42 protein-coding genes (1 of these 42 running past the window's edge) are annotated in these 57,671 nt (G+C 47.7%); 27 read left to right on the top strand and 15 right to left on the bottom strand.

All coding sequences use genetic code 11. The features are described 5' to 3' along the window. Positions 1–181: 181 nt before the first annotated feature. The 5 genes from JHU38_RS04215 to JHU38_RS04235 form a co-directional block, all read right to left on the bottom strand. The gene (locus tag JHU38_RS04215; protein WP_107583102.1) at positions 182–1,144 is read right to left on the bottom strand and encodes a type I phosphomannose isomerase catalytic subunit; all 963 of its coding nucleotides are present in this window, start codon (positions 1,142–1,144) and stop codon (positions 182–184) included. A gap of 49 nt (positions 1,145–1,193) precedes the next feature. Further along, the gene (locus JHU38_RS04220; RefSeq protein ID WP_107583100.1) at positions 1,194–2,651 is read right to left on the bottom strand and encodes a TrkH family potassium uptake protein; all 1,458 of its coding nucleotides are present in this window, start codon (positions 2,649–2,651) and stop codon (positions 1,194–1,196) included. Next, the gene (trkA, locus tag JHU38_RS04225; protein ID WP_107583098.1) at positions 2,651–3,994 is read right to left on the bottom strand and encodes a Trk system potassium transporter TrkA; all 1,344 of its coding nucleotides are present in this window, start codon (positions 3,992–3,994) and stop codon (positions 2,651–2,653) included. The genes JHU38_RS04220 and trkA overlap by 1 nt, the downstream gene beginning before the upstream one ends. Next, a complete protein-coding gene (dxs, locus tag JHU38_RS04230; RefSeq protein WP_107583096.1) occupies positions 3,991–5,919 on the bottom strand; it encodes a 1-deoxy-D-xylulose-5-phosphate synthase in 1,929 nt (642 codons plus the stop codon). Before dxs ends, trkA begins: the two co-directional genes overlap by 4 nt. 744 nt (positions 5,920–6,663) lie before the next feature. Next, positions 6,664–7,095 (bottom strand): Hsp20/alpha crystallin family protein, encoded by a 432-nt coding sequence (locus tag JHU38_RS04235; protein ID WP_232369832.1) that lies wholly within the window; start codon positions 7,093–7,095, stop codon positions 6,664–6,666. A 253-nt stretch (positions 7,096–7,348) separates the two neighbouring features. On the opposite strand from JHU38_RS04235, the gene JHU38_RS04240 reads away from it, so the two are divergent. The 8 genes from JHU38_RS04240 to JHU38_RS04275 are packed head-to-tail and all read left to right on the top strand — an operon-like array spanning position 7,349 to position 17,301. Further along, complete coding sequence (locus tag JHU38_RS04240; RefSeq protein WP_199222682.1) at positions 7,349–7,978, top strand: sugar transferase; 630 nt, start codon at positions 7,349–7,351, stop codon at positions 7,976–7,978. Between the two features lie 21 nt (positions 7,979–7,999). Then, on the top strand, positions 8,000–10,492 hold the full coding sequence (locus tag JHU38_RS04245; RefSeq protein ID WP_107583092.1) for a polysaccharide biosynthesis/export family protein: 2,493 nt from the start codon (positions 8,000–8,002) through the stop codon (positions 10,490–10,492). Between the two features lie 41 nt (positions 10,493–10,533). Next, positions 10,534–11,574: a Wzz/FepE/Etk N-terminal domain-containing protein gene (locus JHU38_RS04250; protein WP_107583091.1), complete on the top strand. Its 1,041-nt coding sequence runs from the start codon at positions 10,534–10,536 to the stop codon at positions 11,572–11,574. Positions 11,575–11,592: 18 nt separating this feature from the next. Next, positions 11,593–12,717, top strand: a complete 1,125-nt coding sequence (locus tag JHU38_RS04255; RefSeq protein WP_107583089.1) for an EpsG family protein — start codon at positions 11,593–11,595, stop codon at positions 12,715–12,717. Next, on the top strand, positions 12,698–13,690 hold the full coding sequence (locus JHU38_RS04260) for a glycosyltransferase family 4 protein (RefSeq protein WP_158267327.1): 993 nt from the start codon (positions 12,698–12,700) through the stop codon (positions 13,688–13,690). The genes JHU38_RS04255 and JHU38_RS04260 overlap by 20 nt, the downstream gene beginning before the upstream one ends. After that, the gene (locus JHU38_RS04265) at positions 13,687–14,754 is read left to right on the top strand and encodes a glycosyltransferase family 4 protein (protein WP_107583085.1); all 1,068 of its coding nucleotides are present in this window, start codon (positions 13,687–13,689) and stop codon (positions 14,752–14,754) included. Before JHU38_RS04260 ends, JHU38_RS04265 begins: the two co-directional genes overlap by 4 nt. Beyond that, positions 14,751–15,755: a CgeB family protein gene (locus JHU38_RS04270; RefSeq protein WP_107583084.1), complete on the top strand. Its 1,005-nt coding sequence runs from the start codon at positions 14,751–14,753 to the stop codon at positions 15,753–15,755. The genes JHU38_RS04265 and JHU38_RS04270 overlap by 4 nt, the downstream gene beginning before the upstream one ends. A 25-nt stretch (positions 15,756–15,780) precedes the next feature. After that, positions 15,781–17,301, top strand: coding sequence for an MATE family efflux transporter (locus JHU38_RS04275; protein WP_146157033.1), 1,521 nt, complete (start codon positions 15,781–15,783; stop codon positions 17,299–17,301). 4 nt (positions 17,302–17,305) lie between these two features. Here the strand turns inward: JHU38_RS04275 and JHU38_RS04280 are convergent, their stop codons facing one another. The 5 genes from JHU38_RS04280 to JHU38_RS04300 all read right to left on the bottom strand — a co-directional run bounded on the left by JHU38_RS04280 (position 17,306) and on the right by JHU38_RS04300 (position 22,349). Next, positions 17,306–18,064, bottom strand: coding sequence for a glycosyltransferase family 2 protein (locus JHU38_RS04280; RefSeq protein WP_107583080.1), 759 nt, complete (start codon positions 18,062–18,064; stop codon positions 17,306–17,308). Position 18,065: 1 nt separating this feature from the next. Continuing rightward, positions 18,066–18,500 (bottom strand): lipocalin-like domain-containing protein, encoded by a 435-nt coding sequence (locus JHU38_RS04285; protein ID WP_107583078.1) that lies wholly within the window; start codon positions 18,498–18,500, stop codon positions 18,066–18,068. Positions 18,501–18,505: 5 nt separating this feature from the next. Next, on the bottom strand, positions 18,506–20,074 hold the full coding sequence (locus JHU38_RS04290) for a capsule assembly Wzi family protein (RefSeq protein ID WP_199222681.1): 1,569 nt from the start codon (positions 20,072–20,074) through the stop codon (positions 18,506–18,508). Between the two features lie 74 nt (positions 20,075–20,148). Next, entirely contained in the window at positions 20,149–20,820 is a 672-nt protein-coding gene (locus tag JHU38_RS04295) for an outer membrane beta-barrel protein (RefSeq protein WP_158267326.1), read from the bottom strand. A gap of 29 nt (positions 20,821–20,849) precedes the next feature. Continuing rightward, on the bottom strand, positions 20,850–22,349 hold the full coding sequence (locus JHU38_RS04300) for a hypothetical protein (protein ID WP_107583074.1): 1,500 nt from the start codon (positions 22,347–22,349) through the stop codon (positions 20,850–20,852). Between the two features lie 177 nt (positions 22,350–22,526). Between JHU38_RS04300 and JHU38_RS04305 the strand changes: the two genes are divergently transcribed. Further along, positions 22,527–23,645: an MraY family glycosyltransferase gene (locus JHU38_RS04305; protein ID WP_107583072.1), complete on the top strand. Its 1,119-nt coding sequence runs from the start codon at positions 22,527–22,529 to the stop codon at positions 23,643–23,645. A gap of 112 nt (positions 23,646–23,757) precedes the next feature. Here JHU38_RS04305 and JHU38_RS04310 read toward each other — a convergent pair whose 3' ends face one another. Continuing rightward, positions 23,758–24,657, bottom strand: coding sequence for a diaminopimelate dehydrogenase (locus JHU38_RS04310; protein WP_107583215.1), 900 nt, complete (start codon positions 24,655–24,657; stop codon positions 23,758–23,760). A 673-nt stretch (positions 24,658–25,330) separates the two neighbouring features. Between JHU38_RS04310 and ruvA the strand changes: the two genes are divergently transcribed. Together ruvA and sov are read left to right on the top strand one after the other, a co-directional pair. Further along, positions 25,331–25,951, top strand: a complete 621-nt coding sequence (ruvA, locus tag JHU38_RS04315) for a Holliday junction branch migration protein RuvA (protein WP_107583070.1) — start codon at positions 25,331–25,333, stop codon at positions 25,949–25,951. A 6-nt stretch (positions 25,952–25,957) separates the two neighbouring features. Next, positions 25,958–33,454: a T9SS outer membrane translocon Sov/SprA gene (gene sov / locus JHU38_RS04320; protein ID WP_107583069.1), complete on the top strand. Its 7,497-nt coding sequence runs from the start codon at positions 25,958–25,960 to the stop codon at positions 33,452–33,454. A gap of 21 nt (positions 33,455–33,475) precedes the next feature. Here sov and dacB read toward each other — a convergent pair whose 3' ends face one another. Both dacB and JHU38_RS04330 read right to left on the bottom strand, forming a co-directional pair. Further along, positions 33,476–34,759: a D-alanyl-D-alanine carboxypeptidase/D-alanyl-D-alanine endopeptidase gene (gene dacB, locus JHU38_RS04325; RefSeq protein ID WP_107583213.1), complete on the bottom strand. Its 1,284-nt coding sequence runs from the start codon at positions 34,757–34,759 to the stop codon at positions 33,476–33,478. Further along, on the bottom strand, positions 34,740–35,018 hold the full coding sequence (locus tag JHU38_RS04330; protein ID WP_107583067.1) for a hypothetical protein: 279 nt from the start codon (positions 35,016–35,018) through the stop codon (positions 34,740–34,742). Before JHU38_RS04330 ends, dacB begins: the two co-directional genes overlap by 20 nt. 225 nt (positions 35,019–35,243) lie before the next feature. Between JHU38_RS04330 and nadB the strand changes: the two genes are divergently transcribed. Further along, a complete protein-coding gene (nadB, locus tag JHU38_RS04335; protein ID WP_107583065.1) occupies positions 35,244–36,833 on the top strand; it encodes an L-aspartate oxidase in 1,590 nt (529 codons plus the stop codon). Between the two features lie 125 nt (positions 36,834–36,958). On the opposite strand, the gene JHU38_RS04340 is transcribed toward nadB, so the two are convergent. After that, positions 36,959–37,354: an FMN-binding protein gene (locus JHU38_RS04340; RefSeq protein ID WP_107583063.1), complete on the bottom strand. Its 396-nt coding sequence runs from the start codon at positions 37,352–37,354 to the stop codon at positions 36,959–36,961. Positions 37,355–37,554: 200 nt separating this feature from the next. Between JHU38_RS04340 and JHU38_RS04345 the strand changes: the two genes are divergently transcribed. After that, entirely contained in the window at positions 37,555–39,099 is a 1,545-nt protein-coding gene (locus tag JHU38_RS04345) for a ComEC/Rec2 family competence protein (protein ID WP_146157031.1), read from the top strand. Here JHU38_RS04345 and JHU38_RS04350 read toward each other — a convergent pair. Next, positions 39,062–40,462, bottom strand: a complete 1,401-nt coding sequence (locus JHU38_RS04350; RefSeq protein ID WP_107583059.1) for a C1 family peptidase — start codon at positions 40,460–40,462, stop codon at positions 39,062–39,064. The two genes, JHU38_RS04345 and JHU38_RS04350, sit on opposite strands and share 38 nt — an antisense overlap. A 771-nt stretch (positions 40,463–41,233) precedes the next feature. Here JHU38_RS04350 and JHU38_RS04355 point away from each other — a divergent pair. The 14 genes from JHU38_RS04355 to JHU38_RS04420 form a co-directional block, all read left to right on the top strand. After that, positions 41,234–42,601 (top strand): MATE family efflux transporter, encoded by a 1,368-nt coding sequence (locus tag JHU38_RS04355; protein WP_107583211.1) that lies wholly within the window; start codon positions 41,234–41,236, stop codon positions 42,599–42,601. Continuing rightward, positions 42,598–43,233 carry a cytidylate kinase-like family protein gene (locus JHU38_RS04360; protein ID WP_107583057.1) on the top strand — a complete coding sequence of 212 codons (636 nt, stop codon included), beginning with the start codon at positions 42,598–42,600 and terminating at the stop codon, positions 43,231–43,233. The genes JHU38_RS04355 and JHU38_RS04360 overlap by 4 nt, the downstream gene beginning before the upstream one ends. Further along, positions 43,230–43,730: a metallophosphoesterase family protein gene (locus JHU38_RS04365; RefSeq protein ID WP_107583055.1), complete on the top strand. Its 501-nt coding sequence runs from the start codon at positions 43,230–43,232 to the stop codon at positions 43,728–43,730. Before JHU38_RS04360 ends, JHU38_RS04365 begins: the two co-directional genes overlap by 4 nt. A gap of 136 nt (positions 43,731–43,866) precedes the next feature. Continuing rightward, the gene (rfbB, locus tag JHU38_RS04370; RefSeq protein ID WP_107583053.1) at positions 43,867–45,015 is read left to right on the top strand and encodes a dTDP-glucose 4,6-dehydratase; all 1,149 of its coding nucleotides are present in this window, start codon (positions 43,867–43,869) and stop codon (positions 45,013–45,015) included. Between the two features lie 51 nt (positions 45,016–45,066). Then, complete coding sequence (gene purT / locus JHU38_RS04375; protein ID WP_107583051.1) at positions 45,067–46,230, top strand: formate-dependent phosphoribosylglycinamide formyltransferase; 1,164 nt, start codon at positions 45,067–45,069, stop codon at positions 46,228–46,230. A 21-nt stretch (positions 46,231–46,251) separates the two neighbouring features. Continuing rightward, entirely contained in the window at positions 46,252–46,665 is a 414-nt protein-coding gene (locus JHU38_RS04380) for a sugar 3,4-ketoisomerase (RefSeq protein WP_107583049.1), read from the top strand. Beyond that, entirely contained in the window at positions 46,653–47,591 is a 939-nt protein-coding gene (locus JHU38_RS04385) for a GNAT family N-acetyltransferase (RefSeq protein ID WP_107583047.1), read from the top strand. Before JHU38_RS04380 ends, JHU38_RS04385 begins: the two co-directional genes overlap by 13 nt. After that, entirely contained in the window at positions 47,588–48,685 is a 1,098-nt protein-coding gene (locus tag JHU38_RS04390; RefSeq protein ID WP_394370895.1) for a DegT/DnrJ/EryC1/StrS family aminotransferase, read from the top strand. Before JHU38_RS04385 ends, JHU38_RS04390 begins: the two co-directional genes overlap by 4 nt. Positions 48,686–49,338: 653 nt before the next feature. Beyond that, positions 49,339–49,854, top strand: a complete 516-nt coding sequence (locus JHU38_RS04395; protein ID WP_107583044.1) for an RNA polymerase sigma factor — start codon at positions 49,339–49,341, stop codon at positions 49,852–49,854. Positions 49,855–49,900: 46 nt separating this feature from the next. Further along, positions 49,901–50,935 (top strand): FecR family protein, encoded by a 1,035-nt coding sequence (locus tag JHU38_RS04400; protein WP_107583042.1) that lies wholly within the window; start codon positions 49,901–49,903, stop codon positions 50,933–50,935. A gap of 129 nt (positions 50,936–51,064) precedes the next feature. After that, positions 51,065–54,517 carry a SusC/RagA family TonB-linked outer membrane protein gene (locus tag JHU38_RS04405; RefSeq protein ID WP_107583040.1) on the top strand — a complete coding sequence of 1,151 codons (3,453 nt, stop codon included), beginning with the start codon at positions 51,065–51,067 and terminating at the stop codon, positions 54,515–54,517. A 12-nt stretch (positions 54,518–54,529) separates the two neighbouring features. Then, entirely contained in the window at positions 54,530–56,098 is a 1,569-nt protein-coding gene (locus JHU38_RS04410; RefSeq protein ID WP_107583038.1) for a RagB/SusD family nutrient uptake outer membrane protein, read from the top strand. Between the two features lie 57 nt (positions 56,099–56,155). Continuing rightward, on the top strand, positions 56,156–57,301 hold the full coding sequence (locus JHU38_RS04415; RefSeq protein ID WP_158267324.1) for a TlpA family protein disulfide reductase: 1,146 nt from the start codon (positions 56,156–56,158) through the stop codon (positions 57,299–57,301). A gap of 364 nt (positions 57,302–57,665) precedes the next feature. Continuing rightward, positions 57,666–57,671 carry the beginning of a helix-turn-helix transcriptional regulator gene (locus tag JHU38_RS04420; protein ID WP_107583034.1) on the top strand. The gene runs 1,098 nt beyond the window's last position, so 6 of the gene's 1,104 nt are visible here — the first part of the coding sequence; its start codon is at positions 57,666–57,668; its stop codon lies off the right edge, out of view.

Raw genomic sequence — 57,671 nt, forward strand, 5'->3', positions numbered from 1 at the left:
TGAGGATTTTAGCCCTTAACTTTTATATAACAAAAATGTTTACCGGACAGCAATACTTTTCAATGCTTCTCTAATGACCGATTTGGGTTTAAATGATTAGCCCCGAAGACCATAGAATCTTCGGGGCTAATGTATGATAGTGTTTGGTTTCCTTTTCGGTTTTCTTCTTTCGGGGAATATTCTACACGTAAGTTTCTAAGAATTTTACGGTTCCTTCCACCTTCAACGACTGTGTTGTGGCGGGAATCAGAATCGTTTCGCCCACCTTGAGCGACGTTTCGTTCCCCTCGTTGTCTTTGATTGTGCCTTCGCCCTTAATGCCAATGAGAATCACGAAACTATCTAATTCGCTGTAATCGAGTGTCATCGGCTCGTCTAAATCATAGACGGCCGTATTGAAATAGGGGCAGTTGACGAGATTCACGCCTTCGTTTTTCTTGGGCGTATATTCCGTGCGATAATCCTTTTCCACGTTATAATTGATACATTCCGAGGCTTCTTGGGTATGTAGCTGGCGATAGTTGCCGTCCTTATCCTTGCGTTTGAAGTCGTAGATGCGGTAAGTAACATCGCTCGTTTGCTGTATTTCGGCTAAGAAACAGCCTGTTCCGATGGCGTGGATACGGCCCGCCGGCAGGAAGAAACAGTCGTCTGCTTTTACCTTATACTGTGCCAAAGCGTCGCAAATGGTGTCGTTTTCTACCATTTCCTTGTATTGTTCGGGCGTAATCTGCATTTTCAGACCGCTGTAGAGTTTGGCATCGGCGTCAGAGTCCATGATATACCACATCTCGGTCTTGCCGCGTTCCTTGCCTTGCTGTTTGGCAATCTCGTCGGTAGGATGCACCTGAATGGAAAGATCTTGACGGGCATCGATGAACTTAATGAGCAATGGAAACTCGTTGCCGAAGCGCTTGTAGTTGGCTGTGCCTACGAGTTTATCCTTCAACGTGGCTACAACATCGTTGAGTTTCTGCCCTTTGAATTGGCCGTCGCTGACTATTGTTTCGTTATTAGATACACCGGAGATTTCCCAGCTCTCGCCAACGTTTTCTTGGTTGCTGTCCAAATGCTTGAATGGGATAATTTTGTTACCGCCCCATAAGGTAGATTTTAGCAAAGGATTAAATTTGATGGGTTGCATTTTATATAAGTTTTATATGGATGATATGATGATACATGAATGGATACGACTATCTTTCTTGCCAGAATGTGGGCGTAAAGATGACGAGGACGGAGAATATTTCCAGACGTCCGATGAGCATGATGATGGAGCAAAACCACTTGATGTAGTCGGGAAGTTCGGACCAACTCATCGTCGGACCGATTTCAAGGCCCAATGTCGGCCCCACGTTGCCGATGCAACTGAGAATGATTGTGACGGCATTGGTGTTGTCTATGCCCGAGGCGATGAGCAGAAACGACGAGATAAGACATATTGTCAGATAGACCGTGAGAAACGCCAGCAGGGTGACACGCTGCTGTTGCGGCACGTTGTTGCCGTCGATTTTCATCGATAAGACGGCGTTGGGGTGTAGCAGCTGCGTAAACTCGTTCTTGATGTTCTTAAGCAACATGACGCCGCGAATGCTCTTGAAGCCTCCGCTGGTGCTGCCCGAACAGCCACCGAAGAACATACAGGCGGCCAGTACCACCCAGGTGACGTGTGGCCAAGTGCCGGCGTCGTCGTTGAAAAGGCCCGTTGTGGTCATGAACGACACCACTTCAAAGCTGGCGCAACGGAAAGCCTTCTCCAAGTCGTAGCTGTTGTGCCACATCAGTTCGAACATGATGAAGAGCGTAAAGCCGACAGCCATAGTCAGATAGAACTTGAACTCCGTGTTTTTCCATATCGTGAAGGGCTTCAGCTTGATAAACGAGGTGTAAAGAAGCGTGAAGTTGATGCCTGACAGAAAGCAGAAAAACGTTCCCAAGTATTCGATGAGGGGCGAGTGAAAGAATTCGGTACTGTCGTTGTGGGTCGAAAACCCGCCGGTAGCGGTCGTTCCCATGGCATAGTTCACACTGTCGAAAAGGCTCATGCCGGCTCCCCAGAACGAAAGCATGCAGGCTATGGTCAGCACCAGATAGACTGTCCATATCCATTTGGCGCTTGTGCTGAGCCTTGGATGCAGTCTTGTCTTCATGGGACCGGTAGCTTCGGCGGCGAACACCCGCACCGAACCTCCTACAAAGGAGGGCAGAATGGCGATGGTGAAGAATACGATACCCAGTCCGCCAATCCATTGCGTCATCGAACGCCAGAACAGGAGCCCGTGAGGGAGGACTTCCACGTCGTCGATGATGGTGGCGCCGGTGGTCGTAAAGCCCGACATCGTTTCAAAAAAGGCCGAAGCTACATTCGTGATATAACCGCTGATGAGGAATGGCAGCATACCGAATACGCTGAACGTGATCCATGAAAACGTCACGACGAGATAGGCGTCGCGTCGCGACATGCTGTTATCGGCATTGCGGCCGAGCAGCTGAAGGGTGAAGCCGGCTATCATGGTGAATATGACCGTAATAGTAAAGGCCAGCGTATCGTCTTCGCCGTAGTAGAATGCCATGACACAGCAGAACGCCAACAGCAACGCTTCGATCATCAGCAACGATCCCAGTACCCGATATATCGTTTTCAGATTAATCATTAGTTGAACAGATTTTCAATCTTTTTCATGTTGACGTTGTGGCAGAATACCATCACGGAGTCGCCCGCTTCGATTCGCGTGTTACCCGAGATAAGGACTCCTTCGCCGTTGCGCACCAGACCGCCAAGGGTGACACCGTAGGGCAATCCCAGGTCTTTCACGGGTTTGGTTGTCACCTTGGCGCCTTCCGAGGGGATAAATTCGGCCACGTCGGCATTGGCATTCATGAGAAACCGCACGTTCTGCACATTGGCGTCGAGCATCATCTGGTAGATATGGCTGGCCGCAATGGCTTTCTTGTTGATGATCGTGCCGATGTCAAGGCTCTCGGCCATGCTTACGTAGTCCATGTTCTCAACCATGGCCACGGTCTTCCTTACTCCTAACCGCTTAGCCGTGAGACAAGCCAGAATATTGGTTTCAGCATTGCCTGTCAGGGCGACGAAAGCCTGTGTGTTCTTGATACCCTCTTCGGTGAGCAACGCGATGTCGCGGCCGTCACCGTTGATGACCATGGCCTGCTTCTCGTTGAGCAATTCGTTGAGATGTTCGCAGCGTTTGTCGTCGATTTCAATAATCTTCACGTCCATATATTCGGGCATGGTCTTCACGGCGCGCACAGCCGTGCGGCCGCCCCCCATCACCATGACGTTTTTCACGTCGACATAGTGCTCCTTGCCCACAATCTTTCGGATATAGGGAATGTATTGGCGCGTGGTCATGAAATAAGCTAAATCGTAAAGTTTCAGCTCGTCGTTACCGTTTGGGATAATGGTTTCGTCGCCCCGTTTGATAGCCACTACGTGGTAGGGATCGTTGGGACCACTGATGTTCTTGAGCGGTTCGTTGAGAATCTCACTGGTTTCGCGCAGTTTGATACCCAACATGACCAAGGCGCCGCCGTGCACATCCCATCGCTGGCGTACCCAACTCATCTTGAGACCGTTGTTGATGTCTTTGGCTGCCAGCATTTCGGGGTAGATCAATGACGTGACACCGAGTGTGCGGAAAAACTGTTCCAGTTCCGGTTGTGTATATTCAAAGTTGTCGATCTTGGCCACCGTTTTCTTGGCTCCCAAAGCCTTGGCCAACGTGCAGCTGGTCATGTTGCGACTCTCATCGGGCGTAACGGCAATAAACAGGTCGCTTTTCTCAACCCCCGCGTCACGCAAAGACGTGATACTGGTGCAGGAGGCACACAGTGTCATGAGGTCGAGATCAGCTCCGAGCTGTTCCAAGCGGTCGCTGCTGTCGTCCATCAGAATGATGTCGTTGTTGTTGCGCGAAAGCAGTTGGGCCAAATAAGTTCCGATGGCGTAGGCACCGGCTATGATAATCTTCATTTTAAAAGTTGTTTAATACTGTCCTTGTCGTAACCACAGATCTGTTTCAGCTGCTCAATGGTTCCGTGTTCAATAAAGCGGTCGGGCATGCCCACACGAGTTATCTTCGGCGTGAAGCCGTGATCGTTCATCCATTCCAAGACGGCCGTACCCATGCCACCGTTTCGTGCGCCGTCTTCAATGGTAATGATACGGCTGAATTTCCGGCCGATTTCATACAGCATGTCCTCGTCGAGCGGCTTCAGAAAGCGCATGTCGTAGTGGGCTATCTTGAGTGTCGGCTGTTGGGTGACAGGCGATGAGGGCCGGCTTTGTAGCTCATCGATGAAGTTTCCCACTTCGACACCGATCGGACCGATGGTCAGCACGGCCACATCGCTACCGTCACGTAGCTTCCGCCCCTTGCCGATTTCCACTTCTTCCAACGGACATCGCCAGTCGACGAGTGATCCCCGGCCCCGTGGATAGCGAATCACGAACGTGCCTTTGCCGGGCAACTGAGCCGTGTACATCAGTTTACGCATTTCGTGCTCGTCCATCGGACTGGCAATCGTGAGGTTGGGAATGGGCCGCAGGGCTGCCATATCAAACATACCATGGTGGGTAGGGCCGTCGGGACCTACCAGTCCGGCACGGTCGAGACAGATGACGACAGGCAGGCTGAGGATGGCCAGGTCGTGGATGATATTGTCATAGGCCCGCTGCGAAAAGGCACTGTAGATGTTGCAGAAAGGCATCATGCCGTCTTTGGCCATGCCCCCCGAAAAGGTGACGGCGTGGCCCTCGGCGATACCGACGTCGAAGACACGTCCCGGCATTTCTTTCATCATGATACTCATGGAACATCCCGTAGGCATGGCCGGCGTCACACCCACGATACGGGGATTCTGCCGGGCCAGTTCCAATAGCGTATGGCCGAAGACATCCTGAAATTTAGGTGGCATGTTGTCGGTATTCTGTACCTTGCGCAGCCCTGTCACGGGATCGAACATACCCGGAGCGTGCCATACCGTGGCCTGTCGTTCGGCCGGTTTATAGCCCTTCCCTTTGGTTGTATGCAGATGAAGCAGCTTGGGACCTTTCATATCTTTCAGCTGATTGAGTACCCGCACGATATTTTTTACGTCGTGGCCGTCGAAAGGTCCGAAGTAACGGATATTCAAGCCCTCGAAGATATTCTGCTGATGGCTGAGCGCGCTCTTCAAAGCGTTGCTCAGACGGATGAGCCCCTTGCGTCGGTCATCGTTGAGATAGCCTTTGCTATGTAGCCATCGGCTGGCCTTGAAGCGCAGTTTATTATAGGTGGCGTTGGTGTCGAGATTCAGCAGATACTGCTCCATGCCACCCACGGCACGGTCGATCGACATGTCGTTGTCGTTGAGAATAATGAGCAGGTTGTTAGGCGTACTCGAAACGTTGTTGAGTCCTTCAAATGCCAAACCTCCACTCATAGCACCATCGCCAATCACGGCTACCACATGGCGGTTGGCCGCGGACGGGTCGTCAGTGGCTTGTTGCTCGGCGGCAACGGCCATTCCGAGCGCCGCCGATATGGAGTTGCTGGCATGTCCGCAGGTAAACGTGTCGTATTCGCTTTCGGTAGGCGTGGGGAAAGGGGCGATTCCACGGAATTTACGGTTCGTACCGAACTGCTCACGGCGCCCTGTCAATATCTTGTGTCCATAGGCCTGGTGCCCCACGTCCCACACGATACGGTCGGAAGGGGTGTTAAACACGTAGTGCAAAGCTACGGTAATCTCTATTACTCCCAATGAAGACGCGAAATGACCGGGATTGACGCTGACCTCCTGAATGATATTCTCACGAAGTTCCCTGCAAACTTCGGGCAGTTGTTCAGTCGTAAATTTCCGTAAATCGGATGGATATTTTATCTTGTTCAGTAGCTTAAATTCCTTGGGATCCATCTGTGTTTATTTGTCTAAAGTATAATAAGCCGCAGGTAAACGGTTGCCGTGAGGCGATGGCTCAGACCCTGTCTCGCGGGCAAATGGCAGCAACCGGAGTTACGTCTTATATTCATGCAAAGATAATAAAAAAGCACTAAAGAAAGAATATATGGCTGAAAAAAAGAGAAGGCATGGGCGTGACGACCGTGAAAGGCTGTTTGGATGATTCGGAAGAACTTTTACAAAAGGCATCAAAAAACTTGACTTGTAGCCGAACGATTTACTTTTGGTTGGAAATAACGCAAGGAAATGCGATTTTGCAAACGTCTGTGAGTCAGTGTGTTATGTTTTTGACAGTCCGATTCACGCGTTTTTGGTCGCTTATTGTATATGCTTTGAGCCTCCAATCGCGGCCCTTTTAGCGTGTAAAAGCAGCCCTTTGACGCGCTAAAAGCAGTGCTTTGACCGACTAAAAGGGCTGCTTTTGCATTGTCAAAGCACTGCTTTCGCGATTTTATCGTCCGCCAATCGTCATTTCAAAGCCCATCAACCCTCATTTCAATTCCAGATGACCAAATTGAAAAGGTCGTTTTCGCGTGATAAAAAAATTACATTTCCACCTCCATGACATGCGGCCGGCTAAAGTCAGAAAGTTGGAAAATAAAAAAAAGCCGGCAGACAAACCTATGGTTTGCTTGCCGGTTTCGTGACTATCGACTCGTTATCTCGTCAACTTATTCACCCGTCAACCGGGCTGTCGGCCTACTCGATCGCGATCGCGCGTTGCACTTTCACCTTTTGCTCATCCACCTTTGGCAGGTTGATGATCAACACGCCATTCTCCACTTTGGCCGCAATCTTCTCTTTGTCTACGTCGTCGGGCAGGATAAGCGTCTGCTCGTATTTCGTATAGCTGAACTCACGACGCAGATAGTGGTATTGCTTGTTGCTTTCCTGCTCATCCTCCTTGCGCTCCAACTTGAGCGTAAGATTGCCTTCATCATTGATATTCACCATGAAGTCCTCCTTGCCGGCGCCCGGAGCAGCCAATTCTACCACATAAGCCCGCGGTGTCTCTTTTACGTTGATAGCCGGTGCCGTGGCATTGGCCCGCGGCATATAATCGCTTTTAAAGAAATCATTGAACGCTTTTGAAATCCAATCATTCGTGTACATTACCGGTGTCATAATCATTACCTCCTGTTTATTTAAAAATTTGTTTTATTTTATCTTGTCGTAGCGCTTCTATCACGCTACGATCTTTAAAAGGCAACATACATACCAGCATTATTTTGCGTGTCATTTTGGCAAAAACAACAGACAAAATGGCATAAACAAGCGATTTATAACGCTTACAAAACCCGATTATAAAGAAAATTTAGTACTTTTACAACAATCTACCACAGATTGAGTTATATATATAGCTTCAAGGCTAAAAAGTAGAAAAATGGACACCCAAAGCATAACTTCAACAAGCGACGGCATGGGCCCCACAGAACTGGCCATCAAACGTCTGATCGACGTATTATTGGCCGCAACGGGCTTGGTATTGCTGCTTCCGGCGTTCATCATCATCACGGTGCTCCTGCAATGTCAGCACAACGGTCCTATCTTTTTCCGACAGAAGCGCGTCGGCTATCACGGTAAGTCTTTCACGATTTACAAGTTTCGCACGATGAGCAGTGAGATAGAAGAGCAAGGGCCGCAACTGATAGCAAAGTGCGACGGTAACAGTTCAACCCGTCTGGAGCGATTTCTGCGGAGCCATCACCTCGACGAACTGCCCCAGCTGTGGAACGTGCTGCGGGGAGACATGTCGTTTGTGGGTCCGCGTCCCGAACGACAGTATTTCATCCGCCAAATTCTGGCTGTGGACAAGCGTTACGAGCAAATCTACCGAATGCGCCCCGGCATTACGTCGGAGGCCTCGCTCTATAACGGCTATACCGACAGTTTGGAGAAGATGATACGCCGCATGAAGATGGACTTAGCCTATCTGCAGCGCCGCAGCCTGTGGCTCGATTTGGAAATACTGGTAAAGACAGTAGCAACACTCATTCAAGGAAAGAAAATCTGACAGAAAATAACTCTACACAATATGAAAAAAGCTGTTCTCATACTCGCTATATCCATCCTGTCTTCTCTATCACTATCCGCTCAGTCGACCATGACCGACGAACAGGTCATGGCAACCATTACGCGCGAACACGCTGCCGGCAAATCGCAGGCACAAATCGTGACCAAGCTAATGCAAAGTGGCGTGGACATCAATCAAATCAGAAGAGTGAAGAAACGCTATGAACGGTTGAAGGATAACAAAGGACTGGGGATGCTGGCTGACAAAAACGGCAACCAGGCTGATAACCGCCTGCGCCAAAATAATGGTGAATCCAAGCAGCAGGCTGCCAAGCAAAAGACTACCACCGATATGCAAATCACGGCCATGCAGGAAAGCGACTTGGACAAGCGGCAGGGGGATATGAAAAATGAACTCAATGGCATATTACCCACAGATTCCGCCCAACTGTCGGCCGAGCGCAATCGGGAAAACCAGGTATTCGGACGCGACATCTTCAATAATAAACAGCTGAGCTTTGAACCCAACATGAACATCGCCACCCCGCAGAACTACCGTTTGGGGCCGGGCGACGCCGTTATCATCGACATCTATGGCGCTTCGCAGAAAACGATAGACGCCACGGTGTCGCCCGATGGCGACATCACTGTCGAAGGATTCGGTCCTGTGCAGGTGAGCGGACTGACCGTGGCGCAAGCCAATGCCCGGCTGCGATCTACGCTTGGCGCCCGCTACAGCAGCAGCAAAGTGAGACTCACCGTCGGACAAACGAAGACCATCACCATCAACGTGATGGGTGAGGTGAAGACTCCCGGCACTTACACGCTGTCGGCTTTCGCCACCGTTTTTCAGGCGCTCTACATGGCCGGAGGCACGAATGATTTGGGAACGTTGCGCAATATAAAAGTATATCGCAACAACCGACTCGTGACCGTGGTCGACATCTACGACTACATACTGAACGGCAAGATGAGCGGCAACATCCGACTGGCCGATGGCGATGTTATCATCATAGGCCCCTATGACAGCTTGGTAAAGATAGAAGGCAAGGTGAAACGCCCTATGTTTTACGAAATGAAGAAGAGCGAAAGCCTCGCCTCGCTGCTGAAGTATGCCGGCGACTTCATGGGGAACGCCTATCGAAAGAGCATTCGGGTAAAACGGAAAAACGGACGCGAGTATTCGGTGTTCAATGTAGACGAGTTCGACTTCGGCAATTTCCGTATAGCCGACGGCGATTCCGTAACCGTAGACTCTATTCTGCCACGCTATAAGAATACGGTAGAAATCAAAGGGGCCGTATTCCGTCCCGGACTTTACAACATCGGCAGCCGCATCAACACCGTACGCTCGCTCATCGAACACGCGGAAGGCGTCACCGAGAATGCCTTTACAGCCCATGCCGTGATGCACCGCATGAAAGAAGACCGCACACTGAGAGTCATACCCATCGACGTGGCCGGCATTCTGAACGGTACGGCGGCCGACATGCCGTTACGCGAGAACGATGTTCTCTTCATTCCGACACGTAGCGACATGATGCAGGAAAGGACCATTACGATTCACGGTGAGGTGCATTATCCGGGCATATACCGCTATGCCGACGACGAGACGATAGAAGACATCGTGCTGCAGGCCGGCGGATTGAAGGACGCCGCGTCTACCATCAAAGTGGACGTGGCCCGCAGGATCAGCAATCCCAAAGCCGTCAAGAACGACAGTATAATAGCCCGGACTTATTCATTCAGCCTGAAAGACGGTTTTGTCATCGACGGCGAGCAGGGCTTCAAGCTCATGCCGTATGACGAAGTGTACGTGCGCCGCAGTCCCGGCTACTCCACGCAGCGTAACATTACGATAGAAGGACAAGCCATGTTTGCCGGCGTTTATACGCTTTCATCAAAAAACGAACGGCTGAGTGACGTCATCCGCAAGGCCGGTGGGCTGACCGACCTGGCTTACGTGAAAGGAGCCCGTCTCATCCGACGGACCTCCGCCGATGAGCAGGGGCGCATTCAGACCGTCACACGCTTGCTTGAGGCACAGGTGGGACAGAAAGACAGTCTGAATGCGGCTATGCTGCAACTGTCGACTTCCTACCCTGTAGGCATTGAACTCGACAAAGCCATGGCTCATCCGGGCAGCGACTACGATGTCGTGTTGCGCGAAGGCGACCGCGTCATCATTCCCGAATACACGGGTACGGTTAAAATCAGCGGCGACGTGATGTACCCCAATACCATCACCTACACCAAGGGTAAGCGTCCGGACTGGTATATCGACCAGGCAGGAGGTTGGGGCAACCGTGCCAAGAAGAGCCGCACCTTTATTATATATATGAATGGAACTGTAGCCCGCGTAAGTCACAACGCCAAGGTACAACCCGGTTGCGAAATCGTCGTGCCCAGTAAGCCTAAATCCAACGGTAACACGCTGGGCCAATGGCTCGGAATCGGCTCCAGCGTCGCCAGTATTGCCGCCATGATCGCGACGATAGCGAACCTGACAAAATAGGGAAACGTTAACAAAACTTTATTTTTAAAAAGTTAAAAAGGATGGATACTAAAGAAGACAAGATAGACCTGTTGCAAATATTCAGAACGTTATGGTCTCAGAAGAAAATGTTTTTTATAGCATGGGGGATATCCATTATTGCAGGTATTATCGTTGCGTTCAGCATTCCTAAAACATATACTACCGACGTTATACTTGCTCCCGAAATCAGCAATGGTAGCGGATTATCGCAGAATCTTACAGACCTTGCATCCATGGTCGGCGTCAATATCGGCAAGGAAACAGGTTCATCCGTTGACGCAATCTATCCCGAGATATATCCGAAAATCATCAGTTCCAGTCCATTCACTATTGGTTTGTTTGATGTAAAGGTAACCTCTTTGGACTCTTCCATAAAAGATCTTACATTATACAATTATCTAAAAACCAGACAAAAGACCACATGGTGGGATAAACTAACTGGTGGTTTCATATCGATTTTCAAACACACACGCACAAAAGTATATACAGGAAAAGCCATTAATCTCTTCCAGCTTACAGAAGAACAAGATGATATTGTGAAGAAAATTAATCATATGCTGAAATGCAGTGTTGATAAAAAAAATAGTTTGATAACCATTTCCGTAACAGCCCAGGATCCAAAAATATCGGCAATGATGGCGGATTCCGTTCAACAACGATTGCAAGAATATGTCATTGCGTATCGAACGAAGAAGGCCCGAAACGATTTGGAATATGCCGAAAAACTTGTCAGAGAAGCAAAAGCAGAATACACGAGGTCACAACAGAGATATGCAGCTTATGCCGATACCAACGAAGACGTCGTGATGGTTTCTTTTCGTACCAAGCAAGATGAGATGGAAAACAACATGCAACTGAGATACAACATCTATAACCAGTTGGTACAGCAGGTGCAAGTTGCCAGGGCAAAAGTTCAGGAGCGTACTCCCGCATTCACACAGATACAGCCTGCATCTGTTCCCTTGAAGAAATCAGGTCCAAAGAGAATATCAATACTTCTGGGCTTTACCTTCATTGCGACAGTTCTCACAAGTTTCCGGATAATCTTCAAAGCTTCGTAAAAAAACCGATAACCGATAATGTATCTTATTACAATTCTCCTTCTATCGGTCTTCGCATATATAGAAGTTTTTAATCGCGAAACCATTGAGAAATATAAAGTACCGTTCGCATTCTTCTGCTTTATATTTCTAGTCATTCATGATGGTTTCAGATGGGAAACGGGCTCTGACTGGACTGCATACCTACAGGCATTTGAAAACTTCTGGAACGACAATAACGGCAGCTACACAGGGGCTTTTGAATCCGGATATATGTTGTTGATGGGAGGAATTAGGCTACTGACAGAAGATTATAGCGTTTATTTAGTCATCCATGCCCTTCTTTTCTACTCTATTTTCTTCTATGTAATTTTCAAGATTTCGGACTATCCATTTATTTCCCTGTTACTATTCTACATGCTAACGGTTCCTTTCATGGGAATGAACCGCCAATTCTTAGCAATGGCTATATTCGCGATTTCATTACTATACCAGCAAAAAGGAGAATGGAAAATGGCTTTGTTACTAATATTGTTGGCGACTTTATTTCACAGAACAGCCTTTCTTGCCCTCCCAACATTGCTTTTAGGACACAAAATACAGAGGAGATATATTTTGATAGGTTATATTCTGTGTCTTATCATAACCATGTCAAGCATTATCAATACATTTGGTAACGAATTGGCGCTACTGACAGGAACAGACAGTGTATCTGGAGAGAAAATAGAAATCTATACAAATCAAGATACAGAGACGAACTTCATGATAACCATCCTATCGTTTCTACGGAAGATGATATGGCTTGTCTTATTATTTCTTTTTGACAAGAAAGTTGACAAGGGATGCAATGAGCGTAAATATACACTGCTATTAAATCTCTATATCATCAGTACGATGTCTTATCTGGTGTTTAATGGTACCGTACTTCAGATTATTGTAGCTCGCGGCCTGCTCTATTACAATTTGGCGGAAATGTTTATAATACCCTATGCGATCAGTATTTTCAAAAATAACTACGGCAAATTATTTTTAATGCTACTACTTTCCCTATACTGTACCATAAACATCTATAAGGGTTTTTCGAACTACGGAGAAGGCAATGATTATTTTGAGCCTTATAAGGGTTTATTTATCAATACGAATTATGAGCGGAAATACATATAATATTACATTCTTAATGCGAAACAGATTGTCGGGATTCAGCATTCACAAGGTATTCCGTCCTGTTATTGCGCAGTTTGACAATGCAGCCGTAATAGAAGCTCCACGCCATAGGGCCACCCCGATAAGTATCCTATACAACCTGATATGGATTAGAAATCATGTGAAGGGAAACGGAGTTATTCACATGACAGGAGGGCCACACTATTTTCTTTTGGCATTAAAGGGAAAGAGGAATATTTTAACCATCCATGATTTGGTGCTGCTCCATAATTCAACGGGGCTGAAACATGCCATCTATAAACAACTGTGGTTTCAACTTCCAATCAGATATGCCAAAGCCGTCACGTGCATATCGGAAACCGTAGCAAAGGATTTAAGTACGAATTTTACTATGCCCAAAGAGAAAATACATATTATATATAACGCTGTAGACACCAATTTCAGATATACGGAAAAGGCATTTAATAGCAATAATCCAAGAATATTACATGTCGGTACCACATGGAACAAAAACTTGGAAAGGGTCATAAAGGCTTTGATAGGAGTTCCCTGTACATTGGTAATTATCGGAGCGATTGATAAGCATATTCAAACTATATTAGAAACAAATAATATCATTTATATACAAAAGCAAAATATCAGTGATGCAATGCTTCGAAAAGAATACGAACTTGCTGACATCGTATCATTTCCTTCTATTTACGAGGGCTTCGGTATGCCGATTGTCGAGGGGCAAGCCGTGGGCCGTCCAGTATTAACATCCAACATAGCCCCCATGACAGAAATTGCGAACGGTGGCGCCTGTTTGGTTGACCCTACAGACGAGACTTCAATTAAGAACGGTTTTTTAAAAATTATACAAGACGAAACATTCCGCCAACAACTGATTCGGGCAGGAAAGGAAAATATAAAAAGGTTTTCTGTAGAAAAGATTACAAAGCAATATAAGGACTTATACACAAGCTTACTATGAGAATCGTATATGACAATATTATATTTACTTGGCAACAATCAGGTGGAATATCGGTTGTATGGGGGCATTTATTGAAACGCATGCTCAAAACGAGTTTCAACGTAACGTGTATCGAATATTCCGGAACAGAGCGGAATATCACACGTAAGACGCTGAATATTCCCTCAAAGCTGATAGACAAGAGAAGTAATTTCGCCTTTAAAATTAGGCGATATTTGAATCCTATTATTAAAATTAAAGAGCCTTTTATCTTCCATAGTAGCTACTTCAGAACCTGTCATAATAAACAAGCAATCAACGTAACAACGGTTCATGATTTTACTTATGAACTGTTTGAGACGAATCTACTGAAGAAATTACTGCATTGTTGGCAAAAGCACAGAGCCATCCGCCATTCAGACTGTATTGTATGTGTATCCTATAACACTCGAAACGATTTGTTACGCTTTCTTCCTGATGTAGATCCTGCTAAGATACATGTCATTTACAATGGCGTCGACGAGGCCTTTCGCCCTTTGCCAGATATTCAAAAGAAGAATTATGTATTATTTGTTGGACAACGTAAGGGATACAAAAACTTTGAATCCATACTACATCCACTTGCCAAAGCAAATTTACCATTGGTTATTGTTGGTAAACCACTGACAGAAAAAGAAAAGAAAAAGCTTGTTGCTGTAGGAATAAAATACCATTATATCGGGACGATAAGTAACCAAGAGCTCAACAAACGCTATAATGAAGCCCTGTGCCTGCTTTATCCCTCTTCGTATGAAGGATTCGGATTACCTGTCATTGAGGCCCAGCGTGCAGGCTGTCCAGTCATTGCAAAAGAAGGCTCGTCTATCACGGAGATTATTGGCGATACGAGACTACTGCTCCATCATGTTTCAAAAGAAGAGATTTTAGCCAAGCTTCTTTTATTAAAGGAATCCAAGCTTTATCAGGACTTTGTCGACAAAGGACTACAAAACTCACAGAAATATACATGGGATTTAATGACAAAAGGCTATTTGAAGTTATATGAAAGTATATGTAAATTTAATTTAGAAAATAATTTAATATGAGAATTGCTATCATTGGTTCAAAGGGATATGATTCCATGGAATACAACCTTTGGGACGCCTGCCTACATATTGGTCATGAAGCAGCCATCTTCGATCTCCATGATTATCTATTCACGAAGAATAAATATGGAATCAAAGCAGATGAACTCATGAGGAAATATTCTGATTATTATGATCAAAAGATTTTTCGTAAAATAGCTCAAAAAGTAATAGATTGGCAACCGGAACTTGTCATCTGCGTATATAGATTCATACATCCGACGCTGATTTCTACGATCAAGACAGAAACAAAGAGCAGAATCATTCATATAAATCCTGACGCCATTACTACATTTGAATATCAACAGGTATTTATGTCAGATTATGATGCTTGGTTTACTAAAGATCCATATATCGTCAACTTCATGAGAAAAAATATGAAGTTAAATGCCATTCTGTATTATGAAGCTTTCAATCAAAGGATTCATAAAAAACCCAACAAGCCCAAACAAGACGCAGAATCTGAAGCTAATATAGATGTCATGACCTATGGCACGATATATCCATATCGCTCAAAAATGCTTAAACACATTCTTGACGCAAATATCAAATTAAGTATATATGGCATAAGACCCAATCGCTTTTATGACCATTCGTTAGATAGAGCTTTTAAAAACAAGTATATTATGGGGTGCGAGAAGGCCGCATTACTATATGGGGCGAAGATTGTATTTAACCAAATGCACTATGCTGAGATTGAATCTGTAAATTGTAGATTCTTTGAAGCCAATGGTTGTGGCGCTTTCCAATTGGTAGATTACCGTCCTATTCTTCATAAGCTTCTACCCATTAATCCAGAGCTCGTCAGCTTTAAGGGCATTGACGAAGGTATAGACAAGATAAAATACTATTTGAAACATCCTCAGGAACGATACGAACTCTCTGGAAAGATACATCGATATACTATAGAACGATTCAGTTATGATCACCTCATACAATACATATTAAAGAGTATAAGCTAAGAAGACAAGAATAAGAAAAACAAGTATGGACAACTATCATTCTACCATCGCCAAAAATACATTATTCCTTTATCTAAGAATGGGAATTGTAATGCTTGTGACGCTATACACTTCAAGGATTGTACTGCGTGCATTAGGGGTTGTAGATTACGGACTTTTTAATGTCGTCGGCGGTGTTGTCACTATATTTTTGTTTTTCAATATGGCTCTCAGCGCAGCCACAGCACGCTACCTCGCTTATGAATTAGGAAGAGGGAATCAACAGAAATTGAATCAGATATTCTCAACATCCCTAAATCTTCACATAGGGTTGGCTATTATATTGCTTTTTATTCTTCAAACCATTGGTCTATGGTTTGTTTCTACACAAATGGTTATTCCTTCCCATCGTTTTCATGCAGCCATGTGGGTATACCAGTTCAGTATTTTTACAATGATATTTACGGTTACACAAGTACCCTACAATGCCTCTCTAATTGCCCACGAGAACATGAAAATATACGCATACATAGGACTATTAGAAGCCTTGATGATTCTTGTGATTGGTTATTTGATCCAATTGTCCCCGATAGACAGACTTATATTCTATGCAGCAGGACTGATGGCAGAGAAAATCCTTGTCCAGCTTTTTTTAAGATATTACACGCTCAGAAAATATAAAGAATGCCGTTTCAGATTCATCAAATCGAAGAAAATATATACCGAACTGCTATCCTATTCTACTTGGGAACTGATTGGTAGTTTATCGTATGCTGGCCAGACACAAGGTATCAACATTATATTGAATCTCTTTTTCGGCCCTATCGTTAATGCCGCACGTGCCATTAGCGTACAAGCCCAAGTTGCCTGCAATACGCTGATTGGCAATTTTCTGACTGCTCCGGAACCACGGATCGTGAAATTCTATTCAGAAGGCAAGAAAGAAGAAACCTTTAATTTGACTTTCACTGTCGGGAAATACGCTTTTGTTCTCATCTTATTAATCGTCGCACCTGCAACCGCAGAGATCAACTATCTGCTCAACCTTTGGTTGGGTACTCATTCTTATCCTTCCGAAACTGCCACGTTTACCATCATCATCTTATATTCTGCCTTAGTCCAGACTCTCACACAATCTTTACTGATTGTTTTCAGGGCCATTGGAAAGATTAGAGAAGGTAACTGCTATAGCGGTATCATTATGCTACTGTCACTAATTATTGTATATATAACCCTCAAACTTGGTTTTCCTGCATACAGTGCTTTTTGGGAAATTCTTCTTGCCAATATCATCTCATTCTTCGTCTATCTATTTTTCACTTGGAGATATGAGCATTTTAATATCAAACGTTATTTGTTAAAGACCATCAGTCCACTGATGGCCATCACATTCGTCTCCTGTATGCTTTCATTTCTGCTCAAACATACGATGAACGCTTCGTTTGTTCGAGTTATTTATAACTTTATTGTCAGCGACTTGGCTATTATCGGGTTTACATGGTTATTTCTTTTACAAAAGAAAGAGAAGATGATACTGATTCGGAAACTACGTCAACTATGGAAATAAATGGCTATCCGAATCTATATTCCCATATTTTATACAAATATTTTAAAGCAATAAACAACCTATTCGTATAGATACCATTTTCCTTACATGCCCGTACATCTTCTTTGACGAGTGTCCATCGGCTTCGAATACCTCTGGTACTGACACCTCCCATTCGCATCGTAACAAAGTCTAGAGATAGGTAATGATATCTAATTCTTCGGCGTTTGAATAGTCGCACCATCATTTCAAAATCCGATCCTATCATATAATCCGTACTATATTCACCTACTTCTTTGTATAACTGATGTTTTAAATATAACGACGGATGAGCCGGCATAAATCCAAATCTTAACCAAAAGGGTCGGAAAGCCTTAGAAGAGTAATAACGAACTACTCTATCAGGTTGACCGTCATAGATAAAATGAATATCACCAAAAACAGCGTCAATGTCATATTGTGTAAATTCTGCTACAACCTTGAAAATTACATCACTGCTTGTAAAGTAATCATCAGAATTTAATATTCCCACGACATCCCCTGTAGCCATGGCTATTCCCTTATTCATTGCATCATAAATGCCTTTGTCAGGTTCGGAAATATATTTCAAACGACCATTAAACCGATCTTCAAGGCTCTGAATAATTTCTATCGTACCATCACTGGATAGACCATCTACAATAATATACTCTATATCTTTATAGGTTTGAGCCAGCACAGAACACATCGTATCCAATATTGTTTTGGCACTATTATAGGTCACCGTGATAACAGACACTTTCATACTATTGCTTTTTCAAACGGATACGGAACATATTTCCTTTCAATACCATCTGCTTTTTCGACAATTGTTCTATCGTAAACGCTTCTCCCTGCCCCGAAATTCCATAGTCCTCTACCCCCTTTTCATCCGTCAGAACAGGATCTCCTTTAAGGCGATCGTCAAGCACAGGGTTATAAACCGTCAATCTATTGTCTTCATACGTAAAATAAAAGAAAACACGCAAGTTGCCTCCTGTCAAGTTCAACAGTTTCCCCTGTATAGCCCAATACATCCGTTCATGACTTTTATCGCAGCTTTTACCTGTCGCAAGTGTGTCGATACGCATAACATGCCAGTAGCCATCCAGATCACCATTGTCGCTATGTTCCAAATCACATGACGCCAACACACATAATATAGAAAATGCTCCAAGCATGTAGGTCAATAGTTCTTTCATCTCGTCTACTTTAAAATTCCTGTTTTGACAATAGTCAACTGGCCACCATAGTTATGTCCCAACAATCCACCCATATCCATTCCGTAAGCTCCCCGCACCATCCATTGGCGTCCCAAATGGTACGACACTTCCAAAAGCGCGCTGACATTATGATGCGGTTTGACGAAAGGCTTACCATAAGTGCCATAACCATGTTGATAAGTGGCCAACAAACGATAATTCCATCTCTCCGCCGGTTCGCCGCTAATTCCCAGGTGCCAGGCTACAAAACGATTATTCTTAAACCGAAGTATACCATCCTTATTATATAAGGGAGCCGTATAGAGCGGATTGCCGATAGCCTGTCCCCAGTGCTGCCAGCCCGTATAGATACCATGATTATAATATTCATCCTGCCCACCGATGTGTTCGGACATGCCCGGAGTATGGTCATGGTAAACAGGCCCGCTTTGATATTTCGTATATAAATACTCCAGAAGCAGCTGACTGATCCAACGGTTATTCTTCAACCTTACCTCCACGCCCAGCATGATATCCTTCAGGTCATATACGAAATAGCGTTTTTTCTTCCGCACATTCCACTCTTCACCCTCGCCGTAGCCGTCATAATCCAAGAAGAACATGCCCGAATGATCTTCAAAAAATTTGTCGGCATAAAGGCTCAAGCCCCAGCTGTCGGCATCATAATTGACGCGCATGAGCCACGAACCCAACTGATTGCCTTCCGCGTTCTTATACGTTGTCTCCTCAACATCAGAGCCGCCCGGCACCACCGCGTGCCAAAAATCCTTTAATCCCGTACCCCCTCGCAGCACCGTTGTCGTGCCATCCTCTCCCGGTCGGTAGATCGTGCCGCCGAAAGTGGTAGCCATTTCCAGACCAAGTTCTATCGAAAAGGGATAAAAACGATCGGGATTGCCAATCATCAGATAACCGGCCTTGCTATGATAGAGCACGTCATCGGCGTACTTTTCCGTTTTTGATACGAAGTTATGCTGCCAGTTGTCGTCTGTCATCTTACCAAAGGCGATGTGTCCCTTCAGCCGCAACCAGTCGTGGGCAAAGGGCAGCACCCAATATTCGGGTAACGCCAAGCGCACCTGGGGCACCGGTCGCGCGTTGATGCCCAGCGTCTGTGAGCCACTGCTCAGCCGGTTATTCTTCAGTTCCATGGGAAATTCCTTGCTACCCACCGTCAGCACGCCATGCAACCATCGTGCTTCTACAAATGCCTGCTGCACAACAGCCTTACTGGTATAGTTTATCGGCGCCACGACATCCAGTCCATAGCCTACGGCCCAACGTCGTGCCGAGTCGCTCCGCAAGGCACGTTCCACTCCCATTCGCAGATAACCGTTGTTCTGTTCCAGCGAACTCAGCCCGTAGCGGTTGGCATTCAGCCACAACGGCGTTGTGCCCTTAGCCACGGAGGCTTGGGCTTCTATCTTGTATTGAATATCTTTCGAGAGATTCAGCTTTCCCGCTTCCACTCCCTCCTGCCACGCATATTGCGCATGACTCATCAAGGGCCATGCGCACAAAGCAGCAAAATAGATAAATTGCTTGAAATTCATGTCATCATCAACATTGTGATATGATGATAACGGTACAAGTTTCCTTTTATTATATAAGAACCTTGCGCAATCGTTTAGAATATGTAACCGACCGTCAGGTAGAACGCACGTGCCCGGACATTGCCCAACTCCTTATGCACATTCACTACGCCCGTTTCTATCCCAAGCGTTGCCGCAAAATGACGAGTTTCATATCCTGCTTCTACTGCCGGGCCTATATCGAAACGACGCATGTTGAAACCAGGTATTCCGTAGGTATTGTATTCTTGTGAGCCATGGACCACTTTACCCCCGATACCATACGAGGCAAAACAGCCCATACCGAGTTTGACGCCACCTTTTCGGCCCGCCGGCAGAAACATCGTAAAGAGAACGGGTATTTCCAGCACGTTCTGATGCATGCTTGCCATATCATTCATATTATCTTCCCATGGCCCTTTCGCGCCTTTCTGAATGTAACGCAAGCCTGTCTGCAAAGCGAAACAGCGTAGTTTGAACGGAATCTGAAGTCCTGCCTCAGCCATAAAGCCCAATAAATCCTTTACACCGCCGGTATTCTCGCCTACATAATCGGACGCAACGACACCCGCCTTTACGTAGGGTTTCACGCCCGGTGCCACCATTTCGCTGGCGTCTTCCATATAGGAACTACCCGATCTGTCCGCATTTCTGGCTTGTTGAAACACTTGTGCTTGCGCCGTTGACAATCCTGCCAGCAACGCGATTGCAAGAAAAAGTTTACGCATGATTATCTTCTTTTTTGTTAATAATCGGTTCATCTGTCAGCATTGTCGTCCAACTTCATCCATAGCAGCCTCGTGCCCGACAGCAGATAGAGCGTATCGCCCTGTAGATCGGCCGCCTGAACAGGTTCCGTGAAATTGAGTTTCGCGTTTCCATCATCATCGACAATCCAAAAGTCGAAACCATTTTTTGAATGGGTACCTACAAACGAGTATTTTCCATGGTGCTGATATATGTCGTAGTGATTAGCGACCGGGAAGGTTTCTTCCACTTGCAGCTTATTGTTGACAATCAGAATTTTATTTTTATCAGTGATAACGACACTACGGTCTGCGTCGAACTCCAGCGGTGTCAGCTTTTTGTCCACGTCGCGGAAGGTGTAGCTCTTGACATAAGGAATCGATACGGGCCGGCCATAAACCTTCTTATCCCACGGTTCCAGCTCGTCCTTTGACAGCAGCTGCCCGTCGGCCGCATTGAGTACGGCCGCAAAAGTCTTACCGTATTTCTTCATCATCATGCCGCCTTTCAGGCCCACACCATAGTTGAGCAGATAGAGTTTGCCGTCTTTCACCGTCAGTTGGCTATAAGAACCATCCTTGTTATCAAATGCCGTGGTCCACACCTGCTGCGCCTGCGCGTCGTAACAGCTCACGCCGGCCTTGTCGGCAAAGTAATAATAGGTGCCGTCGGTGGCTATATTCGAACATGTGTGCGACGTTACGTTGGCACCGACATAGGGCACATAGTATGTATAGAAGCCGCCGATCGCCCCCATGGCCGCGCCCATAGCCACTGCGCCCAAGCTTTGCAGGAGCACGCTACCCACATCTACCTTGCCCGTAGCGGCGTCATAACGACGCAGATTACCCGTCTTGATATTGATGAAGTTCATGTCGTCGGCCGCTACCATCAGCAGTGAGTCGCCTACCACCTGCATGTCGTTCCATCCCCAGTTCAGTTCGTGCTTCACGTTGCTGACCCACAGCTCTTGACCTGTAGACAGACTGACACCTCGCAGCTTCGCCGCCGTAGCCGATCGATAGCCCACAATCACGTCCTTAGCCTCATCTATATAAAGAGGGATAAGTTTCGTGTTCCACTTCTCGGTCGTAGCGTCGGTCATGAGTTTCAGTTTCCCTTCGTCCTGCACGAGCAATCCCCGTGACGTGAGCTTCATGTGGTCCGTCATCGACTTACCTGCCGGTGCGTTGGAGAGGCGCGCCAGCGCTTCGGTTCTGCTGAATTTCATCGGCAATATCCAACCGGTGGTTCCCGTGGTCTTGTCAATCAGGCTGATCTGGCCGCTGTTGGCCCAAGCGTCCTTCTCACGCTTGCGCAGTTTTACGGCCACGGTCCTGCCGTCGGGCGATACCGACAACGAGTAGCAAGTGTGCTTCAAGTCAATCGAAGCCATTTTAACTGGATTTCCGTCTACGTCCTTAGCAATGGCTATGGAGTCAATCTGAGCTTTTGAAGATAGTGGCAAGAAGGCCAAGGCAAAAGCTAACCATACGTGCTGTTGTTTCATTTCAGGTGATTTATTATTAACAAAATACCAAACAAAGATAAGCATTAAAAAAAAATAAACAAAATAAATCTATATGATTTATAATAAAATAGTCTACTTATCAGTTCTTTTATAAAAGTGCTTGATGAAACAGACATTTTTCATCAACGTTCCGTTACTTTCTGATAGATATTTTTCATGGTTGACAATACGATATATACGCTATCCGTAATAGCTTCTTTTCTCTTCAGCCTCTGCTGCGGATTCTTTTTCATTCCTGCTATCTTGAACTTTTGCAAGGCCCATAAACTCTATGATTTGCCTAACGCACGCAAGGTACACCGGCGAGCGACACCCCGTCTCGGTGGCATTGCGTTCCTGCCCAGCATGATTCTTGCCTTTTTATTTTCCATATTCGTATTCAAGTATATGGAAGGTACAAATCCGTTACGTGTGGGTCTTTGGACCTATTCATTCATAGTAGGAATCGGTCTTATCTACATAACCGGCGTCATTGACGACCTGATCGGCCTCAACGCCAAGCTGAAGTTTTTGGTTCAAATACTATCGGCGGCCCTGCTACCTTTGAGCGGTCTCTACATCAACGACCTGTACGGACTGGCCGGCATCCATCAGTTACCTCCCGTGGTGGGTGGTTTGCTGACAATATTTATCATCGTTCTAATTATCAATGCTTTCAATCTGATTGACGGAATCGACGGACTGGCCGCCAGTCTCACGCTCATTGCGTTGAGCGGCTACCTGTTTTGCTTCATCCGTGAGACACTTTGGGTGTATTGCATCATGATTTCCGGACTTATGGGGGTGCTCGTAGCCTATCTCTATTTCAATCTTTTCCTTAGCGAATGTCACAAGAAGAAGATTTTCATGGGCGATTCCGGTAGTCTGACGCTGGGCTACGCGCTGGCATTTCTGTTCGTCAAGTTCTCCATGAACAACACCGATGTCGCGCCATTTTACAGCGAAAACAGGATGTTGATATGTTCGTTGCTCATCGTTCCTTGCTTCGACGTGTTCCGTATCATTCTGGCACGCTTGCGAAATGGCCGTCCCTTGTTCCAATCGGACAAGAATCACATCCACCATAAGATTATGCGCACGGGCATGACACAGCATCAAACCCTCATACTGATTACCTTTCTGGCGATTGGCTTCGTTGCTCTCAACATGATAGTCTATATTCTGACCACCTGCAATATAACAGTAATGGCGATCATAGACATCTGTGTCTACATCGCCATCCATCTGCTTATCAACCGGCACATCAAGTTAAACGGCCAGAAACCTTTCGAATAGTTTTTATCTTTTTTGTTTTCGTACTCACAGAGCCATCAGGAAGAATACCCCTCAGCGTTGATAAGCCGAACAAGTCATTCATCCCAACGCTCTCACTACGCTACAACTCCGCTCACACCAGCGTGGCGACAACTTCCTCGCGGGTTCCAGGCAGCATGTCGATGACCGGAATTTCGGGCATGGTGTAACATCCCGGCGCCAGACGCAGCGAAGCGCGCGCCACATTGACAAGCACCTGAGCGGTCAGGGCGGGATTATTGATACTCATATTAAATTCGAAACGCTGGTTCTGGGTCTTTCCGCTCACGCCCTTGCGTATCAGATTAACGCCGTGGCCCATGTCTTTCACTTCGTCAACAGAGTTTACCGCAAACACGTGCGTCTCATCGTGCGCGAAATAGGGATCGGCCTTTATCTCGCTTGTCACCTGATCCAGCGTGGCGCCTTCTTCCAATTCCACGTAAACCATGCGGCGATGAATACCCTCACCCAATGGAATGGTAACAGAGAGAGCGTCTTTCACCCCCTGCTTACCACGCACGCAAACACTATGGCCCATGCTCATGCCCGGACCGAAGTTGGTATAGGTGAGTCCCTTGGGAGCCAAGCTCTGCATCAACACGCGTACAATGGAGTCCGAACCAGGGTCCCATCCGGCTGAAATAACGCTCACCTTACCGGCCTTCTTGCAGTTTTCCATCTGCTTAGTGCGGTAATCGAGAATATCGGTATGGATGTCGAAACTGTCAACTGTATTGATACCCATGGCTACAATCTTCTCGGCATACTCGGGACATGAACGTGTCGGTGTGGCCAGAATGGCTACGTCAACGTCGGAAAGTTTGACAATGTCATCTACAACGGCGTAGGCTGCCAGTTCGGCAGGCTTATCTTTATCGCCCCGGCGACGTACAATGCCGGCAATCTCGAAATCGGGAGCCGCTTCGAGCGCTTCCACCGCGTAATGACCAATGTTGCCGTAACCTACGACGGCTGCTCTAATCTTCCTCATAATATATACTTTACTATTACTGATTTTGATTTTTGTAACGGCAAAAGTAGTGTAATTTGACGAATTGACCAGCAACATGTTTTTCTTTTTTGGTTATTTATACTACATAATCACAATTTATTAGTACCGAGCTGCCTGTTTATGATGATTTCATAGCATTTTCCAGGATTCGTCTTTCATATTGCCGGCTTATGCGAAAACAAGAAAGTACAACCCTTCTTCATATCCGTAACGACTACGAATTTTCTTTACAAAAGCCTTCAAATGGCTGCGTTATTCGCCAGAAATCGAAGAACGGTGCGAAATTCTTAAAAATACGGCGTTGTAGCAACGCGCTGATAGTCAGCAGATTACAAAAAAAGCGCCACTGATCGTCGCACAATAGGCCGCTCAAAGCAGCCTTTTGAGCCTTTCATTGCAGCCTTTTGAGCCTCCAATCGCAGTGCTTTGACAGGCTCAAAGGGCTGCTTTGAGGCGATAAAAGGGTCACGAATGTCTTTAATCGCCTCTCAAACAGATCATAAAACCACTACGACAGCCATGGTTCGCTTCTATTTGGAGCAGAAAAAAGAACAAAATAATCTGTAGTTTTTTTTGACATTACACTCACGCTGATACAATATTTGCCCATAGCGATACGTTATTGTTTTGTATATATACAAAAACAGAACTTATGATTGAATATATCAAGGGCGAACTCGCGGATCTTACGCCGGCTGTTGCCGTGGTAGAAGCCGCGGGGGTGGGTTACGCGCTCAACATCTCACTGACGACTTACAGTGCCATCCAAGGCAAACAGCAGGTGAAATTGTTCGTACATGAGTCGTTGGTGACAGGCGGTCGCGACGACAGTTTCACGCTCTTCGGCTTTCAGAGCAAGCAGGAGCGGGCCCTCTACCGCTTGCTGATCACGGTATCGGGCGTCGGAGCCAACACGGCGCGCATGATGCTCTCGTCGATGACACCGGCCGAGCTATGCAACGCCATCGCCATGGGCGACGAACGGATGATCAAGAGCGTGAAAGGTATCGGCCTCAAGACGGCCCAACGCATCATCGTTGACCTGAAAGACAAAATCATAGCCAGCGGCATAGCCGACGAACTACACGTCAGTACACAGAGCGGAGGCGCTCCATCGGTCAACGCTGCAGTGAAGGACGAGGCTGTAGGCGCGCTCACAATGCTCGGATTCTCGCCGGCACCGACGGCCAAAGTCGTGACGGCCATCTTACAGGAACAACCCGACATGGCCGTGGAAATGGTGGTAAAAGAGGCGCTCAAGCGGATAAAATAAGCCTACATGAAGAAAAGGAATCGGTTGATGAGTATGGTGTTTCTTACGACCTTTGTCGTAAGTTACGCCCTTGCCATACCTTTTCTTCAACATACGGTCCGTTCCCAAACCGGCACGACAACGCAGCTCGCGCCCGATTCCGACACGATTCATGTGGGCAAACCGCGCTGGCGCGTACAGCGTACCACCCCCATCACCTACGATGATCTCGACTCGAGTACGCTGGACCTGCGACAACCTGCTAATCTTCAGTATGAAGTGACCTATAATGACAGTCTGCAACGCTACGTGATAGGTCGGAAAATAGGCGGCACCTATCTCAGCGCGCCCATCATGATGACGCTCACGGAATACATGCAATGGCTTGACCGCCACCGTAGCAACGCCTTTTTCAGGGCCAAGAACGACGAAATCTACCAGAGAAAAGGCAAGGAAAAGTTTGATTTCAGCGATATGCGCTTCGATCTCGGACCGGCCGAGAAGATTTTCGGGCCGGGTGGTGTACGCGTCCGCACCCAGGGAACGGCCGAACTCAAACTCGGAGGAACCATCAAGAACATTGAAAACCCTTCGCTCTCCATCCGCAACCGCAAGACTACCGCGCTCGATTTTGACGAAAAGATCAATCTGTCGGTCAACGGAAAGGTGGGCGACAAGGTAAACATGAATCTCAACTACAACACCGACGCCACCTTCGACTTCGACACGCAGAACCTGAAACTGAAATACGACGGCAAGGAAGACGACATCATCAAATTAGTAGAGATTGGCAATGTGTCGTTTCCGAGTAATTCCACGCTTGTGACAGGGGCCAGCTCACTCTTCGGCGTGCGCACGGATATGCAGTTCGGAAGGCTGAAACTGCAGCTCGTAGCGTCGCAGAAAAAGAGTGCCAGCAAGAGTGTAGGCTCCAAAGGCGGCGTGCAGCTGACGCCATTTGAAATCAATGCCACCGGATATGAGGAAAATACGCACTTTTTTCTGGGTCAATACTTCCGCGAACACTACGACGAGGGCATGCGAAGGCTACCCCATGTCATGAGCGGAATTACCATCAACCGCATGGAAGTGTGGGTAACGAACAAGTCGGGCTCGACCGTCAACACCCGTAACATCGTGGCACTGACGGATTTGGGCGAGAACCGGCAGATTAGCAGCCCGCTATGGTCCGCGCTGGGATACACTGTGCCCGACAACCAGGCCAACTCCGAATACGCCACGCTCAACGGCAATGCGGCCATCCGTGACATTGACCAGGCCTCGACACTGCTCGAAGCATTGGGATTGGTGGGTGGCAAGGACTTTGAGAAAGTGGGTAATGCCGTGCGACTCGACCCGAGTTCATACGTCGTCAACACGGCCTTGGGTTACATCTCGCTCAAGACCACCCTGCAACCCGACCAAGTTCTGGCCGTGGCCTTTGAATATACATCGGGCGGCCGCACGTATCAGGTGGGCGAGTTTGCCGGTGACAAGACCGACGTAAACCAGGCTTTGCTCGTCAAAACACTGAAAAATACCAGCAATAATCCGGCGCAAGGCAACTGGCGACTGATGATGAAGAACGTCTACAAACTGGGCGACAACATCCAAAAGGATAAGTTCAGGCTCGACGTGAAGTATCAAAGCGACACCACAGGCGTATATCTGACCTACATTCCAGAGCCTGAAGTGAAAAGCCAGACGCTCATCAAGGTACTTGGAGCCGACCGGCTGGACCAAAACAGCAACGCGCACGCCGACGGTCGCTTTGATTTCGTTGAGGGATATACTGTCAGCAGCGGCCGGGTGTTTTTCCCCGTGGCCGAACCTTTCGGCGATTACCTTTACAAATACCTGACGAACAAAGGCGTTCTGCCGGATATTGCCGCCAAATACGCCTTTACCGAACTATACGACTCTACCCGAACCGTGGCACGGCAGATAGCGGAGAAAGACAAATTCATATTTACCGGCCAGTTCAGAGGGTCGAGCGCCAATGTCATTTCACTGAATGCTTTCAACGTGCCGCAAGGGTCTGTGGTGGTGACGGCAGGAGGTGTGAAACTCAGCGAGGGCACCGACTACACCGTAGATTACAGTGCCGGTGAAGTGACGATCATCAACAAGAGCATCCTCGACGCGGGTACACCGGTGAATGTATCGCTCGAGAACAACACAGACTATGGCCAAATGCGCAAGACCATGGTGGGATTGAATTGGCAATATGACTTTTCGAAGAACTTTCAACTGAGCGGAACGCTGCAACATCTGCAGGAACAAGCCATGATCAACAAAGTGGCCATGGGTGCCGAGCCACTCAACAACACGCTGTGGGGCCTGAACATTAATTGGAGAAAGGAAAGTCAATGGCTCACCAACATGCTCGACAAACTGCCGTTTCTGCATCTGACGCAACCTTCGCAGATATCGCTGACGGGCGAATTTGCCCAGTTGATAGCCGGACAGAGCCGTGGCACGCAAGACAACGCGTCGTATCTGGACGACTTCGAGGGATCGAAAACGACCATCGACGTGTCTATGCCGTCGTCGTGGTTTATCTCGAGCGTGCCATCCATGTTTCCGGAGTACAGCGATAAGACAACGCTGACCGGTGGTTACAATCGAAGTCTGCTCGCCTGGTACTATATCGACCCGCTGTTTACACGCCGCAGCAGCTCATTGACCCCCGGACACATCAAAAGCGACCTGAATCAGTTGAGCAATCACTATGTACGCGAGGTGTATATACGCGAGCTTTTCCCTAATCGCGACTATAGTGTGTACAACAGCGGCGGTGCTGCCGGCACGCTCAATATCCTCAACTTAGCTTATTATCCGGACGAACGGGGACCTTATAACTTCAATCCCGACCTCAATGCGGACGGAACACTCAGGCAACCACAGCGTCACTGGGGCGGCATGATGCGAAAACTCGACACGAGCGACTTTGAAACGGCCAATGTAGAGTATATCGAATTCTGGTTGCTCGACCCCTTTATCTACTCGCGTCAGCAGCCCAACGCCCACGAATATGGCGGCGACTTTTACATCGACTTGGGCGAAGTGAGCGAGGATATCTTAGCCGACGGCAAGAAATTCTATGAAAGCGGCATGCCGGTAGACGGCTCAAGCAGCTTCACGACAACACAGTGGGGACGCATTCCTACACAGACGACGACAACTTATGCCTTTGCCACGTCGTCCGGAGCACGACAGTTGCAGGACGTGGGCTTCAATGGACTGACCGACGAACAGGAACGTTCGTTCGCTTCTTACCAGCCTTTCCTCAACGCGATCAGAGGGAAGGTGAGCCAGACTGTGCTCGACTCCATCACGAACGACCCGGCCAACGACAACTACCACTACTTCCGTGGAAGTGATTATGACGACATGAAGGCCGACATTCTGCGACGCTACAAGTACATTAACAACCCACAGGGCAACTCACCCGACAGCGAACAGCGGCAGGAACGCTACGACACGTCATATAAAACGACACCCGACGTGGAAGATATCAATCAGGACTACACGTTGAACGAGTATGAAAAATACTTTGAATACCGCGTTTCCATTCGTCCGAACGACATGGAGGTAGGGCGAAACTTCATCGTCGACAAGCGTGAATACGTGGCACCGCTGCGCAACGGTAATAAAGAAACGGTCAACTGGTATCAGTTCCGCATTCCGGTAAAAGAGTTTGAGAAACGATTCGGCGGCATATCCGACTTTACTTCCATCCGTTTCATGCGTATGTTCCTGACAGGATTCAAGCATCCGGTCGTCTTACGCTTCGGCAGTCTTGACTTGGTACGTGGCGACTGGCGACTCTATGAGCAGCAATTAGATAAGATGGCGGGAACGGGAACACTGACAGCCAGTGCCGTAAACATAGAGGAGAATGGCGAAAAACAGCCTGTCAACTATGTTGTTCCACCCGGAATAGACCGCATTCAGGACCCCGCGCAGCCGCAGGTGGTGATGAGCAACGAGCAGGCCTTGGACCTTTTGGCCGAAAATCTGTCGCGTGGTGAGTCGAAAGCGGTATATAAAAACACGATGATCGACATGCGTCAGTATCGCCGACTGGAAATGTTCGTCCACGCCAATGCCCTCCAGCAAAACGTGACAAACCTACAAAACGACCAGCTCGCTGTCTTCATACGCTTGGGAAGCGACTATAAGAACAACTATTATGAATATGAAGTGCCCCTGAAACTTACCGCTCCGGGACACTATGACCAGCGTGCTCCGGCCCAACGCGTCATGGTGTGGCTACGTGAGAATATGATTGACATTCCGATTCGACTCTTTACGAATCTGAAAAAGGAAAGAAACAAGTCGAGAGCAGAAGGAAACGCTTCTTTCAACACGGAGTTCAGCATGTATGATCCCGACAATCCGGCCAATCGAATAACCATCAAAGGCAACCCGACATTAGGCGAGGTGAAAACGATGATCATTGGCGTGAGAAACAAATCGCTCGAACCCAAAAGCGGAGAAGTATGGGTCAACGAGCTCAGACTTAAGGAATATGACAACAAAGGCGGATGGGCTGCCCAGGGAAACCTGAATGTTCAGCTGTCTGATCTCGGCACAGTGAATGTGCAGGGCAGGCATGTGGCACAGGGATTCGGCAACTTGGAACAAGGCGTACAGGAGCGATCCAAGGACGACAGAGACCAATACAGCCTGACGACAAGCATTGAGCTCGGCAAGTTCTTTCCAGAAAAGGCAAAGGTTTCTATCCCCTTGTACTACAGTTACAGCAAAGACATCACCAAACCGAAATATAATCCGCTGGATACGGATATGCCACTAAAAGACGCCCTCGACGCAACCGTGTCGAAAGCGGAACGCGATTCGATAAAAAGTATTGCGATAACACGGGCTACGAGCTCAAATTTCTCTATCGCAAACGCCCGCGTCGGCATTCAGACCAAGCGCCATCCCATGCCCTACGACCCCAACAACTTCGCGTTCTCATACAGCCATACCCAGACACAGACGACGGGACAGACCACTGTTTACGAGAATGAGATGAACTGGCGTGGCTCTATCAACTACAACTGGGCCCCCGTTTACAAGCCTTGGCAGCCATTCAAGCAGATGAAGAACAGGTCGAAATGGCTCGACCTGTTCAGGAAATTCGGATTTAATTGGCTGCCACAATCCGTTGGTTTCAATACGGAGATGACCCGAAACTATTATGAATTGCAGGAGCGGGACATGGAAGCGATGGAAGAAAATCAGCTCCCTGTCAGCTTCAGTGAGCAATTTCTGTGGAACCGTGACTTCACGTTGCGATGGGACTTGACCAATAACCTGCACATGAACTTTGAAAGCGCGACCCATGCTCAGATAGAAGAGCCATACACTCCCGTGAACAAAGATCTCTATCCGGATCAGTATTCGGCCTGGAAAGATTCCGTCTGGCAATCTATCCGTCATGGAGGAACACCGCTCGACTACAACCAATCATTCTCGTTGTCGTATAATGCGCCGCTCAATCTGATTCCGATTCTTGACTGGATAACGGCTAACGGTAACTACACGGCTACATACAACTGGGTGAGAGGCACGAAATTAGAAGACGGTTCGTCGTTGGGCAACACGATTGTGAACAACCGTAACCTGTCGCTTAATGGCACTTTCAATCTCGTTCGGCTCTATAACTACATCCCATTCCTCAAGTCAGCCAACGAACAAAGGGGACGGCAGAAGAGCAACGTTCAGCAACAAGGTAACAAGAAACGCAATGACACCAACCGCAAACCTACGGCACAGGAGCGAAAGGTTGAGCTGCAGAAAAACATGCTGCAACAGAAGACAAAGAACTTTGAGAAAGAGATCACGCTGTTGCCCGACTCTGTCCTGACATTGACACATGGAAAGGACTCGAAACGCATCATTGTAACCGCCAAAACGGCTAATGGTAAAAGCCTGCGACTGCGTTACAGACGAATTGACGCGAATCGAATTGCCATTAAAAACAAAGTTGACTCGGCTCTAAAGATTAAGATTTCCGTAGGAACGAAGGCTCCATTGGAGGAAAAACAGTGGTATCGGATGGCACAAAGCGCGGCTCGGGTCATGATGATGGTGCGCAATGTGACCGTATCTTACCGCAATCAATACTCCATGTCTTTGCCGGGATTCATGCCAAACATAGGTAACGCCTTTGGACAGACCCGTGGCACGGGCGCTTTTGCTCCGGGACTCGACTTCGCCTTTGGACTGATAGGCGACTCCTACGTAGACCGGGCCAGCGAAAGAGGATGGCTGTTGCGCAACGACTCTGTAGCGACGCCGGCCACAACCAATGCTTCGGAAGACCTGCAGATAAGAGCTACGCTTGAACCTTTCAATAATTTCAGAATCGACCTGAACGCTTCGCGCACCATGACACACGGGAAAAGCATTCAATACATGTACACCGGCTCACCGACGACACAGAACGGCTCGTTTACCATGACGACAATATCGCTTCGGAGCGCGTTGGAAGGAATCGGTAATGCCACCTCCGGCTACCATAGTGCCAGCTTTGAGCGTTTCTGCCATTCATTAGAGAGTTTCCGTAGTCGTGTGGAAGCCCGTTACCAAGGCGCTCCCATGCCGGGAGGAGGTAAATATGATCCCGCGACAAGCCCTGTAGACAGGTTCAGTTCCGACGTACTTATTCCGGCATTTCTTGCCACCTATACGGGTGGAGGTTCGCTCGACCTGTTTCCTAAACTCACACGGCTGTTGCCAAACTGGTCAATCCGCTACAGCGGTTTGGGCAATCTGCCGTGGTTCCGTGATGTTTTCAAGAGTTTCAACATCAACCATTCCTACAAGAGTATTTATGCCGTGGGCGCCTACGGCAGCTATTCTTCTTTCCAAGAATACATGAACGGGCTGGGATTCATCACGAATACAGACAACATGCCGGTTCCTCACAGCATGTATAACATACCGACCGTAAGTATCAACGAGGCTTTCAGCCCCCTGCTCGGTGTCGACATGACTTTCCAGAACAATCTTACTGCCAAGTTGGAATACCGTACCACCCGTGTGTTAGGACTGAATATGACGAGCGTTCAGCTCAACGAAGCATTAAGCAGAGACTGGGTTGTGGGACTTGCTTATAGAATCAACGATTTCAAGTTGTTTGGTAACACACCCCGAAAAGCGAAAAGTCGCCAAACAACTAAACGTGACACGAAGAATGACAACGAGCAGAGCACGAACACAAACACGGGTAAAAATCGTGGAATCAATCACAATCTGAACATGCGGCTCGACATCAGCTACCGCCGACAGGCCTCGTTGACACGCGATATCGCTTCGATTGTAACATCAGCCAGCAGTGGAAACTCGGCGTTCAAGATGAGTTTGTCGGCCGATTACACGTTAAGCCGCATGCTCACGCTTAACTTCTATTACGACAGACAGACGAATACGCCGCTTCTTTCGGCTAACAGCTATCCGACAACAGTACATGATTTCGGGGTCAGTCTTAAATTCTCGCTCACCAAATAGCCTTTTCGGCCAACTGATCAATTAAGGTTGACAAAGGACAGTACACACTTTATCCTGAAAGGCTCTTCCATTCTTACCATGCAAAAGGCCCTGGTTGATAATGGAAAAACAGAGGCGATGCCCATTGGAAGACGTGCAATAGCCTGCCAGACTACTAACGCCCGTCACCGTTCCCGTCTTTGCTTTGACATTGCCATTGGTAAACGCGCCTCTCATTCGCTTCTTCAACGTTCCGTCCTGCCCTGCTATCGGCAACGCCTGAATAAGGTGGTGATAGATATTTTCATTACGATAAGCGTATCGTAGCATGCTTACCTCTAATTCTGCCGACACATAATTATATAAAGAAAGGCCGGAACCATCGGCAAATTTATAGTTAGAAGCGTTCAACCCAATCTTGTTGACCAGCCGTTTGATGACCGTTCGCGCGCTACGGGCCGACGCCGGACGATTGCCGGTGCTGGCAGCAAGTTGATAAAACATGGATTCCGCATAAAGGTTGTCACTTTCTTTCAACATCCGCATTAAGATTTGGTCGATCGTATGGAAACGCGTTACAATACAATAAGCGTCATTCGGTTTTCTTCCTTCTGCTGTTGTAACCTCCAACACGACATTTGCGGTGACCAAAGCCTGCAGAAATCGGCTGATAAACTGATCCTTTTTACTGATCAGCAACGGTGATAGCGTCCAGTTGTCATCATCCCAACACCATCCTTCTCCATACCTTTCATCGTCTTTCATGCTCTTGTCGGCGATGATACGACCATGAATCGTGTCCACGCCCATCTTCTTGATGGCCTCCACAAACGCGTTAAGGTCATCGCTGTTGAAACGCGGATCGAAGCCTCCCACGCAATAAACGTCACCTCGAAGTGTTCTACCTTCTATCTTACCTGTATAGCACAAGTCTGTCTTAAACTGATAGTCGCCTCCCAATTGGTCAATAGTCGTTATGGCAGTGATGACTTTCATCGTACTGGCAGGCCTCATCAGCTGCCGCTCATTATACTTGAAAATAGCGGAATCGGCATCCAAATCATAAACCATTATGCCCACCTGAGACGTCTTGAACATATCTCCCTCTAACAATTGAGCCAATCGATACTGCACACTTTGGGGCCAAGGACGCGTAATCGTATCGGGGCTGAGCCCCAAAACCACAGCCGAATCGGGTTCGTCGCTGTCATCATTGTCCACCACTTCATTTTCGACCTGAGCAAACACAGGGCAAACCAACAATGAAAGCAAAAAAGTTATCAAGTATTTCCTGCGCTCCGGCAAGCTAAATATTCTCTTCATCATAATCATTCATTCTCTTCATCAGCTCCTTGCAGAAAGCTTTTTCTTCCTCTGGCTGCACTGCCAACAAGCGATTAGCGCCGTACACGATCATTACGAAATGGCTCAAGCCACCCATTCTTCGCATGGGCGTCACCTTAAAAACTTCCGACAATCGGATCACCTGACGCTTTGCCAATCGTCCCCGGTCTATAATGAGCAGCTGTTCATGGCCTTGCCGCACGAAGCGATACGACGTATGGAGCACACGTTCCGTCATCATGACCACAACAAATGTTAGCAAAAGTCCAAAGATAGCGGCTTTCGACCAAAATAAAAAGAAAGCAAGAATCGAAAAGGCTACGATTCCACAAACTGTCGCTATAGAAAAATGCCGATGAAAAGTCCTATCCATAATTCGTAAACGCAAAATTACAAAAAATAAATGTTTTACCTATCTCTTTAACAATAAATGACTATTTTTGCACCATGAATAACAAATTCAAATATGACTTTTAAGTATGACTTCCTCATTATCGGTGCCGGTGTAGCGGGAATGAGCTACGCTTTGAAGATCGCAAGGGCACGGAAAGGACGGATTTGTATGATTTGCAAAACTTCTCTTGAAGAAGCGAACACTTCGTTCGCGCAGGGAGGAATCGCCTCTGTTACCAATCCGGAATTAGATAACTTCGACAAACATATTCAAGATACCATGATCGCCGGTGACTTTATCAGCGATCCGCGGGCCGTAGAGCAAGTGGTGAAGCGGGCGCCGGCCCAAATCAGCGAACTCACTAACTGGGGAGTGAATTTCGACCGCAAGGAAAACGGCACGTTCGACCTGCATCGGGAGGGCGGCCACTCTGAGTTCCGCATACTCCATCATGCCGATGATACGGGCGCGGAGATACAGCGCGGACTGATGGAAGCTGTCAGAAACAATCCACATATCGAGATACGTGAGAATCATTTCGCTGTCGAAATCATCACTCAGCACCACCTTGGCGTGGAAGTGACGCGCCGCACGCCCGACATAGAATGCTATGGGGCCTACGTTCTCAACCCCGAGACGCAGAAGGTGGACACTTACCTGGCGAAGGTTACGGTGATATGCACGGGCGGTTGCGGCGCCGTTTACCAGACAACAACCAACCCCATCATCGCTACGGGCGACGGCGAAGCCATGGTTTATCGTGCCAAAGGCGCCGTAAAGGACATGGAGTTCGTCCAGTTTCACCCCACCGCCCTCTTTCACGCCGGCGAAACGCATCCCGCTTTCCTCATCACCGAAGCCATGCGGGGCTACGGCGGCATTCTGCGGCTGCCCTCCGGCGAGAGCTTCATGGAGAAATACGACAAACGTCTCTCCTTGGCGCCACGCGATATCGTAGCCCGGGCCATCGATAACGAAATGAAAATACACGGAATCGATCACGTATGCCTCGACGTGACGCACAAGGAAGCGGAAGAAACGCGCCGCCATTTCCCCAACATCTACCACAAATGCCTCTCCATCGGCATTGATATCACCCATGAATACATACCCGTTCGCCCCGCTGCCCACTACATGTGCGGCGGCATTCAGGTAGGCCTCAACGGGCGGAGCAGCATTCATCGTCTCTATGCCTTGGGCGAATGCGCCTGCACAGGACTGCATGGCGGCAACCGGTTGGCCAGCAACTCGCTCATCGAAGCGGTGGTTTATGCCGACACGGCGGCCGAGCATTCACTCTCCGAAGTGGGCAACTACACTTTCAACGACGCCATACCAGCTTGGAATGACGAAGGAACGCTCACCAACGAAGAGCACGTTCTCATCACGCAGAGCATCAAGGAGGTGGGCGAAATCATGAGCAATTACGTGGGAATCGTGCGCAGCGACCTACGACTGAAACGTGCCTGGGCTCGTCTCGACCTGCTTTACGAAGAGACCGAGGCCCTTTTCAAGCGCGTGAAAGCCAACAAGGATATCTGCGAACTACGCAACATGATTAACGTGGGCTATCTCATCACGCGCCAGGCCATCGAGCGCAAGGAGTGTCGGGGACTGCATTACACGATCGATTACCCCGTACACGCCTACGACAAGGCCTGAACGACAGCGCGAACGACAGCGACCGACAATAGAAACGCGTAAATGGAAACCTCTCGAAGTTCCCATTTACGCGTTTCGCTTATTATCTTTTACCGACCTTGGGCCGTGCCCGAGTATGCCGGCCGTTACTTTTTATCTTCGTAGTATGCCAGTCCTTGCTGCACATTCTTGATCAAAGCCTTCGAAGAGTAGGTAGCGCCGCTCACGCCATCGACCTCCATTTGGGTCGCCTTCTTGACCGTCTTCCCTTCAAACTGCTTCAAAAGCGTTTTGGCTTTGGCAAAGTATTGCGGCGTCTCACGGTTGGGAAGCGCCTCCACTTTTACAACCTTATTCTTCTTAATGTAAATCTGCACCGGCGTAGCGCCTTTGAAGCCACGCACCGTCTTGCTGATATCTGTCGTATTAACGACCACGGTATCATTGCTTCTTGTAATCGGCTCGCTGTTTATAGCCGCACTTACGAACAGGGTCACAGCCAAAGCCGCGCCTGAAACCATACCTATTAATCTAAAATTCATATACTTATTTTTGGTGATAATTCGTGATTTTTCTTTCCTAAAGAACGCAATCTCTAAGGAATACCTTTATTTTCTACAGGTTGCAAAATTACCGTTTTTCCCCACATTCGGGTCAATCGTTTCTTGATTTTTCACTACTTTTACGAAAAAAGCATTATTTTTGTGTTTTAAAAAGGCTATTGATCATCAACCGGAAAAACATGACTCCATCGTTGAATATCAGAAACTACCTGCAGCTCAACCCGCTATTGCGCGTTGCCGTCATGCTGATAAGCGGCATTGCGGCCGGCGAATACCTTCAACTTTCCCTTTCCACCTTTTTACTACTCTGCGGCGTCAGCCTCTTGGCGGCCCTGTTGTGCCGTGGCAAAGGGCAAAGTCTCGCCATTCTGACGGCAACCGCTCTGCTGGGAGGGCTGCTCATCACTTTCTATCACTACCGAACCGACCGTCCACTGCCCACGGGCAGCATTCACTATCAAGCCGTCATCATCAGTCAGCCACAGCCTCGTGGAAAGATCATGCGCTGCGACCTGCTCGTCACGGCATTGGAAGGCACGCCACTTCAACGTTCCATGAAGGTCAGAGCCGCCATTCTGCGTCACGACGACCGTCATGACAGCCGGCTGTCTATCGGCAACGGTCTGATGGCAGAGGCTGAAATCAAGCGTCCCCGCAACACGACCGCCAACCCGCGCTTCGATTATCAACGCTGGATGCGGGTACACGGCTACGAAGGCGAGACGTTTATACCTTATTGGAAATACCACACGGCCATCTTTCCGCTACATATCAGCCGGCTCGAAAAGGCAAAACTACGGGCGCTGACGCTACGGGAACGACTGGCCAAGGACTTCCGGCAGTCGCAAATAGGCACCGAGGAGCAGTCGCTCCTGCTGGCTATGACGCTGGGCGACAAGTCGATGCTCAGTCAACAGACCCGTGACGATTTTTCAAAAACAGGCAGTTCACATATCTTGGCACTCTCCGGACTGCATCTTTCCATTATTTACTTCATGCTGCTGGCCCTCTTCCGGAGCAATCTTGCGGGCAACCTGCTCAGCCTTGCGGCCATCTGGGCCTACGCCGTGATGGTCGGCCTGCCGCCGTCGGTGGTTCGCTCGGCCACCATGATTACCATTTACGGGCTCATCGCGCTACTCCACCGCGACAAGATGAGCATGAACACGCTGTCGCTGACGGCCATCATCATGCTTGTCATCCATCCCATGAGCCTGTGGGACGTGGGATTTCAGCTGTCGTTCATGGCCGTAGCCGGCATCTTTATCTACTTCGGTCCTATCAGCCGAGCCATTCAGCCCCGTTTTCGTCCTCTTAAATGGTTTACAGACCTCATGGCCACTTCGCTGGCCGCGCAACTGACAACCGCTCCGCTCGTGCTCCACTACTTCGGACGGCTGGCAACTTACTTCCTACTGACCAACCTTATCGTCATCCCCCTGACCACCCTCATCCTCTATGGAGCCGTCATCGTGTTTGCTACCACATTCTTTCCCTTCGTCCACAACCTGCTGCTGCGGCTCGTCGGTGGGCTGGCCACGCTCTTAGTGTTGAGTGTACAAAAAATAGCCACACTCCCCGGCGCGTCGATAGACCATTTCTATCTTAGCAACCAAGGCGTGTGGCTATGCTATTCGCTCATGGCCCTGTCAACGGCGGGCCTATGGCTGTGGCATAAACGACGACTTAATCGTCTACCCCGAACAGAGGATCCTCGGGCATGACCATTACCGGCTTCTGTTCGAAATCACGCAGCAACTTCTCGCTCACATATTTCTTGTTGACCACCAATCGGAACATATACTCATTGAACCAATCGTTGGTCATGATGACGCAACCCTTATGGCCGCTATCGGCTCCCCAGCTGTTTTCCACCATCCACTTTACGGGTTTGCCCGCGTTGTCCAAATCGACGGCCGTAAGCGTCATGGCGTGCGTGGAACCACTGTCGAACGTCTCGATACGCTCGGCCTTTGTCATGCCGAAAGTTGTACCGAATAGCGTGCCGTAGTCGTAGTTGTCGAGCGTGGAATAGCCGGTCTTGCGGTCGAACTGCTTACCCGCGTCGTAGCTGCTGTAGAGCTTGCGACCGTCCTTGAGCGAAGCGATGGCCAGCTTGGCGATTTCTTCCATCGGCAGATTGAGATATTTCCAGTTGTGCCCATCATAGACATGGCGATCGAAATCCACCTCGTAAGTCTTGTAATAAGGGCGGCGCGGGTCGTTCATCACCATGATGAAACTGCCGTTGAGGGCGTGGCCCACGGTAGCCTCGTAGAACTCCTTGGGAGTAAACCGGCGCGTTTCGCCCACGGGATTGCCTTTCTTATCACGGAATGTATAGGTAAACTCCTTCACAGGCGTGCCCAATGTCAGGCTCAACATGCGATAGATGGTACCCAGCATTTCAGTTTTACGCTGATTGATGGCAGCGGGCTTCTTCTTGTCAGCCACCATCTTACGCAGTTCCAAGCCAAACTCGCGCAGCTTTGACGAGATAAGCCGGCCCATGCGCGACGTGTTGTTGGCCGAATAGCTCTCGGGCATGACGCTCATCGGCACCAGTCCATATTTTTCAACTAAGTCGGCGACGCCACAGAACGTGCCGCCGTCGGACACCGGATGGCGGAAGAAGAACTGCACCCGTGGGTCGTCCATCGGCTTATTGGCACAGTCGATGACGCCCTGCAGCATAAGATTGGCTTTCTCCAACTGGTCCCAGAAGAAGAGATAGGCGTGCGAGAACTCCACTTTCTGCTCGCCCTTATGTGCCTGAGCGAAGTTGCCGCGCAATACATTCAGGCCGCTGAACATCCAGCAACGTCCCGAACTTTTCTGGTTATGAATGTTCTGCGAGGGTGTCATCACCGAGAAATGGTCGTCAAGGCCAACCTCAGCCCTGTTGTTCTTGGCCAGGTTGTCAATCGAGTTCGACGCAATGGCATTAGCCAAGGCCTTTTCGGCCACGGAAGAGGATTGCGCCTGCTGAATCTTCTGCAACATTTCGACAGAAATACCACCCTTGGTCTGGGCAGAAAGCGTCATGGCCATGGCCATGAAAAGACTTAAGATTACGGTTTTACGCATTTGTTTTCAATTTTATTAAACGATTCTGCAAAAATACAAAAAATAATACAGAATCTCCATTGTGGGCTTAAAATATCATAGAAAGCGTATTTTTATAACCCGCAAAGCGACTTTGCGTGACCTCGTCCACTTAGAGAGGCCGGTACAACGGCGCATGTCATGGTGGTGGAAATGTAAATTTTTTATCACGCAAAAACGACCTTTTCAATTTGGTCATCTGGAATTGAAATGAAGGTTGATGGGCTTTGAAATGACGATTGGGGGACGATAAAATCGCGAAAGCAGTGCTTTGACAATGCAAAAGCAGCCCTTTTAGCCGGTCAAAGCACTGCTTTTGGAGTGTCATAAGGCTGCTTTTGACTGCTGAAAAAGAGTTTTTTAGAAGTCAAAAACAGCGCTCTGAAAGACTAAAAACAACTAACGCGTTGATTATGAGCGTAATACAAACTCACGCAGGAATCGCTTATTTTCGACCAAAGATATTTTATTTCAGAATAACGCAGCCATTTTCGCGTTTTTGTCAAATAAATTCGGTGTTGAAATGTTCTTCCTTTTGGCTTGTTACAGCTTATCATATCGTTGCCGGAAAGGATTCTACAGCCGCGGCGTGGCTTTTCTTCAGGGTTTTCTTTGCGGTTTGCCGTGTTTGCAGTATCTTTGTAGAAAGGTTGTAGGGGGGTGAGGTTGTCGGGATGAATGGTTAGCTATCATCTTTACAAGGACTTATCGGTTCTGCGATATGCTCCACCCGCGGCAACAAAAGACAAAATTATGGACAATAACAAGCAAGCGACACTCGAATTGGGAACCAAGCCCGTAGGTTCGCTATTGATACAATACGCCCTGCCGGCCATCATTGCCATGACGGCTTCGTCGCTCTACAACATCATCGACCGCGTGTTCATCGGGCAGGTGGTGGGTCCCATGGCTATCTCGGGACTGGCCATTACCTTTCCTTTCATGAATCTCTCGAGCGCGTTCGGCGCCGCCGTGGGCGTGGGATCCTCAACGGCTATTTCCGTGAAGCTGGGACAGAAGGACTATGCCACGGCCGAAAACATTCTGGGTAATACCGTTACGCTCAACCTGATTGTAGGACTTGTGCTGGGATTCACGTGTCTCGCGTTTCTCGACCCTATCCTCCGGTTCTTCGGCGCCAGCGATCAGACGATTCCCTATGCCCGCGACTTCATGCAGATTATCCTGCTGGGCAACGTCTTCACGCACATGTACTTTGGCATGAACGCCGTGTTGCGTGCGGCCAGCAAGCCCCGTCAGGCCATGTACGCCACCATGTTTACGGTGGTTTGCAATATTCTGCTCGACGTGGTGTTCATCTGGTGGTGGCACTGGGGTATTCGTGGGGCCGCTCTCGCTACCATCATCTCGCAAATTCTGGCTCTCATGTGGCAGATGAAGCTCTTCAGCAACCAGAAAGAACTGCTCCATCTGAAACGCGGAATCTATCGGCTGAAGGCCAACTTAGTGAAGAATATCATCGGAATCGGTATCTCGCCGTTCCTGATGAACGTGTGCGCCTGCATCATCGTCATCTTCATGAACAACCAATTCGTGAAGTTCGGCGGCGACATGGCGGTGGGTGCCTACGGCATCAGCAATGGTATCGCCACGGTATTCATCATGTTTGTGATGGGTATCAATCAGGGCATGCAGCCCATCGCGGGCTATAACTACGGGGCCGAGCGTGTCGATCGTATGCTGCAAGTGCTGAGGCTCAGTATCATTTACGCCACCGTCATCATGACAGCCGGCTGGCTCGTGGCCATGTTCCTGCCTTATTATTGCGCCCGCATGTTCACCACCGACACGGCGCTCATCGCTTTGGCCATCCCGGCCATTCGCATCAACATGCTTGTATTTCCCGTGATAGGCTATCAAATGGTGATTGCCAACTTCTTCCAATGTATCGGCAAGGTGAAAATAAGCATCTTCATGAGCCTCTCACGTCAGCTGTTGTTCCTCTTGCCTCTCCTGGCCATTCTGCCGGAGTTCTGGGGTGTCAACGGCGTTTGGTACGCTTTGCCTTCGTCCGACTTGACGGCAGCCGTCGTAGCGGCCGTAATCATGACGGTATATATGAAAAAGTTCAATAAAACATATAACACTTCGCGCCCATGAACAACCATACGCGTATCATCAACATAGGTCGGCAGATCGGCAGTGGCGGTCTGTTGATCGCCAAGGAGCTGGCCCGCAACCTGGGCTTTGTGTTCTACGACAGGGAGATTCTGAACCTGGCCGCCAAGGAAAGCGGCTTCTGCGAGAGATTCTTCGAGCAGAACGACGAGCGGAAAGGATTTCTGCGCTCGCTCTTCCACGTGCATGTCCCGCTCCTGGGCGAGAGCAATTTCTACAGGAACGACTTCTCGCAGGAGAGTCTTTACCAGTTTCAGAGCGACGCCATCCGCAAAGCGGCCGAACAATCGGACTGCGTTTTCGTAGGCCGCACGGCCGACTACATCCTTCGCGACTATCGGAATGTGGTCAACATCTTTATCACGGCCGACCCGGAAGAGCGGTTGCGACGTGTCGCCGAGCGGCTGCGACTGAACGAGGAGGCTGCCCGCAAGTTGATAGAGGATAAGGAAGAAAGTCGCGCGGCCTACTACAACTATTACACGGGCAAGAAATGGGGACACGCGTCGAGCTACGACCTCTGCGTCAACTCCGGCCCGTTGGGGCTGAAAGGTACGGCCGAGTTGATAGAAGACTTTGTCCGTCGCCGTTTTCAAATGACTCCCGACCGATGAAAAAGATTGGAATTATCAGCGATACGCACGCCTATTGGGATGACAAATACGTCACCTATCTGGACGACTGCGACGAGATATGGCACGCGGGCGACATCGGATCGCCGGAACTGGCCGACCGTTTTGAGGCCATGAAGCCCACGTTCAGGGCCGTCTATGGCAACTGCGATGGCTACGACCTGCGCGCCCGCTATCCCGAGACGCTGCGTTTCAAGTGTGAGGACGTGGACGTGATGATGACACACATCGGCGGCTATCCGGGCAGGTACGACCGCTCTATCGTGAATAAGCTGTTCGCGTCGCCACCCAACCTGTTCATTTCGGGCCATTCGCACATCCTCAAGATTATGCCCGACAAGCGGCTGAACCTGTTGCACATTAATCCGGGCGCCGCTGGACTGCAAGGCTGGCACCGGGAGCGCACCCTCGTGAGGCTCACCATCGACGGCAGTCGGTTTACCGACTGCGAAGTCGTCACGCTGGGGGGTAAGCATTGAACCGAATCTTTCGGCATCATAAAGCCTAACAACATGACACGTAAAAAACAGATTCTTGCCTTTTCGGCCATCTTCGGCATCATTCGCGAGTTTCCGGAGTAAGTTTAACCTGCTAATTATACATTATTATATATATATGAAAACCTATTTAGTAACGGGAGGCGCCGGTTTTATCGGTGCTAATTTCATCAAGTATCTGCTGCACGTAAAGTATCGAAACGAGGATATTAAAGTGATTATCCTCGACGCGCTGACCTACGCGGGCAACTTGGGAACCATCAAGGAGGACATCGACGGTGAGCGTTGCGTCTTCGTGAAAGGCGATATTCGCGACCGAAAACTGCTCGACAACCTCTTTGCCGAGTACGATATCGACTATCTTGTCAACTTCGCGGCCGAGAGCCATGTGGACCGCAGCATTGAAGATCCGCAGCTTTTCCTGAGCGTCAACATCCTGGGAACGCAGAATTTGCTCGACGCGGCCCGACAGGCGTGGGTCACCGGCAAGGACGCGCAGGGCCGTCCCACGTGGAAAGCTGGCAAACGCTATCATCAGGTGTCCACCGACGAGGTCTACGGCAGCTTGGGAGCGGAGGGATTCTTCACCGAACAGACGCCGCTATGCCCGCACAGTCCATACAGTGCCAGCAAGACGAGTGCCGACTTGTTTGTCATGGCCTATCATGACACCTACCGCATGCCCGTCACCATCACCCGTTGTTCCAATAACTACGGGCCTTATCACTTTCCCGAAAAGCTCATTCCGCTTATCATCAATAACATTCTGGAAGGCAAACCGCTGCCCGTCTACGGCCAAGGGCTCAACGTGCGCGACTGGCTTTACGTGGAAGACCACTGCAAGGCCATTGATCTGGTGGTGCGTGAAGGCCGCGAGGGTGAGGTCTACAACGTGGGGGGACACAACGAAATGACGAATATCGACATCGTGAAACTCACCGTCAAGACCGTTCACGATATAATGGAAGCCGATAAGAGCTTGCGCCATATACTGAAAAAGCAGGTGAAGGACGCCAACGGAGATATCGACATCAGTTGGATTAACAACGATCTCATCACGTATGTGGCCGACCGTTTGGGCCACGACCTGCGCTATGCCATCGATCCCACGAAGATAAAGAATGAGTTGGGCTGGACTCCCGAAACGAAGTTTGCCGACGGTATCGTGAAGACCATCAAGTGGAACCTCGACAATCAGGCCTGGATAGAGGAAGTAACAAGCGGTGATTATCAGAAATATTATGCCCGGATGTACGGCAACAGATAACGAAACGTATGGCCACAGCCAACAAACAGCACGACAATAAACAAGATTAGAATGAAGAAAATCATGTTACTGGGCTCGGGAGAACTGGGCAAGGAGTTTACGATTGCCGCCAAACGAGCCGGTCTCTACGTGGTGGCCTGCGACAAATACGACAACGCGCCGGCCATGCAGGTGGCCGATGAGCGAGAGATATTTAGCATGCTCGACGGCGACGCGCTCACCATGGCGGTCAGGAAGCATCGCCCCGACATCATCGTTCCGGAGATAGAAGCGATTCGTACCGAGCGTTTGTTCGACTTCGAGCGGCAAGGCATTCAGGTGGTTCCTTCGGCACGAGCCGTCAACTACACCATGAACCGCCGTGCCATCCGTGACCTGGCGTCGCGGGAGCTGGGCTTGCGCACCGCCAAATATTTCTACGCGAAGACCTTCGACGAGTTTAAAACGGCGGCAGACGCCATCGGCTTCCCCTGCGTGGTGAAGCCCCTGATGAGTTCGAGTGGGCATGGGCAGAGCTATGTGCGTAACGACGACGAACTGGAAGCGGCTTTCCACGAAGCCATGGAGGAAGGACGTGGCGACGTGAGGGAAGTGATTATCGAGGAATTTATCGACTTCGACTCTGAATTTACGCTGCTTACGGTGACGCAGAAGGATGGGCCGACACTCTTCTGTCCTCCCATCGGCCATATACAGAAGGGTGGTGACTACCGCGAAAGCTGGCAACCGTATCATATTTCGGACGAAGCGCTGAAGCAGGCGCGCCACATGGCCGCCGAAGTGACGAAGGCATTGACGGGCTATGGCCTATGGGGCGTGGAGTTTTTCATGACCAAACAGGGAGAGGTTATCTTCTCCGAACTGAGTCCAAGGCCCCACGACACGGGCATGGTAACGCTCGGTCATACCACTAACCTGAGCGAGTTTGAGCTTCATCTGCGGGCCGTCATGGGCTGGCCCATCCCCGCCATTCACTTGGAGCACTACGGTTGCAGCGCCGTGGTGCTGGCCAAGGAGGAAGCCGACCGTGAACCCGACTATCAACTCATGGAAGCTCTGAAAGAAGACCGCACCCGTGTGCGCGTCTTCGGCAAGCCCACGCAGCACGTGGGACGTCGTATGGGCGTGGTGCTGTGTTACGACGAGTTGGGCGCGGATATCAACCTGTTGCGCGACAAGGCCAAACGGCTGGCCGAAACCATCATCCCCGATTAATCAAAATTATATTTTCGACACATGACAAGTCCGTTAGGAGAAATCATCGAGCTGCCTCGAATAACCGATCCGAGGGGTAACCTGACGGTGGCGGAGCAGCTACGACATATTCCTTTTGAGATTAAGAGAGTGTACTGGACCTACGACGTGCCGGCCGGAGAGAGCCGTGGAGGTCACGCCCACCGACATTGTCGCTCGGCGGTGATAGCAGTGAGCGGCAGTTTCGACGTCGTTTTGGACAACGGGACGGAACGATGGACCTATCACATGAACCATCCCTACCAGGCACTGCTCATCGATAGGGGTATATGGCGCACGCTGGAGGACTTCTCCAGCGGTGCCGTCTGCTTGTCGCTGGCCTCCGACGCGTTTCAGGAAGAAGACTATATACGTGATTACCAACAGTTTCTGGCCTATTTGAAATGTTCGAAATAAGGAGATACACAGCTCGGTTGCGGGACGAATGGAACCTTTTCGTGACCCGGTCGAAGAACGGAACGTTCCTCTTCGACCGCGACTACATGGACTATCACCAACAGCGGTTTGCCGATTTCTCCCTTCTTTTCTATCTTAAAGACAGCCTTTACGCCATCCTGCCGGCCAATCGGGAAGGCAATATCTTGCGATCGCACGCCGGGTTGACCTACGGCGGCCTCGTCATGGACGCTCAGGCCACAGCCGCCAATACCGTCAGGCTCTTCGAGGAGCTGAACGCTTATCTGCGGACACAAGGGATTGAAAAGGTTATCTACAAGTGTATTCCTTGGGTTTATCACCGCATGGCGGCCGAAGAAGACCTGTATGCCATCTTCAGAACATGCCGGGCACGCCTTGTCGCCCGTGACATTGGCTCGGTCATAACCCGTGGCAGTGAGCAGAGATGGCAGCGCGTGCGTCGCAGAGCGGTCGATAGGGCCGACAAACAAGGTGTTGTCGTGCGACAATCAGACGACTTTGCGGGTTTCTGGGAGATACTGACAGAGAATCTTAATGCCAAATATGGCGTGCAACCGGTGCATAATTTGGACGAAATCAGCTTGCTCCACAGCCGTTTTCCCGACCATATCAAGCTCTATACAGCCACTGTCGATGGCGAACTATTGGCCGGAGTGGTGCTCTATCTCACGCCGCAGGTGGCGCACGCGCAGTACAGTTCGGCCAGCGCCAAGGGCAAACAGTGGGGCGCTATCGACAAAATCTACAGTCAAATCATACCCGAAACATTGGCTGAATATCGCTATTTCGACTTCGGACGCTCCACGGAGAACCGGGGATTATATTTAAACGAGAATCTCATTTTTCAGAAAGAAGGCTACGGCGCCCGAGGTTTGTGTTGGGATTGGTACGAATGGAACGTATGAAAATAGAATATCTTTCATTAAAAAAAATAACCGAACAACATTCGGAAGAGATTCAAGAGGCGGCCAATCAGGTCGTTGCCTCAGGCTGGTATCTGCTTGGTGAGGCCACAAAAACGTTTGAAACGGCATATACCGACTACATCGGAACTCGCCATTGCATTGGTTGCGGTAACGGACTCGACGCTTTGACGCTCATCTTTCGTGCCTACAAGGAGATGGGGAAGCTGAAAGAAGGCGACGAAGTGATTGTGCCGGCCAACACTTACATTGCTTCCATCCTTGCCATTACCGAGAATGGACTGAAGCCTGTGCTGGTAGAACCGTATTATTCCTCGCTCGAGCTCGACGATTATCTCATGAAACGGGCCATCACCAATAAAACCCGAGCCGTGCTTTTGGTGCATCTCTACGGTCGTTGCGCCATGAACGAAGCCATTGCCGAGGTCTGTAAGCGCCACCAGTTGATGCTGATTGAAGACAACGCGCATGCGGCCGGCTGTACTTACAACCAACGAAAGACCGGTCATTTGGGCCATGCGGCCGGCCACAGCTTCTATCCGACGAAGAATCTTGGTGCCTTGGGCGATGCCGGAGCCGTGACGACGGACGATGACGAACTGGCTACGGTAGTCCGATCGCTGGGTAATTATGGTTCCGAACGTAAGTATTTCTATGCTCACAAGGGGCGTAACAGCCGCATCGACGAACTTCAGGCCGCTGTGCTGGACGTGAAATTGAAATACCTTGACCGTGAAAACCAACGCCGAAAGGATATTGCCGAATACATGATCGCTCATATCGACAATCCAGCCATCTCGCTGTCGTTCGACCCGATAGCCGACAACGTGCACCATATCTTTCCCGTTTTTTGCGACCGCCGCGACGACCTGCGACAATACCTACATGACAACGGTATCGAAACGGCCCTCCATTATCCCGTCGCGCCCCATCGCCAACGCTGCTACAAAAGTCTGAACAAACTCTCGTTTCCCGTCACCGAGAAACTGGCCCGCACCGAACTCAGTATTCCCTGCAACCCGACGCTGACCGACAATGAAGTGGAATACATCGTCGAAACGCTCAACCGATTCTGAATGACAGCCGCTCCCGGCAATAATAAGCAAACTATAATTGCATATATTGCTGTCCGATAAACAAATTATAGCGATAAATCATGCCTTTTCGCCGTCCCGGCAAATGACGGCAGGCTTTCCGGGCTCTCGGAAGACATCAAGACAAAACAGATGTTAAATGCAGAACCACTGCAAACGCCACGGCAAATGCCGGCAGACTTGCAGAACCTCTGCAAACATCCCGGCAAATGCCGACGACCTTTCCCGGCGCGCGGAAAACACCAAACCAAAAGGAATGTTTTTAGCAAGGGTTGTTATTTGGGGCAAAAAGTAAGCCACTACCGGCTATACATGCCTGTAGTATCGATAAATAAAGGCTTGCAGAACTGTCAATCAGTTTTTACCGGACACCAATAAATTGCATATTATCAGATGAATGGATTTATAACAGCATTGTGTAGCAATGCAAGAAATGGACGAATACCTGAGGAATATGATTTCTTCGGCTGTTTAATAGGCGAATGGGACATTGTGTGGAACGATCATTTTATGGTTTGGTATCACTCTCACGTGCGAAAAAGCTGATATCGTCTTTCCCTGTTATAAAGAACCACAGACTATACTATGAGTTATCCCAAGATATGAATTCATAAAGCTACGTTAAAGATTAGGTTATGATGCTTAATACCCTCCACAAGAGCGAATTTGAAAAACTATTCGATGAAAAATATAAGCAGCTTTATTATTTCGCCTTCGATTATCTGAAAGAAGGAGACGAATGTAGGGATATTGTAAGTGAAGTGTTCGCTGCAATCTGGAATAGGCGTTCGAAGATTGATAGAAAGAGAATCGACTCTTATTTGTATTCAAGCGTGAGAAACAAGTGTATTGACCATCTGAGACAAAAGAACCGTATTCACAGAATGGTGAAAGAGTACCCACTCCTGTTCTGTGAAATAGATGACGAAGACTGGCAAGAGAAAGAACAAAGGATTCAACTCATGCAGGCAGAAATAAAGAAAATGTCAAGCCGAACACGCTATGTATTGCATGAAAAATATTTCAACGAGCGGTCATATAAGGAAATAGCCGATCTTTTGGGAATCTCGGTCGATGGCGTGAGTAAAATACTAACGAGGGCTTTCGCGCAACTAAGAAAAATATGTAATGCTAAAAACAGTGAAAAATAATACCTGAAAACGAAAAAGCCGGTTATATATTTAAAGAAATAAAGAAATGGAAAAATCTACCGAAGATATAAATAAAGCAAAGCATACTGAACAGATAAATCGTGAAATGCTGGAGTTTCGGAGTGCTGTTTTGCGTGAATGTGCGCCTAAACCTGATGTTAAATCAGAGTGGAAACGATTCAGCCGGTATATGGAAATAAATACGGATACAGGCCAAAAGAAGCGTCGGAAAACCATTATATGGCGTTTCTTTTTTGGAATTGTTACCTCTGCTGCCGTCTTACTGTTGTTTTTCATTCTTACAAATAAGCCGGAACGATTAAATTCGGTCCGTGTATTTAGCGCTTCCCATACAGCGAAGGAGGTAGTATTAGCAGCTGATAATGGTGAAAAAAAAGCCATTAAAAATCATGCTATGTCGTTCCGGAAGTCTCCTGCCAAGGCTTCTGCTCGTATGTTTACATTGATTACACCCCGTGGAAAGGATTGTCAAGCAACTCTTCCGGACGGAACGAAAGTATGGATGAATGCTGATAGCAAGCTCACATTCCCCAAGACATTTACAGAGAACAAACGAATAGTAACATTACAAGGTGAAGCCTATTTTGAAGTAGCTAAAGAATACGGACGTCAGTTTGAAGTAAGAACTGACTTTTTTACAGCGATTGTATATGGTACAACGTTCAACTTGTGTGCTTATTCGGCTGGTAATGCTAATATAGTGCTGATCGAAGGCAGTGTAGCAATAGGTAACGGGAAAGTGTTCCGAACAATTAAACCGGGCGAAATGGCATGCTGGAAGAGCAATAAAAGTTTTACCGTGACAGAAGTAGATACTTATTCATACATTCAAAGGCGTAATGGTTTTTTTTATTTCGACAATCAGTCGCTGTTCGAAATCATGCAGGAATTAGGCAGATGGTATAATGTCAATATCATGTTTGATGATCCTCAGAAAATGAATGTGCGTTTACATTTCGTTGCAAATCGGAAAAATAAGTTGCAAGAAGCGATTAAAAATCTGAACGAGTTAGGTGTGATACATATCGAACAGGAACATGGAACAGTGATTATCAGATAGAAAAATCAATCGAAGAAACTGATTCTATCTTTTTATTGTACCGATTTCGCTTTTTCTCTGTATTACTTATAGAATAGTTCCCGATGGAACCGCCTTTTATAAATATCAACCATGTAAAATGTATAAATTATGAGAAAGACCAAATTCCTCTCGGTGATCCTGGGCTTAATTCTGTCTCTAATAGCCTTGGAAACAAACGCGCAAGGCAAGAAAATCTCGCTGACACTCAACAAGGTTACCCTTCCTGTAGCTTTACGTCAAGTTGAAGTGCAATCTGGGTACTATAAAATCAATTACTCTTATGATGAAGTGAGTAAGTACACCGTTACGACTACCATTAAAGGAGCAACTGCACCGGAAGCAGTCAAGACTATCCTCAACGGGTTGCCTTTCATTTCTTCTGTGAATAACGAGTTTATCCAGATACGTAAGACCAACCAAGCATCTGTATCGAAGTTACCCAATACCGTCAGCGGACGGGTTCTCGATTCAGACGGAGAACCGCTCGTCGGCGTTACAGTGAAGGTTGTGGGCACTTCGAATGGTACGGTTACCGATGTTGATGGTAACTACAGTCTGTCAGGAGTGGCACCTAACCAAGCATTGTCGTTCTCGTATATCGGAAAGAAGACACTCGAACGCAAAGCTCCTTCTTCGAGAAATGTTATTATTCTGCATGATGAGTCAAACACGTTCAGTGACGTTATCGTGACCGGTTATCAGACAATTTCACGTGAACGGGCTACAGGCTCGTTCGGAACAATGAATTCCCAGCAACTCGACTCGAAGCTTAACGCTAATCTGAAGAATATTATAGAAGGCCAAATAGCAGGCGTAGTGCTCGATAAAGACGGTAATATCTCGATCCGAGGAATCTCCACTCTCATCGCCGAATCCAATCCACTGGTTGTTGTCGACGGCTATCCGACAGAGCTATCGCTAAGTGATCTCAACCCTGATAATATCGAGAATATCACTGTGCTAAAGGATGGTGTGGCCGCGTCTATCTATGGTTCACGTGCCGCCAATGGTGTGATTGTCGTGACAACCAAGTTGGAAAAGCGTGGAAAAGCTACACTCAGTTACAAGGGATCATTCCGTTTTGAAACTAAACCTAATCTTGACTATCTCCATCAGACATCTACTTCTGATTTCATCGATGCCGAACTGGCGCTTTATAATCTCTCACCGACCAGTACAACGTATTCTTTAGCGAACAAATCGGTTTACCAGAGTCCGGTCAATAAGATGCTCACAATGCACAGAGCAGGACTGATGACCGACGAAGAGTTCAATAGTCAGATCAATGCACTACGTCAGATCAACGGGCTGAAAGATGTAGAAAAGAATATGTTTCGCACGGCTTTTACGCAGACGCATAATCTCCGGCTCAGTGGTGGCAATGAAATGAACCGCTATAATCTGGTCTTAAACTACATGAACAACCGTTCTTCATTCATCAACACACATGATAACCGGTTGCTACTCGACCTCAAAAATGAGTGGAGTCCATACAAATTCCTCAAGATTGGCATCACTGCAGGTATCAATTATTCACGCTCTCGATCGCCGATCGCAAACTGGGATCTGGTTACAGGAATGACCCAATTTTTCCGCCCTTATGAAAGAGTGGTAGATGAAAACGGTAATTTGACTAAGCTCCATTCCACCAGTTATGCTGTAGATGAGTTGTATAAGAAATACAGCGGGCTAAAGAATACCGACTACAATCCCATCCAAGAAGCCTACGACAGTTACAATACGGCTCAGAAATTCTCCATGCAGTTCAGTAGTTTTCTAAAGTTCAACATCACGAGCGATCTCTCTGCTGAAGTCGGAGGAAATTGGTCGCGCGGCAATATCATCGAAAAGAGTATCTACGAAGAGAATAGCTACATGATGCGGTTGTCGTATAACAACAGTACATCTATCAGCACTCCATCCTATCATTATGTACCTAATGGCGACATGATCAATGAAAAGCGTTATACGAATGAGAACTGGACGCTTCGCACGCAAATTAACTACACACACGATTTCGACAAGCATCATGTCAGTGCATTAGCCGGTAACGAGATCAGAAGAATCACCAGTGATAATAACCAGTATGAAACAAGACTCGGTTACAATCAAATAGCCGGTACATATACGCCTATCAACATTAAGGATTTCAAGACCAACAGTTACATGCAGGATATGATCTATTCTGTGATACCAATAGCTTATTATGTGAATTACGGCTCTTATGGGTATGCAGACCGTCGTTTTGTTTCTTGGTATTTCAACGGATCATACGAATATGATAACCGTTATCTGGTCAGCGGAAGTATTCGTGAAGACCTTACCAACTTTTTCGGAACCGATCCAAAATATCGTCATAAGCCCATTTGGTCTGTTGGGGGTACATGGAAAATCAAGAATGAAGCTTTTTTTAATATTCCTTGGATCAACAGAATGAATCTTCGCGCCTCTTATGGTATCAACGGAAACATTTCATTAACCGAAGGTCCTGACTTGATTTTATCCACAGGCAACTATAGTAGCGATACGGAAGGAATCTCGTATGGTATTGCCTCGTTTCCCAACAATCAACTCCGGTGGGAAAAAACGGCCACGACGAATGTGGGATTCGACGTGGATATGCTTGATAATAGGTTAGGATTTACTTTCGACTATTATCTGAAAAAGAGTACAGACTTGTTGGCTAACGACGCCACGGATCCAACGACCGGTGCTTTGAAGATGAATAAGAATGTCGGAGCCATTGATAACAACGGTTACGAATTATCCATTCATGGAACACCCATTAGCAATAAAAATTTGAAATGGGATGTGGTTTACAATATTTCATTCAATCATAGCAAAGTGAAGAAGTATAATGTTTCCCGACTTTACCCTACAGCTTGGGCTTGGACGAGTCCGATTCACGCCGAAGGATATCCCATGTACAGTCTGTTCGGCTACCAGTTTGCCGGGCTGAATAATAAAGGAGAAGCTATGGTTTACGCGGCAGATGGAGCTAAGAAATTAGCTTCAGCTGTAACTGTTGATGATATTCACTATTTGGGAACAACTGTTCCAAAAACAGAGATGTCTTTTACGAACAACTTTACATATCGCGACTTCAACCTTTCTTTCATGCTCATCGGCAAGTTCGGACATAAATACCGCAAAGATGTATTTCATGGAGCGAACTATTTGAATAGGCATTTCCCAGAGAGATGGCAAAAGCAGGGAGACGAAAACCATACAATCTATCCGGTACTGAAAAGTTGGAGTATGGATACTTTTTATTTCCCGTTCTGCGATGTGAATATTGGAAATGCAAGTTATGTGAAACTTCGCGACGTCACACTGACATATACCGTCCCGTCCAATCTCATCTACCACATCAGAATGTCAGATGCACGCATCTATCTGCAGGCACGCAATCTGTTCAGAATCACCGCTTCTGATTGCGATATCGATCCTGAAACCTATGAGAACAATATGACCGGCAGAATGGGAGCTTCTTCTAATGCCGGCTATACGGTGCTTCCTATGAATCCGGAATTTTACATTGGCCTTTCCTTTTGTTTCTAAAATCTTACTAATATGAAAAGAATATTCAATTTAATCATTATAATATTAAGTGGAATTCTCATTTCCTCTTGTAGTGACTATTTGGATGTCAAACCTGTGGGCAAGATGATACCGACCGAGATTTCACAGTTTGAGAATCTATTGAACAATGAACTCACCCTACAATTTTTTATGTATGACAACAATAACGGTTGTTTTTATGCAGCTATGGGTGACAATCTTGAGATTAGCGAAAATCAGCTCAATTATCAATATACAGCCACTTTTCCTAATTTAGACATCCTTGCAGCTTATATCTTTTATTCGCCGATTATGCGTCTGACTGTAACTCCTTTCACATGGACCTACAGCTATCGAGCAATCGGATATTTTAATAATGTCGTGGATGGTATCTCCAAGATCGACAAGGAATCGGAATATGCTAAAAGTATTATCGCCGAAGCCAAAGCGGGTAGGGCATGGCTGTACATGAATCTTGCTCTCACTTATGGTCCCATGTATGATCCGAATGGCAAGAATGACACAAAGGTGATACCGTGCCGGACTTCAGGTGATCCTACTACTCCTAACAGAGACTTATCGACAACCGATGAAATCTTTAAGCAAGTGAAGGAAGATCTGGACTACGCATGTGCGAATTGCCCACTGAATATCAGTAATCCAAGTCGCGTCAACCGTACTTGTGCCTATGGCTTGCGTGCCGAATACTATATGTATATGAGAGATTGGAAAAATATGCAGGCTGATTGTAAGAAAGCCTGGGAGTTAGCTTTAAATGATCGAAAAAGTGTAGAGAAAATGCTATACGACTTTCGTGACTTCCATTATGAGGCAACAACGCCCGTCAGTGTAGACCCTGGCGTTTCCCCAGAAACAGCGATGACTTTCCGGGGGCCTGACAATGACTTTGCCAAAACACGCAATAAGGAAAATCTACTTTTCAGGTATGCCCCTTACAGCTACTCTTCTGCCAAGTTCTATCCATCAGCTGATTGGAAATCATTGTTTGACAAAGACTGCGATTTAAGATGGAAATTGTTTGCCCTCAATTATCCCGGCTATTCGACGACGGTTGGAACCGTAAAATACGATGATGGCATTCGACTTGTCTATTTCCGTGATAAGAACCTCAATACGACCGAAGCACTCACCTATCCATTACTCATCTTGATGAAAGCTGAGGCTGAAGCACGAACAGGAAATCTCCAGACAGCTCTTGCCGACTTGAATCTGTTGCGCAAATACCGCTATGATTTAGGGAAAGGAGTTACAACCGATTTGCCCGGCGGATCTGCACTTAATCAAGAGCAGTTGCTGAATGAGATCCTTGCGGAACGTCGTCGCGAACAGCCGATGGCTACATTTCAGCGTACATTAGACCTTAAGCGCTATGCCTTAGATATCGGTAAGCCTTGGAGCAAAGCGACCATTGTGCACACCTGTGGCAATAAGAATTACAGTAAAGCAATCTCGGATCCGTATTTTCAGTCGCTTCCTATTGACAACGCGATCTTAAAATACAATCCACAATGGGCTATTCCGGAGAATACGGAGATTTTCGATCCGATATCGGCAAAATAGGAAATAAAAGACAAAAAATAAAAAGATTATAGTAACATCTTATTTTTTATGGGAACAATGAAAACAAAATTAATTTGGTTATTGACAACCTTTGTCTGGCTGAGCATGATTTCAACCAGCGCAAAAACATCGGGCATTCGTATCGAGATCGCGCTCAGCGACATCACAGACACAATTATGGTCTATCCGATGAATAACGTCGAGCAGCAATGGGACCCTCCTTTCAAGACTCTACCCGTCAAAGGAGTGGCTACCTTCAATATACCGCTAAACGAAGTAACGAATCTTTTCATTTACGGGAAACGCCAGTCTAAGGATACTTTGATGACTATCATGCCATTGAATATTCGTATTGTCGGAATTCCGGGAGGAGAACTCATAATCAGTGGAACATCTATTGATTATCATATATCGGGCTCTCCGTTTTACAAGATATACGGGGAGGCTGTCGCCAATACTCTTTTTAGGAAAGACTATCAGCAGATGATCAGAACTTATGGAACGATGCAAAAGAACGGTATCACTCAGGATTCTCTTAAATCTTATATTAAACAGACTCAAAAGGAAATAACACAAAAGAAGAATACAGCCATCATGAGCTATATCCGGACGAATCCAACCAGTGAGGCTGCAATCCTTCTTCTGAACGAACTTGATATTGATACGTTTTTCAAAGTCGACCCTCTGCTCACCCAAGCTGTAAAAGAAGGTCGTCTGAAAAGCATTTATCTGTCAGTCAAAGAATCGTACGAAAAAAGAAAACAAAAAGAGGAAACGAGCAAAAGGCTCACTAAAGGTGCGCCGGCCCCGGATTTTACGCTTGATGACCTCAGCGGTCAACCATTCTCGCTCAAATCTTTGAGGGGAAAATACGCCATTCTTGACTTCTGGGGAAGCTGGTGCGGATGGTGCATTAAGGGGTTTCCCGATATGAAGAAGTATTACGATAAATATAAAGAAAAGATGGAAATCGTAGGTGTCGACTGTGGTGACACAGAGACGCGATGGAAAGAAGCGGTCAGTAAACACGCTTTGCCCTGGCTGCAAGTCCGCAATACGGAACAGACTGCAGTGGATGTCAAATACGCAATATCGGGATATCCCACCAAAGTCATCATCGATCCGGAAGGAAGAATCGACCGCATCTTCGTTGGTGAAGATCCTAAATTCTATGAATATATAGATCAAATGATGGCACACTGATCGATATTTGGTCAATTCGTTTTATACCAAACAAATAATTGCCGCAACTCATTGAAGTTACGGCAATTATATTTTCGATCACTCAGATTTTGGAGTTAGCCATCGAGGCTCCGCGTGCTTACATGCCGGACGGTTCTCTTCCGAGCAATTCGGCAAGAAACATTTATGCGAAAACAGCAAAAAGATTATACAAAAATAACAAAAAAGAGTTGTGAATTTGAGTTTTTTTAATAAAAAGTCATTTTTAACGTGTTGTTACCTCTTAAAAACCTTAATATCCCCCTAAAAACACTTAATAAAACGCTTGACAAAGAGAAAATAAAAACGTATCTTTGCAGCCGTTATAAAAAGTAAAACGACAACAATGATC

This window comes from Prevotella illustrans, from assembly GCF_017426725.1.
Taxonomy (GTDB): domain Bacteria; phylum Bacteroidota; class Bacteroidia; order Bacteroidales; family Bacteroidaceae; genus Prevotella; species Prevotella illustrans.

Bases quoted from the DNA above. Each gene is read 5' to 3' on its own strand.
- JHU38_RS04215 (WP_107583102.1), bottom strand. From the start codon at position 1,144: ATGCAACCCATCAAATTTAATCCTTTGCTAAAATCTACCTTATGGGGC.
- JHU38_RS04220 (WP_107583100.1), bottom strand. From the start codon at position 2,651: ATGATTAATCTGAAAACGATATATCGGGTACTGGGATCGTTGCTGATG.
- trkA (WP_107583098.1), bottom strand. From the start codon at position 3,994: ATGAAGATTATCATAGCCGGTGCCTACGCCATCGGAACTTATTTGGCC.
- dxs (WP_107583096.1), bottom strand. From the start codon at position 5,919: ATGGATCCCAAGGAATTTAAGCTACTGAACAAGATAAAATATCCATCC.
- JHU38_RS04235 (WP_232369832.1), bottom strand. From the start codon at position 7,095: ATGATTATGACACCGGTAATGTACACGAATGATTGGATTTCAAAAGCG.
- JHU38_RS04240 (WP_199222682.1), top strand. From the start codon at position 7,349: ATGGACACCCAAAGCATAACTTCAACAAGCGACGGCATGGGCCCCACA.
- JHU38_RS04245 (WP_107583092.1), top strand. From the start codon at position 8,000: ATGAAAAAAGCTGTTCTCATACTCGCTATATCCATCCTGTCTTCTCTA.
- JHU38_RS04250 (WP_107583091.1), top strand. From the start codon at position 10,534: ATGGATACTAAAGAAGACAAGATAGACCTGTTGCAAATATTCAGAACG.
- JHU38_RS04255 (WP_107583089.1), top strand. From the start codon at position 11,593: ATGTATCTTATTACAATTCTCCTTCTATCGGTCTTCGCATATATAGAA.
- JHU38_RS04260 (WP_158267327.1), top strand. From the start codon at position 12,698: ATGAGCGGAAATACATATAATATTACATTCTTAATGCGAAACAGATTG.
- JHU38_RS04265 (WP_107583085.1), top strand. From the start codon at position 13,687: ATGAGAATCGTATATGACAATATTATATTTACTTGGCAACAATCAGGT.
- JHU38_RS04270 (WP_107583084.1), top strand. From the start codon at position 14,751: ATGAGAATTGCTATCATTGGTTCAAAGGGATATGATTCCATGGAATAC.
- JHU38_RS04275 (WP_146157033.1), top strand. From the start codon at position 15,781: ATGGACAACTATCATTCTACCATCGCCAAAAATACATTATTCCTTTAT.
- JHU38_RS04280 (WP_107583080.1), bottom strand. From the start codon at position 18,064: ATGAAAGTGTCTGTTATCACGGTGACCTATAATAGTGCCAAAACAATA.
- JHU38_RS04285 (WP_107583078.1), bottom strand. From the start codon at position 18,500: ATGAAAGAACTATTGACCTACATGCTTGGAGCATTTTCTATATTATGT.
- JHU38_RS04290 (WP_199222681.1), bottom strand. From the start codon at position 20,074: ATGAATTTCAAGCAATTTATCTATTTTGCTGCTTTGTGCGCATGGCCC.
- JHU38_RS04295 (WP_158267326.1), bottom strand. From the start codon at position 20,820: ATGCGTAAACTTTTTCTTGCAATCGCGTTGCTGGCAGGATTGTCAACG.
- JHU38_RS04300 (WP_107583074.1), bottom strand. From the start codon at position 22,349: ATGAAACAACAGCACGTATGGTTAGCTTTTGCCTTGGCCTTCTTGCCA.
- JHU38_RS04305 (WP_107583072.1), top strand. From the start codon at position 22,527: ATGGTTGACAATACGATATATACGCTATCCGTAATAGCTTCTTTTCTC.
- JHU38_RS04310 (WP_107583215.1), bottom strand. From the start codon at position 24,657: ATGAGGAAGATTAGAGCAGCCGTCGTAGGTTACGGCAACATTGGTCAT.
- ruvA (WP_107583070.1), top strand. From the start codon at position 25,331: ATGATTGAATATATCAAGGGCGAACTCGCGGATCTTACGCCGGCTGTT.
- sov (WP_107583069.1), top strand. From the start codon at position 25,958: ATGAAGAAAAGGAATCGGTTGATGAGTATGGTGTTTCTTACGACCTTT.
- dacB (WP_107583213.1), bottom strand. From the start codon at position 34,759: ATGATGAAGAGAATATTTAGCTTGCCGGAGCGCAGGAAATACTTGATA.
- JHU38_RS04330 (WP_107583067.1), bottom strand. From the start codon at position 35,018: ATGATGACGGAACGTGTGCTCCATACGTCGTATCGCTTCGTGCGGCAA.
- nadB (WP_107583065.1), top strand. From the start codon at position 35,244: ATGACTTTTAAGTATGACTTCCTCATTATCGGTGCCGGTGTAGCGGGA.
- JHU38_RS04340 (WP_107583063.1), bottom strand. From the start codon at position 37,354: ATGAATTTTAGATTAATAGGTATGGTTTCAGGCGCGGCTTTGGCTGTG.
- JHU38_RS04345 (WP_146157031.1), top strand. From the start codon at position 37,555: ATGACTCCATCGTTGAATATCAGAAACTACCTGCAGCTCAACCCGCTA.
- JHU38_RS04350 (WP_107583059.1), bottom strand. From the start codon at position 40,462: ATGCGTAAAACCGTAATCTTAAGTCTTTTCATGGCCATGGCCATGACG.
- JHU38_RS04355 (WP_107583211.1), top strand. From the start codon at position 41,234: ATGGACAATAACAAGCAAGCGACACTCGAATTGGGAACCAAGCCCGTA.
- JHU38_RS04360 (WP_107583057.1), top strand. From the start codon at position 42,598: ATGAACAACCATACGCGTATCATCAACATAGGTCGGCAGATCGGCAGT.
- JHU38_RS04365 (WP_107583055.1), top strand. From the start codon at position 43,230: ATGAAAAAGATTGGAATTATCAGCGATACGCACGCCTATTGGGATGAC.
- rfbB (WP_107583053.1), top strand. From the start codon at position 43,867: ATGAAAACCTATTTAGTAACGGGAGGCGCCGGTTTTATCGGTGCTAAT.
- purT (WP_107583051.1), top strand. From the start codon at position 45,067: ATGAAGAAAATCATGTTACTGGGCTCGGGAGAACTGGGCAAGGAGTTT.
- JHU38_RS04380 (WP_107583049.1), top strand. From the start codon at position 46,252: ATGACAAGTCCGTTAGGAGAAATCATCGAGCTGCCTCGAATAACCGAT.
- JHU38_RS04385 (WP_107583047.1), top strand. From the start codon at position 46,653: ATGTTCGAAATAAGGAGATACACAGCTCGGTTGCGGGACGAATGGAAC.
- JHU38_RS04390 (WP_394370895.1), top strand. From the start codon at position 47,588: ATGAAAATAGAATATCTTTCATTAAAAAAAATAACCGAACAACATTCG.
- JHU38_RS04395 (WP_107583044.1), top strand. From the start codon at position 49,339: ATGATGCTTAATACCCTCCACAAGAGCGAATTTGAAAAACTATTCGAT.
- JHU38_RS04400 (WP_107583042.1), top strand. From the start codon at position 49,901: ATGGAAAAATCTACCGAAGATATAAATAAAGCAAAGCATACTGAACAG.
- JHU38_RS04405 (WP_107583040.1), top strand. From the start codon at position 51,065: ATGAGAAAGACCAAATTCCTCTCGGTGATCCTGGGCTTAATTCTGTCT.
- JHU38_RS04410 (WP_107583038.1), top strand. From the start codon at position 54,530: ATGAAAAGAATATTCAATTTAATCATTATAATATTAAGTGGAATTCTC.
- JHU38_RS04415 (WP_158267324.1), top strand. From the start codon at position 56,156: ATGAAAACAAAATTAATTTGGTTATTGACAACCTTTGTCTGGCTGAGC.